Below are 55,941 nucleotides of genomic sequence, written 5' to 3'. Positions count from 1 at the left end.
ATTCATGCGAAGTGATCAAAAGATTTCAGCAGTAAAGCTGCTTGCTGAGAATTTAATTCTTTCCCATCGTTATCGATGATGTGTATCTCAGGTGCTGAGTGTTGCATGGATTTGATGCTACCAATTTGAGTGAGCGGAAGATTTAGATCGGCACTTATTTTGGCAATGAGATCCCGTTTGCTACTTGGCGCGGTAAAGCTCAGCTCGTAATCGTCCCCACCATTCGCTGAATATTGCTTTTGAATTGCCAGAGTTTGTTTGCGCAATTTGGCGGATTTTGGAATCCGGTCTAAAAAGATTTCCGCATCTTTGCTTGACTGTTTAAGGATGTGCTTCAAATCACCCAAGAGGCCATCAGAGATATCTAAAGCGGAATGAGCGACTTCTCTCAAGGCAAGACCTAAATTCAGTCTGGGGGTAGGTTGATGCATGCGCGCCTCAATAGCTACTAAATCTTCTTTTGATAGTGAAATTTCATGACGCAGTGCAGCAAGTGCAAGTCTGGCGTCACCAACGGTTCCTGAAACCCAAATGTCATCACCTTCCAATGCCCCCGATCTAAGAATGGCTTTGTCTTTTGGAATGCCGCCAAAGGCAGTGATACAAATATTCAGTGGGCCAGCAGTAGTGTCGCCACCAATGAGTGGGCATTCATATTCACTTGCAATGGCAAATAAACCTCTGCTAAAGGCCTCCAGCCAGCTTGAATTAGGCTCTGGCAATGCCAGTGCCAGGGTAAAGCCCAAAGGCTTAGCGCCCATGGCTGCTAGGTCTGAGAGGTTGACTGCTAGGGCTTTCCAGCCCAGCCACTCGGGGTTGGCATCTGCAAAAAAGTGTCGTCCAGAGACCAGCATGTCGCTGGTGATCGCAATTTCTTCTGTGGGGTCGATTTTGAGTAGCGCACAGTCATCACCAATCCCCAGCTTCACTGAACCGGGATTCCTGGTGAGCATGAGTTCCGACTCCGTTTTGAAGAAGCGCTGAATCAGGTCAAATTCGCCGAGCGGGGATGTTTGAGATTGCATGCCCCATTTTATGGCTCTTGGGAGTCTTCCATCCGAGAGGAATAGAATTAGAAGCTTGAATACGTCTGATTGATGAGTGAACTGATGAGTAAACCAAGCAATAGCAGCAAAGAACAAAAAATAGCGGATTTAAGAGCAGCCGCTCTCCACTATCACGAGTTTCCTGTTCCAGGAAAAATCGAAATTGCCCCAACAAAGCAGTTAACCAATCAGCGAGATCTCGCATTGGCTTACACACCTGGCGTTGCTGCAGCTTGCGAAGAAATTGCTAAGGATCCCGCTAATGCATTCCGTTACACAGCGCGTGGCAATTTAGTTGGCGTGATTACGAACGGCACTGCAGTCTTAGGCCTAGGAAATATTGGCCCATTGGCAAGTAAGCCGGTGATGGAAGGTAAAGCGGTTCTCTTTAAGAAATTTGCTGGCATTGATGTTTTCGATATCGAAGTGAATGAAAACGATCCAGATAAATTAGTTGAAATTATTGCTGCACTTGAGCCCACTTTTGGCGGCATCAATTTAGAGGACATTAAAGCCCCGGATTGTTTCGTAGTCGAGCGCAAGTTACAAGCGCGCATGAAGATTCCGGTCTTCCATGATGATCAACATGGAACTGCAATCGTGGTTGCTGCTGCAATTCTCAATGGCTTGAAAGTTGTTGGTAAAGATGTAGGCAATGTGAAGTTGGTTACTTCGGGTGCTGGTGCTGCTGCATTGGCATGCTTAGATTTATTGGTTGATCTTGGTATTCCACGTAAAAATATTTGGGTTACTGATTTAGCTGGCGTTGCGTACAAAGGCCGTAAAGAACTGATGGATCCTGAGAAGGAGCCGTTCTGCCAAGAGACAGAATTGCGCACACTGGATCAAGCGATTGAAGGTGCCGATATTTTCTTAGGCCTTTCTGCTGGTGGCGTGTTGAAACAAGACATGGTGAAGAAGATGGCGCCGAAGCCATTGGTCTACGCCTTGGCAAATCCAACACCAGAGATTCTTCCTGAAGAAGTAAAAGAGGTTCGCCCTGATGCTGTGATGGCAACTGGCCGTACTGATTATCCAAATCAAGTGAATAACGTGTTGTGCTTTCCATTCATCTTCCGTGGTGCATTAGACGTTGGCGCAACCACCATTACACGTGGCATGGAAGTCGCGGCAGTCAAGGCTGTGGCGGAGTTGGCGCAAGCTGAACAGAGCGAAGTAGTGACCTCTGTGTACGGTATTGAGAACTTGTCTTTTGGCCCAGAATATTTAATTCCAAAACCATTTGACCCACGCCTGATTACTGTCATCGCACCTGCGGTTGCTAAGGCGGCGATGGATGATGGTGTTGCTCAACGTCCGATTAAAGACTTTGATGCATACCGCAATCAGTTGCAACAATTTGTGTACCACTCAGGTACTTTGATGAAGCCACTATTTAGCATTGCTAAACGTGTGCCTGCTGCACAAAAACGCATCGTGTTTGCCGAAGGTGAAGATGAGCGCGTATTGCGTGCAGTACAAATCATTATCGATGAGCATTTAGCTACACCGATTTTGATTGGTCGTCCTGCAGTGATCGAGCACCGCATCGAGAAGTTTGGTTTGCGTATTAAATCAGGCGAAGACTTTGAGATTGTGAATCCTGAGAATGATCCACGCTACCGTGATTTCTGGAAAACCTATTTAGCTTTGACTGAGCGTAAAGGCGTTACTGAATCTTTTGCCAAGTTAGAAATGCGTCGTCGCAATAGCTTGATTGGCTCAATCATGATTAGTAAAGGCATGGCTGACGGCATGATTTGCGGAACGGTTGGTAATTCAGCTACGCATTTGAAGTATGTTGACGAAGTAGTGGGTCGCGAACCTGGTGCCAATGTTTATGGTGCAATGTCTGGATTGATTTTGCCGGGACGCCAAGTGTTCTTGTTAGACACCCATGTCAACATTGATCCAACTGCAGAGCAATTGGCTGAATTGACCTTGATGGCCGCAAGTGAAATGCGTAAATTGGGTTTAGCGCCTAAGGCTGCACTCTTGTCCCATTCCAACTTTGGCTCAAGCAGCGCTCCTTCCGCAGTCAAAATGCGGGAAGTGTTGGCTTTGATTCAAAAGGCAGACCCAGCCCTCGAGGTGGATGGTGAAATGCATGGCGATAGCGCTTTGGATGAAACCATTCGCGCCAGCGCGGTGACTTCATCTACTTTAAAAGGCGACGCCAACTTGTTAGTGTTGCCAAATATTGATGCTGCCAACATTTCTTACAACTTGCTAAAGACTGCTGCTGGTAACGGCATTGCAATCGGCCCATTGCTCTTGGGTGCCGCTAAGCCGATTCATATTTTGACTCCATCAGCTACTGTGCGTCGTATCGTCAATGTCACCACTTTGGCGGTAGTTGAGGCAGCAAGTAATGCTAGAGGCGTGGCTTAAGCCGTAAATGTAGTCTTCTATTTATGTTAGTTAGCAATAACTAACATAAATAATTCTTATATAAATCAGTGGGTTATATAAAATGCACTGTAATTGGGCTTGATTTGATGGCGTGTTAAGGGTAACCTAGCACCCATCATGAATAATCGCTCTGAAAACGGCACTACGGTAGACTTCGACGAACACAGTCGAGCTGAAAGTTGGGATGGCAACGATCGACTTGAAGCCGAGTCATCTGCTGCCAACATCTATGCCGAGGGTGGTTTATCTCGTTTACAAACCTATGCAGCAAATCAAGTTTCGGGGAAAAAAGTGACAGCTTCTTGGCGTGCCGCTTTGGCAGTTCGCGATGCCGGACCGCCGGCAATGTTGCGCAGTGTGCGCCCTAATATCGTGCAATCCATTCGTGCTTTCCGCACTCCTGACCTTCAGGAAGCGGCTACTGAGCTTGGTCAACACTTCATTTATGCTAATTGTGCAAATGCGATGACTAAAGGCGAAGTATTGGAAGCGATTGCGATTGCCTATACATTTACCAAGCAACAAGCGAAGAATTTCGATCCCTTATTGGGCGCTTTAACGACTACGGTTGATAAGTCTGGTCCTCAGCCTGGTTTCGTAGTGGTGTTAGAAGGTTTGCCTTGTACACAGAAATTTGACAAAGAAGCCCGTGAAACTTTGTTGGACGTATTCCGCGATGCCGTGGACTTTTGGTCTGAGCGCCGCACACCCTATCGCGTGTTCTACTCATTCGCTTAATTAGCTCAGCAGTAAATCGGTATAAATCGCCTCTATTTGAGGCGATTTTGCATTTCTGGGCTCCAAATACTGTGAGCAGCAGTAATCGCCACAATTCCAGCAGTTTCCGTTCTCAATACTCGATCACCCAAAGAGACTATTTGATAGCCAGCAACTTGCGCTTGAGCCTCTTCTTCTGGAGAGTGCCCGCCTTCAGGCCCAATCATCAAAATAACATCCTGCGGTGGACTTTCAATTAATACTGAATACAGGCTTTTGTCGGTATCTTGGCTTAAAAGTAGCTTAAGTTTGGTTTTTTGTGGCTTTTGTAGATAACTTTCAAAACTTTGAACGGGCTCTACTGAAGCTAAAACTGTGCGATCACATTGCTCACAGGCCGCCTGAACGATGCCTTCCCAGTGGAGAACGCGTTTTTGAGCCCTCTCTGCATCACTGGAGCGAGTTAATTTGATGATTGAGCGCTCGCACTGCAGCGGTGCAATGACTTGAGCGCCCGTCTCTATGGCCTTCTCGACGACCCAATCCATCTTGTCGCCACCAGCCAGGCCTTGTGCCAAGGTGATCGCATATGGGCTCTCACGATGGGTGTCTAGGCGAATATCACTTAACTCTGCCTCTCCTGATTTATTGCCTAGGGAAAGGAGTTTGGCCTTAGCAACCTGGCCTTTTCCGTCAAAGATAGGGAAGAATTCACCAATCTGGATGCGGCGGACGCGCAGGTGATGTGCGAGCTCAGGGGTGAGGGTATTTGGCTTTTGGATTTCCCATGGGCCGGGAAGATAAAATTGAGGCATTACTGAAATATAGCTAATTAATTTCCCAGAGACCCAATTTACGATGTCAAACCTTCAAATTCGTATGGCAAATGCCATTCGTGCTTTATCCATGGATGCAGTTCAACAAGCCAATTCCGGTCACCCTGGAATGCCAATGGGTATGGCCGATATTGCAGTTGGTCTTTGGAATGAGCATTTGCAACATAACCCAACTGATCCGCATTGGATGAATCGCGATCGCTTTGTTTTATCAAATGGTCACGGCTCAATGTTGTTGTATTCCTTATTGCATCTGACTGGTTACGACTTACCAATTGGCGAGCTAAAAAATTTCCGTCAATTGCATAGTAAGACTCCTGGACATCCTGAGTACGGAATTACTCCTGGAGTAGAAACAACTACCGGCCCATTGGGTCAGGGGATTTCAAACGCAGTGGGTATGGCGCTTGCAGAAAAATTATTAGCGCAAGAATTTAATCGCCCAGGTCACGATATTGTTGGTCACTACACCTATGTATTTTTAGGTGATGGTTGTTTGATGGAGGGTATTAGTCATGAAGTGTGTTCATTGGCTGGCACACTCAAACTCAATAAATTAATTGCACTATGGGATGACAACGGCATCTCCATTGATGGCAAAGTAGTTTCTTGGTTTAACGAAGATACGCCAAAGCGTTTTGAGGCTTATGGCTGGAATGTTCTACGCGATGTGGATGGTCATGATGCAGAGGCTGTTTCTAGCGCAATTGCTAAAGCCAAGAAGAGTGACAAGCCAACCTTGATCTGTTGCAAGACGGCAATTGGTCAAGGCTCGCCTAATATGGCTGGCAGCGATAAGGTACATGGCTCCCCATTGGGTGCAGCAGAAATTGCAGCAACTCGCGTTGCGTTGAATTGGCCGTATGCCCCGTTTGAAATTCCGAAAGATATTTACGATGCTTGGGATTTCAAGAAACGCGGTCAAGCTGCTGAGCATGAGTGGAATAAAGAGTTCCAGTCCTACAAAAATAAATATCCAGAGTCAGCTTCTGAATTACAGCGTCGCATGCAAGGTGACTTATCTAAAGATTTCTCTAAAACTTTAGATGCTTATTTAAAAACTTGCGAAACCAAGGCAGAAACCATTGCCACTCGCAAGGCGAGTCAAAATGCCATTGAGGCATTAGCTCCTGCATTGCCAGAATTCATGGGCGGCTCTGCCGACTTAACGGGTTCTAATTTAACTAACTGGTCTTCATGTAAAGCTGTACGTGGCGACCAATGGGGTAACCACATTAATTACGGTGTGCGCGAATTTGGTATGAGCGCCATCATGAACGGTATTGCTTTGCATGGCGGCTATATTCCATTTGGCGGAACGTTCTTAACTTTCTCTGACTACAGTCGCAATGCCTTGCGCATGGCTGCGTTGATGAAGTTGCGTAGCATCTTTGTCTTTACGCATGACTCTATTGGTTTAGGTGAAGACGGTCCAACTCACCAGTCTGTTGAGCACGTAGCAAGCTTGCGCCTCATTCCGAATTTGATGGTTTGGCGTCCATGTGACACCACTGAGAGTGCGGTTGCATGGGGTGCTGCGATTGAACGTAAGCACGGTCCAAGTGCTTTGATTTTCAGTCGTCAAAACTGCCCATTTGTGTCGCGCAATAGCCAGCAAGTAAAAGATATTGCACGTGGTGGATATGTTTTGCGTGATCCTAAGAAATCCAAAGTCGATGCAGTGATTATGGCTACGGGATCTGAGATTGCTTTGGCACTCCAAACTGCAGAGCGTTTAGATGGCGAAGGCTTTGGTATTCGTGTGGTATCGATTCCATCGACGACAGTGTTTGATCAACAAGACGCCGCTTACAAAGCAAAAGTCTTACCGGCAGATATTCCGCGCATTGCTGTTGAAGCAGGCGTGAGTGACTTCTGGTGGAAGTATGGTTGCGCAGCAGTGCATGGTGTTGATACCTTTGGTGAGTCAGCTCCAGCACCAGTGCTCTATGAATATTTTGGTTTAACAGTCGATCAGATTGCTAAAACAGTGAAGCAATGCATCGCAAAGAAATAGAAAAGACAAGAAGCAAAGTATCTATTTAAGAATTCAAAATTAGCAAGGGGAATGGAATGACAATTCGTGTCGCAATTAACGGTTATGGTCGTATTGGTCGCATGGTCTTGCGTGCCTTGTATGAGGATCAACTCAATGGCAAGCCTAGACGTGATATCAAAATCGTCGCAATTAACGCGATGGGCGATATCGACATCAATGCACACCTGACGCAATATGATTCTGCGCACGGTCGTTTTCCTGCTGAAGTAAAAGTGGATGGCGATTGCATGGTAGTTAATGGTGATCGCATCAAGATGTTTTCCACCCGCAATCCTTTAGAAACCCCATGGGGTGAGTTGGGTGTGGACTTGGTGCTTGAGTGCTCCGGCAAGTTCACTTCAAAAGAAAAAGCCATGGTGCATATTTCTCAGGGCGCAAAGAAGGTATTGATTTCTGCTCCTGGTGAAAAAGATGTAGATGCCACAATCGTTTACGGTGTAAATCAGCAAGTTCTCAAACCTAGCGACGTCGTGGTTTCTAATGCGAGCTGTACGACTAACTGTCTAGCACCTTTGGTTAAGCCATTATTAGAAAAGATTGGTATCGAGTCTGGCTTGATGACTACGATTCATGCATTTACTAATGATCAGGTTCTGACTGACGTGTATCACAAGGATATGCGTCGTGCACGTTCTGCTGTGACCAGCATGATCCCAACTAAGACTGGCGCTGCAAAAGCGGTTGGCTTGGTATTGCCAGCTTTGGCAGGACGCTTTGACGGTTTTGCAATACGCGTGCCCGTCATTAACGTTTCTGTTGTGGATTTAACCTTTGCTGCCAGCCGCGCTACGAGCGTGGATGAGGTCAATTCCATCCTCAAAACAGCAAGTGAGGGCGAATTGAAGGGTATTTTGGGTTTCAATACCCTGCCTTTGGTTTCAATTGACTTCAATCACGACCCACGCCCGAGTATTTACGATGCCTCCCAAACTCGTGTGTCAGCAGATGGCAAGTTGGTCAAAGTCTTGGCTTGGTATGACAACGAGTGGGGCTATTCAGTCCAAATGCTCAATGCCGCTGAAGCTTTGATGGCTGTAAAGTAAGTAATTGATCGGGTTTTAACGCTAAAACTCCTTAAATTCTTGTTTTAGATGCAAAAAAGACCTCAATTGAGGTCTTTTTTCATTATCTGTGATTATCTTCCTGAATTAAGGCTTCAACTTATTCCGGCAGCCCTTCTTTTGGCAGTGGCCGTACATGGCTAAAGAGTGCTCTTGGAGCTTAAAACCAAGGTTTTTGGCAATATCGCCCTGCCTTTTCTCGATCGCTTCATCCACAAATTCCTCTACATGGCCGCAATCTAAGCAAACTAAATGATCATGGTGCTGACCCTCATTGAGCTCATAAATAGCCCTGCCATCCCCTTTGCTTGACTCAAAATGACTGCGGAGCAAGAGCCCTGCTTGTTCAAACTGGGTGAGTACCCGATATACCGTGGCTAAACCAATTTCCTTATCATCCTTGGCTAGAGCCATGAAGACGTCTTCGGCGCTAAAGTGAGCGCCACCATTTTGATGAAAAAAGTCCAAGATTTTCATGCGTGGACCCGTTGCCTTGAGGCCAATGTCGCGTAAATCTGCTGGAGTTGGGTTTTGGTTCATATTCATGGGTTTGGGAGCTAAAATCAATGTCTTAATGATACGGCCTGCCATGCAAAATTGCCCTCAACTTTTTACTCGTCTATTGAACTCCATTTTTGGGGTTTTTGGCCTCGCTCGGTCTGGGCTAGTCATTGCTACTGTTAGTTCAGTAATGATCGCCACTGGCTGCACAAGTGCTGTAGATGAAACCCAGCGGGCCTGGATGAATAAAGTCTTTAGACCTTATGTTCCAGATGTAGTGCAAGGCAACTTTATTTCTAGTGAGCAATACGCCAAGTTGCAAGTAGGTCAGAGTCGTGAACAAGTTCGCCAAATTTTGGGAACACCTTTGCTAGCTAGTTATTTCCATGCCAATCGCTGGGATTACGTTTTTGAATTCAAGCGTGTTGGTCAGCAAATGGGTAAAGAGCGTCATGTCACTGTATTTTTTGAGGGCGATAAATTAGTTAAGTTCCAAGGTGATGCCTTGCCAACTGAAGTGGAGTTGGTTGCTGAGATTGATGGCTATGCAAAAACCAAGCGTTCATTCTGGGATGTCATGACGGGCTCGAACAAGCCTCCAGTAACTACGCCGTTGCAGCAGCCTGAGTTGCTGGTGCCTAGTCCAACAGATAATTTACCGGCTGGGGCACCCGTACCTGCAGCTCCCGCTAGCAGTTCTTTTTGGGACTTTTTTAGCTTTTCAAAAAAATCACCAGATGCTCAGCCTGAGCCTCAACCCTTAGGCCCAGGCGCCCTCAATATTCCGCAGGCTAGTGAAGCGAAGTAAAGATAACTGTTGTGCTGATGTCGAGCGAATTCTGTCGACAACCTTAAATAAGAAACGAAGATACAAATGATGAAAATCGCAATTGCTGGTGCAACCGGCCGCATGGGAAAAATGTTGATCGAGGCTGTGCTCAATTGCGCGGATGCTGAGCTAGTTGGCGCCTTGGAGCATGAGTCTTGCCCGCTTCTGGGTGAGGATGCTGGTGCGTTCCTGGGTAAAAAAACTGGCGTAGCCATTACATCGGATATTGCCAAGGCTTTGGGTAGCGCTGAATTCTTAATTGACTTCACTCGTCCAGAAGGCACGATGGCACATTTAGCTATAGCGCAAAAGACGGGCAGCAAAATGATTATCGGAACTACTGGTCTGAGCCCAGAGCAAATCGACAGTCTGAAGAAAGCTTCTGCAAATTTAGCCATTGTATTTGCACCAAACATGAGTGTGGGCGTGAATGCCACATTCAAATTATTAGAAATTGCTGCAAAGATGTTGAATGAAGGTTACGACATTGAAATAGTTGAAGCTCATCATCGCCACAAAGTGGATGCCCCATCGGGTACTGCACTGCGAATGGGTGAGGTGATTGCGGATGCGCTTGGTGAGAAATTGGATGATGTTGCGGTATACGCACGCGAAGGTCATACCGGCGAACGTAAAGCTGGCTCGATTGGTTTTGCGACTATTCGTGGTGGAGACATTGTGGGAGATCACACTGTCTTATTTGCAGGCGAGGGCGAGCGCATTGAGATTAGTCATAAGTCTTCTAGCCGCCAGTCTTATGCGCAAGGTTCATTGCGCGCTGCACGTTTCTTGCAAGGACAGAGCTCCGGTTTGTTTGATATGCAGGGTGTGCTTGGCCTGCGTAAGTAAATGAATTAAATCAGAATAGAAGAAAAGAGTTGTATTGAATGAGTAAGGATTACGATCACCGCAGTATTGAAGCTGCAGCAAGAGCTGATTGGGAAAGCGCGCAAGCGTATAAGGTTTCTGAGGATGCCGTAGATGCTTCCGGTAAGCTAAGACCAAAATACTACGCTTGCTCCATGTTGCCTTACCCATCGGGTAAGTTGCATATGGGCCACGTTCGTAACTACACCATCAACGATGTGATGGCGCGACAGTTGCGCATGCAGGGCTATAACGTACTCATGCCGATGGGCTGGGATGCATTTGGTATGCCCGCTGAAAACGCAGCGATTCAGAATAAAGTGCCCCCAGCTAAATGGACCTACGACAACATTGCTTATATGAAAAAGCAAATGGCAGCGATGGGTCTAGCAATTGATTGGTCGCGTGAAGTTGCTACTTGCAGTCCTGATTACTATCGTTGGAATCAATGGCTTTTTTTGAAGATGCTTGAAAAGGGTATTGCTTATCGCAAGACTCAAGTCGTGAATTGGGATCCAATCGATCAAACTGTATTGGCAAATGAGCAGGTGATTGATGGGCGCGGTTGGCGCTCAGGCGCTTTGGTAGAAAAGCGCGAAATCCCAGGTTATTACTTCAACATCACTGCTTATGCAGAGCAATTGCTTTCTGGCCTGGATAACTTAGGTTGGCCTGAGCGCGTCAAAACCATGCAGCAGAATTGGATCGGCAAAAGTCGTGGTGTCCGTTTTGCATTCAAGCATGAAATTCAGGATGCGCATGGTAACTTTGTTCAAGATGGTCAGTTGTATGTATTTACAACGCGTGCTGACACCATCATGGGCGTTACTTTCTGTGCCGTTGCTGCTGAGCACCCATTAGCAACATTGGCAGCCACCAATAATCCAGAGTTAGCCGCATTTATTGAGAAATGCAAAACGGGTAGCGTAATTGAGGCCGACCTAGCTACCCAAGAAAAAGAGGGCATGTTCACAGGTTTATACGTGACACATCCACTGACTAATGAGCCTGTGCCGGTCTGGGTGGGCAACTATGTATTGATGTCCTACGGCGATGGCGCTGTCATGGGTGTTCCTGCGCATGATGAGCGTGATTTTGCCTTTGCCCTCAAATATGACTTGCCGATTAAGCAGGTGATTGCTTTCCGTACCCCGTCAGACTTGTTCAACACTAGCCACTGGCAAGATTGGTATGCCCAGAAGGATGATGTCGTTTGTCTTAATAGCGGTAAGTACGATGGCTTATCGTATGAAGAGGCAGTTGATGCCGTAGCTCAAGATTTAGCAAAGATGGGTATTGGTGAAATTAAAACCACATACCGTTTACGTGACTGGGGTATCTCTCGTCAGCGCTACTGGGGTACGCCAATTCCGATTATTCACTGTGGCGATGAGCAGAACCCGGGTTGTGGCGCTGTGCCAGTTCCTGAAGCAGATTTGCCGGTAGTGTTGCCAGAAGATTGTGTGCCAGATGGTAGCGGTAATCCACTGAATAAACGTGCCGACTTCCTAAATGTGAAGTGTCCAAAATGTGGCAAGCCTGCACGTCGTGAGACTGACACCATGGATACCTTCGTGGATTCTTCTTGGTACTTCATGCGTTACACCGGTCCAGATGCGAAAACCATGGTTGATGAGCGTAATGAGTACTGGATGCCAATGGATCAGTACATTGGCGGTATTGAGCACGCGATTTTGCATTTGCTCTATGCGCGCTTCTGGACTAAGGTCATGCGCGATCTCAATCTCATTACTTTTGATGAACCGTTCCAGAATTTACTGACGCAAGGCATGGTGCTCAATGAGACTTATTACTCTGAAGAAGCCTCCGGTAAAAAGACTTGGTTAAATCCCTTGGATGTAGAGCTCGAGCTAGATGACAAAGGTCGTCCTCAAAGCGCCAAGCTGAAAGGCGATACTTCTGGCACCCCCATCATTATTGGTGGTGTTGAGAAGATGTCTAAGAGCAAGAATAATGGCGTTGATCCTCAAGCTTTGATTGATCAATATGGCGCCGATACTGCGCGCCTCTTTGTAATGTTCGCTGCTCCTCCTGAGCAGCAGTTGGAGTGGTCTAGCGCTGGTGTAGAGGGTGCCTCACGTTTCTTGCGTCGTGTTTGGATGTACTCCAGTAGTCAGGCGGATGCAATCCGTGCTGCCAGTGAAGCGTTGCCAAGCGATTTGAATGATGCAGAAAAAGAATTGCGTCGTGAAGTGCATACCATTCTGAAGCAGGCTAATTTTGACTATCAGCGCCGCCAGTACAACACCGTAGTTTCTGCTGCAATGAAGATGCTGAATGTTTTAGAGCCTGTGAAATTGGGTGATAAGACTGCAGTGCGACCTGCCGTGCTGCGCGAGTGTTTAAGTATTTTGATTCGAGTGCTTTACCCAGTCGTACCTCACTTGACCCATGCACTTTGGAGTGAGATTGGTTGCGATCAATCTTTTGGCACTCTTTTGGATGCGCCATGGCCTATGGTCGATGAAGCTGCGCTGATTAAAACTGAGTTGACCATCATGTTGCAAATCAATGGGAAGTTGCGTGGTGATATCTGTGTTCCTGCGGATGCCACCAAAGAGCAAATTGAGGCCTTGGCGTTACAAAGCGAGCCTGCTGTGAAAGTGTTAAATGGTGCAGCCCCTAAAAAGGTGATTTTGGTGCCAGGTCGCTTAATCAATATTGTTGCTTAGATCCTTGCAAATTACTTTGAATAGAAACTAAACACATGCGCGTAAATCATCTTCGACGTACCATGCTTGGGTTTCTGGCCTTGGCTCCAGTCAGTGGTTTGATCGCCTGTGGCTATCGCTTACGTGGCATGGTCGATTTGCCGTTCAAGGTTATTGCAATTACTGGTAACCCATCGCCACCATTGCGCGCTGATTTACAAACAGCCATCTTGACTGGTACTGATGCAAAGGTAGCCATTAATCCTAAAGATGCGGACTTAATTCTGGAAATAACTAATGATGTGAATGGTCGTGAAATTTTGACCTACAACTCGAATGGTCAAGTCTCTGCCTATCGCTTAAATATTCGCGTTGGGTTTAGAGCTTATGACAATGCGGGAGCTGACGTCGTACCTGAAGCTGAAATCTATCTGACTCGAGATATGGACTTCTCGGTATCCACCGTTTTGGCGACTGATGTCCAAATGCAGCAGTTCTTGACTCAGATGCGCAGAGATCTTGCGGTACAGATTTTGCGTCGTGTTTCTGCGTCTGCTCGAGGACCACAGGCTAAAATCTTTTAAAGAATGACGAGCAAATCGCATGGTTAAGAGCGATGCCCTGCAGGTTCATTTGAAGTCACTGAATTCAGCGGCTTCCTTAAAGCCCCTTTATATTTTTAGTGGTGATGAGCCTCTCCTCATGATGGAGGCAATGGATCAGCTACGCGCCACTGCGAAAAAAATGGGCTACACCGATCGTGAAGTCTTATTGCAAGAGCGCGGGTTTGATTGGAGTGATTTATTAAGTGCTGGCCAAACCATGTCTTTGTTCGGAGACAAGCGCTGGGTGGAGTTACGTATACCGACAGGCAAGCCTGGTCGTGATGGTGCGGATGCACTCAAGCAGTTCTCTGCTCAAATCGAGTCTCAGTCAGTGGGACCTGAGGGGCCAGATACGATTTTTTGCATCATCTTGCCTAAGTTAGATGGCAAAACTAAAACCTCTGCCTGGTTTAGTGCATTGGATGAAGCAGGCATGGCGATTCAATTAGACTCCTTGGATCGCGCGCTATTGCCGCAATGGATTGCGGGGCGCCTCAAGAAGCAGGGGCAAGCAGTGCAGTCAGGTCCAGATGGGCAGCGCGCCTTGGCTTTCATTGCTGAACAAGTGGAGGGCAACCTCATAGCCGCCCATCAAGAGATTCAGAAACTAGGTTTGTTACATTCTGCTGGCGTGCTGACAGAAGAGCAAATTCGGTCAGCCATTTTGAAGGTGGCTCGCTATAACGTCTTTGAATTAACTGAGGCAATGTTGGCTGGCGATCTACCTCGCTTAAATCGCATGTTGGATGGCCTCAAAGGTGAGGGTGAGCCTTTAGTCCTGATTCTATGGAGCGTGACTGAAGAGCTTCGTATACTATCGAAATTGAAGGCAGCCTGCGATGCAGGGGAGTCGGTTCAGAACTTAATGCGTGCCAACCGGATCTGGGGTAATAAAGAGCGTTTATATCCTATGGCTCTCAAACGAGTACAGCCTTTGAAGTTGCGCAGAGCGATGCAGGTGGCTGCAGGTTTGGATCGTCAGGCCAAAGGATTGCATGCGGCGGAATTGCCGGCAGATCCTTGGGATGGCTTGCGTTTGGTGGGCAACTTATTGCGCTAGATGAATCTAGAGTGAAGATTGAAGCTTAGATAAAACAATATTAATTTAGACACAGCAGAGATATGAGCAATTCAACAAATACTATTGGGAACATGATGCAAGATATTGGCCGACGAGCTCGTCAGGCCTCACGCGCAATGGCGCGGGCATCTAGCGAACAGAAAAATCAGACCTTATTGCATATTGCAAAGTTGGTTCGTGAGCGTTCTGAAGAAATTCTGCGAGTGAATGCACTCGATGTTGCTCGAGCAAAAACTAATGGTCAAGATGCTGCATTTATTGACCGACTCACCATGACTCCAAAGACCATTGAATCTATGGCATTGGGTTTAGAGCAAATTGTTTCACTCGAAGATCCGATTGGCAAAATAACGCCATTGCAAAAACAGGCTTCTGGTATTGAGCTTGGTCAGATGCGTGTGCCACTCGGTGTGATTGGCATTATTTATGAGTCCCGCCCTAACGTCACGATTGATGCGGCTGCGCTTTGCTTGAAGTCAGGTAATGCGGTGATTTTGCGTGGTGGCTCAGAGGCAATTGATTCGAATGCCTTATTGGCGCAACTGATTCAAGAAGGTTTGGACGCTGCTAACTTACCAATGGATGCTGTGCAGGTTGTCACTACTCCAGATCGCGCTGCTGTTGGTGAGATGATTACTATGACTGAATATATTGATGTGATCGTACCCCGTGGCGGTAAGAGTTTGATCGCCCGCTTGATGGCGGAGGCCCGCGTACCGATGATTAAGCATTTGGACGGCATTTGCCATACCTATATTGATGCTGACGCAGATATCGCAATGGCGATTAAGGTTTGCGATAACGCCAAGACCCAGCGCTATGCCCCTTGCAATGCAATGGAAACACTCTTGGTCAACAAAACCATTGCAACTCAAGTATTACCAGCTCTTTGCAAGATCTACCAAGACAAGGGTGTGGAGTTGCGCGTTGATGATCAAACCCGAAACACTCTTGAAGCGGCGGGTTTTAAAGACTTAGTCAATGCCACTGAAGAAGATTGGCAAGCAGAATATTTGGCTCCGATTTTGTCCATTAAGACTGTTGCGGATATGGATGAAGCAATGGGACACATCGAGCAATATGGCAGTAAACATACCGATGCCATCATCACCAATAATCAAGCGCAAGCTAAGCGCTTCTTGCGTGAAGTTGATAGTGCCAGCGTGATGGTTAATGCCAGCACTCGTTTTGCTGATGGCTTTGAATACGGCCTAGGTGCAGAGATTGGAATTTCCAATGACAAATTGCATGCCCGTGGTCCTGTGGGCTTAGATGGCCTCACCTCTCTCAAATACATCGTCATCGGTCATGGCGAAATTCGCACTTAATCTAGTTTCATTACAGAACGCAAACTATTCATCATGGGTAATACTTATTTATGGACCAGGACCTTTCATATTGTCTTGATTGCCTCTTGGTTCGCAGGCTTATTTTATCTCCCGCGTGTTTTTGTGAATTTGGCAGATGAGAAGAATCCCGAAGTGTATTCACGCCTTCTCGGTATGGCTGATCGACTCTTTCGTTTCATGACTATTTTGGCGGTCCCAGCGGTTTTGCTAGGGCTGACACTCTGGTTGCACTTCAAGATTGGTGCTGGTGAGGTTTGGATGCATGCCAAGATGTTCCTTGTCATCCTAGTCATTGGTTATCACCATGCTTGTTGGAGCTTGCTGAAGAAGTTTCGCAATGGTGTTAATACCCGTTCGGGAGTTTGGTTCCGCTGGTTTAACGAAGTGCCTGTAATCCTTTTATTGATTGTGACAGCTTTGGTAGTTATTAAGCCTTAACGCTGATCCTCGGCCAATTTTTTAATTCTTCTTACTATTTTTTTACCCCCCCTTTTTTTTAGATTGCTAGCATCATGAGATTTTTTGTTGTTTGTCCAGGTGGATTGGAAGTGCCTCTTGCACAAGAGCTAGCAAGCATTGCGCAACGCCCTGACTGCAAGGCTTTGGGCGCTTGGGTGATTGATCCTACGCCTACCAGTCCTACTGGTGGGGTGGGTTTAGCGGCGCCAATATCGGCTGCGATGGCTTTAAACTTGCATTCACGTATTGCAAGCCGAGTCTTACTGCAAATGGCTGAATCGCCATATCGCCAAGAGGAAGATCTCTATAAATTGGCTAGCGGCTTGGCTTGGGAAGAATGGTTTTCCTCTAAGCAAACTCTGCGTGTTGATGTCACTGCGCATCGTTCCCCGCTTAAGAGTTTGAATTTTGCGACCCTGAAGATTAAGGATGCGATTGTGGATCGCCTCCGTGATGTCACTGGCGATCGCCCTAGTATTGATACCGCATTTCCAGATGTGCGTGTACAAGCCCATCTGACTGCAACGCATGCCACGATCTATTTGGATACTTCTGGTGAGGCCTTATTTAAACGTGGCTGGCGCGATGAAAAAGGCGACGCTCCATTAAAAGAAAATCTTGCAGCAGGCGTCCTATCAATTACTGGCTGGAAACCTTCGCAATCCTTATTTGATCCGATGTGCGGTAGTGGCACCTTTTTGATTGAGGCTGCACAAATGGCTTTGGCCATTCCTCCAGGAGCTATTAGGGCAGGGATGTATGGTGATGATGCGAAGCCAAGTCGCTTGGCTTATCGCCCGCTGATTACTTCAGCCCATGGCTTTGGCTTTCAAAGACTTAAGCCCTTTAATGAGGCTGCAGAGCAAAAGCGATGGGTCTCTCTGAAAGACGTGGCACATGCTGAAATGATGGAGAGGCGTAAACAGTTCCCAGATTCAGAATCTTTAGGCATTAGCGGTGGTGATATTAATGAGCGCCTAGTAGCTATGTTCAAAGGTAATTGGCAACGTGCTCAGTTACCTGGCCTGCCGGTCACTCGCCAGATTGATGCTTTAGCCAGCAAGCCACCTGCAAATACTCAAGATGGTGTGATGCTATTGAATCCGCCTTATGGCGAGCGCTTAGTGATCAAGGGTGGCCGAGGTCAGGATCGTGCTGCGGGTAGTGATATGGAGCAAGACTCCTACGAACAAGCTGAAGAGCCAGAAGATCGCTATGCCTTTAATCTGGAAACGGGGCGTCAGAGCGCTAAACGTTCTAGCCGCGAGTCTCTCAAAAAATTACAAGCTCAAGAAGAGCAAGACCCTAAGTTTGTCGAGTTCTTAAGGCAGTTTGGTCAGCATCTCAAGGATGCTTTCGGTGGTTGGAATGTTTTTGTATTAACGGCGGATATGGCGTTGCCAGGGCAGTTGCGTATCAAAGAATCCAAGCGTACGCCTTTATTTAATGGCCCGCTAGAATGCAGGCTGTTTAAGTTTGAGATGCATCAAAAACGCGATGCTGCAGCAGATTTAAAATAAAAAATATAGATAAGGAAGACGGCGATGGAATTCAAAACATACATGTGTTTAATTTGCGGTTGGGTTTATGACGAAGCTGCTGGTCTACCGGAAGAAGGTATTGCGCCGGGAACGCTTTGGAAAGACGTACCTATGAATTGGACTTGTCCTGAGTGCGGTGCACGCAAAGAAGACTTTGAAATGATGGCGATCTAACCACTTCAAATAAATTAATTACTAAAAATACTTTAGCGAAAGCAGGACAGCATCTTGGGACAAAACGACATCTTATTTGAACGTGCGCAAAAAACGATTCCTGGAGGGGTTAACTCTCCAGTACGCGCTTTTCGTCAGGTGGGCGGTACACCACGTTTTGTTGCTAAGGCTAAAGGCCCTTATTTCTGGGATGTTGAAGGCACGCGCTATATTGATTTGATTATGTCTTGGGGTCCGATGATTGCGGGCCATGCGAATCCAGAAGTAGTTGAGGCGGTTAAGCAGGCCGCAGAAACCAGCTTTAGCTACGGCGCTCCTACCGAGGGTGAAATTGAATTAGCGGAACGCATCTGCCAGTTGGTCCCTAGCATTGAGCAAGTGCGGATGGTATCGAGTGGAACAGAGGCCACCATGAGTGCATTGCGTCTTGCGCGTGGCTATACCGGTCGTGATCTTATTATTAAGTTTGAAGGTTGTTATCACGGGCACGCAGATAGTTTATTGGTGAAAGCTGGTTCTGGCCTCTTGACCTTTGCGGATTCCACTCAAAATGCACCGTCATCTGGTGGTGTGCCACACGATCTAGTGAAACATACTTTGGTATTGCCATACAACGATGTGGCAGCACTGAAAGAAGTATTTGAGAAGCAGGGTGATCAGGTAGCTGCGGTGATTATTGAGCCGTTTGCTGGCAATATGAACCTCATTAAACCTTCAGCAGAATTTCTCTCGACTCTTCGTCAGCTAACTAGCCAGCATGGCAGTGTATTAATTTACGATGAAGTGATGACGGGCTTTAGGGTGGCTTTAGGTGGTGCGCAATCTTTACAAGGTATTACTCCTGACCTCACTTGTCTTGGCAAAGTGATGGGTGGTGGTATGCCAATGGCTGCCTTTGGCGGTAAAAAAGAAATCATGTCTAAGCTAGCTCCGCTGGGTAACGTTTATCAGGCGGGTACCTTATCAGGCAATCCAGTAGCCGTAGCCGCAGGCTTAAAGACCTTAGAGATTATTTCTAGAGAAGGTTTCTATGAGTGTCTGACTGGCCAAACTGAAAAACTGATGGCCGGCTTAAAGCTCGCTGCCGATGAAGCTGGTGTGCCATGTTCAGTAGATAGTGTTGGCGGCATGTTTGGCTTTTACTTTGCCAATGAAGTGCCAACTTCTTTTGAGGCAGTAACTAAAACTGATATCGAAGCGTTTAAGAAATTCTTCCACTTGATGCTCGATCAAGGGGTGTACTTAGCCCCCTCCGCGTATGAAGCTGGATTTACCTCTATTGCTCATGACAATTCCGTACTTGATGAGATCATCGCCGCAGCAAAAACTGCATTTAAAAAGTTATGAGAGGCGATAGTCAGAATTACATTCTGAGTGGGTGGTCATAGCCATCCACTTGAACAATTTCCAGCCCCTTACGGGGTTTACCTGATTCTGGAATTTCCATGGCGGTGAGTTTGCCACCCCAAACGCAGCCAGTATCTAGTCCAATGACATTCTCGTGTCGCAGTAGTCCTAGTGTTGACCAGTGCCCAAAGTAAATTAGGGAATCTTGCGTTTTTCTCTTGGGGGTTTTGAACCAAGGGATATAGCCCTTCGGACCATCTTCGAAACCTTCTTTACTTTCAAACTCCATGGTGCCTGTTGGAGTGCAAAAACGAATGCGGGTTAGTGCATTGGTAATGACGCGTAAACGCTCATATCCCTTAAGGGAGTTACTCCATTTATTTGGAGTATTGCCATACATATTTGCTAAAAAATCTTTATAGGATTTTTTGCGAAGTGCTTTTTCTACTTCTTGTGCGCATTCAATCGTTTGCTGCAGATCCCATTGAGGCACGACACCTGCATGGACGGCAAGCACTTTTCCATTGCTTAGAGCCATCGGCCTGTGTCTTAGCCACTCAATGAGCTCAGCCCTATCTGGCGCATCTAGGATGGGTTGAACAGTGTCCAACCCCTTGGTTTTACGAATGCCTGCATCTACAGCCAGCAAATGCAGATCATGATTTCCAAGAATGCATTCGATACGCTTCTCTTCTTCTAACTGCTTCAGATGGCGTAGGGCGCCTAATGAGTCGGGGCCTCGATTTACAAGATCTCCCAAAAAAATTATCTTAGACTGGGCCGGGAGTTTTTTAACGAGTGCCTTCAAAGATGGCGCGCACCCTTGAATATCACCTACGGCATAGATTTTGCTCATGCCCTATCTTAAAGCGGAACGAACTAAAGCCCGCAATTAAGTTGCCGAATCCTCAGAAGTCACTTTTTTAACTACGCTGTAGCGCACCAAGGTCTTTTTGCGCGCTTCATCATGATTAACAACTGGCAGGGGATAGTCTCGTCCCAATAAGATTCCGGCTGCCTCTAGTTCAATATGACCAGCTTCCCACGGCGAATGAATGGATTTCTTGGAGAGCTTGTCGAGCTGCGGTAAATAGCGACGAATGAACTTTCCCTCGGAATCAAACTTTTGGGATTGGGTGATTGGATTGAAGATACGGAAGTAAGGTTGCGCATCGCATCCTGAAGAGGAGGCCCATTGCCATCCACCATTGTTGGAGGAAAGCTCAAAGTCATTGAGGTGTTTTGCGAAATACATTTCGCCCCAGCGCCAATCAATGCCTAGATCTTTAGTGAGGAAGCTCGCTACTACCATCCGTAAGCGGTTGTGCATATACCCGCTTTGGTTAAGTTGGCACATAGCGGCATCCACCAAGGGATAACCTGTTTTGCCATCACACCAAGTTTTAAATAATTTCTTGGCAGTAGCACCGCTTTCCCATTCGATATTGTCGTAGTCTGGTTTGAAGGCTGCGCCCTCAGCAAGGCGCGGGTGATTGGCCAGAATCATGAAATAAAAATCACGCCAAATTAGTTCGCTTAACCAGATTGTTGCACCCATACTGCCAGCGAGCATACGACGGTGTGCCTCACGTACTAAGCCTCGAATCGAGAGCATGCCAAAGCGTAGGTGTGTAGATAGATAGCTCACACCTTTGATGGCAGGGAAGTCTCGACCGATTTGGTATTGATCGATGCGATGGAGAAAATCCTCCAGGAAACTCTGACCGCCTTCAGCACCTGGCGGGAGGTACGTTTCGATCCCGGTCGGGCTAAAGCCCATGGATTCTAGTGATGGAAAGGGGGTCTGTAATGATTTGGGGATGGCACCCAACTGATCCTTTGCAGGATCGCAGTCATAGGCGGCAATATCTTTTTCTTGTAGTGTCTTGAGCCAATTATTTTTGTAGGGCGTGAAGATAGAGAACACCGTATTAGAGTTGGTAAGAATTTCTTTCTTCTCAAAGATGACTTGATCCTTGAAAGTCCCCAATTCAATACCAATTTTCTCTAGTGATCTTGCTATAGATGCATCACGGGCAATGGCTGATGGTTCATAGTCATGATTGGTGTAAACGGTATTGACACCCAAAGTCTCGGCAATCTTCGGAATGCATGTAGCGGGTTTGCCGTACTGAACAATTAGTCCGCCGCCTTGTTTGTGTAATTGCTCGTCAATTTGCTTCAGACCTTGCCATATAAAGTCTACACGCCGATCATGTTTGAGGCCATTTGCATCGACATCTTCTGCTTTTAGCGGATCCAGAATTTCGGTATCGAAGATAAAGGCTAGCCAGACCTGAGTATTATTTTTCAGGGCGTGATGAAGGGCGGCGTTGTCATACAGGCGCAAATCACGGCGGAGCCAAACGAGAGCTTTTTTCATAGCCCCTATATTAGGGCTAATTTGGCTGACTCGCTTGGCTTGCGAGTAATATCCTGCTTATTAATAGATTGCTAATTTATGGACACTTTATTCTTTGTTTTCTCTAAGATTGTGCAGTTTTGCATTGAGCCTCTGAACTGGGTAATTGTTTTTGTAGTCTTCAGCTTGTTATTTCTGAGCCTAAGAAAACCCCATCTTTGTAAACGATTCTTGCTTTTCGCTTTGGCAGACTTATTACTGATTGGATGGTTACCTACTTCCGAGGTCTTTTTAAGGTCTCTTGAAGATGTCATACCCAAGGCTCAGCTTGCGCAGATATCAGAAACGGATCTTGGTGGGATCATTATTTTGGGTGGTGCGATTGAGGGCGGTGAAATCGCTCTCGATCGAGGTGAGGTATCAATTTACTCTTCGGCTGAGCGTGTTACCAAAGCCTTTGAACTGATTCGCAAGTATCCCGATCTACCCTTTATCTTTACTGGCTTTTCTGGGCATTTATCACCGGTAGGCATGTCCGAGGCAGATGCATTTAAGCAATTGGTTTCTGAACAGGGTTTGCCAGACAAAAACGCCCATTATGAAAAGCAATCCCGGAATACTTATGAAAATGTCTTAAGGATGAAGCCCATGATCTTGGAGTTGGAGTCTAAGGGTGCCAATGACACCCCGAAACCTTGGCTTTTGATTACCTCAGCCAGGCATATGTATCGGTCGCAGAGGATTTTTCAAAGACAGGGGCTTGGGGTGATTCCGGTTCCTGTGGACTACCAAACAAGTAAGCAGCTTCGCTGGGGTAAGTTTGACCTGGAGGATGGCATGCAAAACTGGAATAAGGTGATGCATGAAGGAATTGGGCTTTTAGCCTATTGGATTACTGGAAGGATCTAACTTGGGTGGGGGAATTCGGTAAAATAAACCCACATGAACACGGCCAAAAAAGCCCCTGTGGGTCAAGTTGCATCACCCACCCAAACTTCCCAAGCTTCTGTTGCTGGGTCCTCAATTGCTTATTCTGCTGATCATCTAGCAAACCAATTCCTCATTGCTATGCCAGGCATGGTCGATCCCAATTTTGCGGGTTCAGTTATCTATCTTTTTGAGCATACCGAACGGGGTGCGATGGGCTTGGTAATCAATCGTCCTACCGAGCATGATATGGGTGCCTTATTTGAAAAAATTGAGGTCAAGCTAGAAGCTGAGCCAGTATCTGAGCAACCGGTCTATTTTGGTGGCCCAGTGCAAATCGAGCGCGGTTTTGTCCTCCATGAGCCCACCACAGAGGTGGCTTACAGTTCTTCCTTGGCTGTACCAGGGGGTTTAACCATGACGACATCCAAGGATGTGCTTGAGGCAGTGGCAACAGGCTCTGGACCTAGTAAATTCTTAATGACCTTAGGTTATGCGGGCTGGAGTGCTGGCCAGCTCGAAGAGGAAATTACCCTCAATGGCTGGATCAATGTTCCCCTATCCCAGAAGCAAATGATTGAGATTATTTTTAATACACCCTCTAGCCAGCGCTATGAGCGGGCGATGGGTCTTTTGGGGTTTGACCCATCCCATCTATCTGGCGAGGCAGGGCATGCCTGAGGGCATTAAGAAGGGCGCAGAGTTGACGGTCATGGCCTTTGACTTCGGGACACGACGTATTGGTGTTGCCGTTGGCAATACTCTGACCAAAGCCGGTCAGCCTTTGAAGGTTGTTGCAGAGCCATCTGAGGATGTGCGCTTTAGCGCTATTCAGGCCCTCATCAAAGAGTGGCAGCCAAATCAGCTGGTTGTGGGACTACCGTGTCATCCCGATGGTACTGAGCATGAAATGAGTGCCAAGGCCCGCCGCTTTGGCAATCAGTTGCATGGACGCTTTCAGTTGCCAGTGGAGTGGGTGGATGAGCGCTATACCTCGGCTGTTTTAGAGGGTGATCCCGATATGCGAGACAATTTGGATGCCGAGTCTGCGGCCTTAATTTTGGAGCAGTATTTTCTTGAAAAGAATTGGATTAGTTGAGATGAATGCAGAGCAGTCCTATCTAAAATTACTAGAGACTTTGGGTCAGCGCAAAAAGGCTGGCGATTCATTTGAATTGGCTGGTCTTGCAATGGGCGGCGCTTGGATTGCAGAGCGCTTGGCTGCAGATTTAAGCTTATCTCACTTTGGCGTAATTAATGTGGCGTTTCATCGAGATGACTATGCTGAGAAGGGGATGACAGCCCTTCGAACGGCCAGCACGATGTCTACCCATCTTCCTTTTGAGGTGAATGGCGCAAACGTGATTTTGATTGATGACGTTTTACTTACCGGTCGCACTGTTCGTGCAGCACTCAACGAGCTATTTGATTTCGGTAGACCTGCTCAAGTAGAGTTGATGGTTTTAGCGAATCGTGAGAATCGTGAATTACCAATTTCTGCTGACTTTATGGGGGAGCAAATAAGTGCTCCAGAGAATCAAATATTAGTTTTAGAAAAAGATGATGCTGGCAAGTTCAGTTTCCAATTAGAGGAGCGTGCAGCATGAGCGGAATGAATGACTTAGTAAACGCCCCAGTAAATCAATTTAACGCTGCCGGTGAGTTAACTCACCTATTAACTTTAGAGGGTTTGCCGAAAGAGCAAATTCTCCATATTCTCGATATTGCACAACAGTTTGTGAGTGTCACGGATCCTGCGAGAGAGGTAAAAAAAGTACCGCTTCTTCGTGGCAAGAGTGTATTCAATCTGTTCTTTGAAAACTCCACTCGCACACGTACTACCTTTGAGATTGCTGCTAAACGCTTATCAGCAGATGTCATTAACTTGGACATATCTACATCTTCAACTGCAAAGGGTGAAAGCCTTTTAGATACGATTGATAATTTAGTGGCGATGCAGGCAGATATTTTCGTGGTGCGTCATAGCGTTTCTAGGGCACCGATTGAGATCGCCCAACATATCCCTGCGCATGTCCACGTGGTCAATGCTGGTGATGGTAGTCACCAGCATCCTACCCAAGGCTTATTAGATATGTACACAATGCGCCACTTTAAGAAAGACTTTAGTGGCTTGAGGGTTGCTATCGTGGGTGACATTGTGCATAGCCGAGTTGCAAAATCAAATATCTGTGCTTTGAGAACCTTGGGTTGTACGGACATTCGTGCGATTGGCCCCGAGAGTCTTTTGCCAAGCGATTTAGATATGCTGGGAGTGAAGGTATTTCACAGTATGGAAGAGGGTTTAAAGGGCGTTGATGTGGTCATGACATTGCGTATTCAGAAAGAACGCATGGAAGTGGGTCAGGTTCCAGAGGGCGATGCTTTCTTCAAGCAGTATGGTTTGACGCCTACACGCTTAGCCTTGGCTAAACCTGACGCTATCGTGATGCATCCAGGCCCCATGAATCGTGGCGTAGAAATTGATTCCACTGTAGCGGATGGCCCGCAGTCAGTCATTCTCAATCAGGTCACATTTGGTATCGCGGTGCGTATGGCCGTTATGTCGATCGTTGCTGGAAATTAGTCCTTATTCACTAATGCAAAAAAAGAACTGGTTAATTTTGTCGCATGGTTTCAATATGGATGGCAGAGCATCTAGCCAAACTATCACCGACAAAATTCCGTATTTACTTGGGTCGGGGATCCAGCCGCAAGTCTTTAGTGCAATCACCGGGATTAAAGATAGTCGATTTCCGCATAAGCAATTTTTAGCTTGGGGACCAGCCGCATTTCGGTTTGATTTCCGACATTGGATTGCAAACCAATATGGCCGCGGACTTTTTTATAAAGTCTCTACGGGCCTAGTCTCGTTGTTACTCGCCCCATTCATTGCATTGGAAAAACTCTTTCTTGGTTACTCAAGCCAATGGTCTTGGGCAATGCCGGCTTATGTTCATGGCTTAAAATTAATTAGAGATGGCAAGGTTGATTTAATCTATTCGACCGGAGGAGCTTGGTCTGCCCATTTAGCGGGTTTATGGCTAAAGAAAAAAACTGGACTGCCGTGGATCGTAGAGATTCATGATCCACTAGTGATTCGTCAGAGTCCGATCGACCCTGGATTTGATAAGCCTAAAAACCGGGATGCACAATTTCGCCAATACTTAGAAAAGCAAATTTGCAAATATGCCAATTTAGCTTGGTGGTTTACCGATGGCGCTTTGCATTATGCGAAGCTACGCCACCCTAATCTCAATACCACTGATAATGCTCATGGGTTTGTCTTGATGCCGGGGGCTGAGCCTCCTGGAGGGCTAGTTGCCAATCAGGCGCATAGCTACACCAAGCAATTGAATCTTTGTCACTTTGGATCCTTGGCAAATGATCGTTCCCTATCCACTATCCTGAATGCACTGGTTCCGTTGCTAAGAAAGTATCCGGAGGCGAGGGAATATATACGGATGCATGCCTATGGCGCACCTTTAGATCCTTTAACTGTAGAGGCTCTAAAAAGCCACAAGTTTGATGATCTGTTGTTTGCCCATGGTCGCCTAGAGAAAGACCTTGTAACTGGTAAGTCTGGCAGAGAGCGTGTAGTGGAAAAGATGCGGTTAGCCGATGTATTAATTCTTCTCCATGGTAATGATGAGTGGTGCGCTGAATACATTCCTTCCAAGCTCTATGACTATCTTTGGACGGGGAGGCCTATTTGGGGTATTACCCATCGCAATCCGCAGTTAGATCAAATGTTACTGGATCGGGGTGCTTACCTAAGTCCACAGAGTGACCCTCAGGTTGTAGAGCTTGCTTTGGAAAGAATTTGGCTAGATTGGAAAATTCAACAATTGATAGAGCCCAAGTGGCTTCCGGTTGGGGTTGATCAGGCTGCGTATAGAATACTTTCAGAAGTTCATACACTCACCGAAAGAAGTGCTTGAAAGATCTAGTCCTATATTGCAAATCCTATCGTCGAGATTTTCTTCGGGTAAAGCGTTTGCTGGTCTCGATCAATCAATACAACGCCGATCAAATTCCTTTTTATATCTCTACTCCGCAAGATCAATATCAAGATTTGATATCCGTCTTGGGTGAAATGGGTGGTTATAAATGGGTTTCAGATGAGTCGATCATCGCTGCTAATCCTCGTGTTCCTCAGGGCATTGAAAAAACACGATCTGGTGGCCTAAGTCAGCAAGCAATTAAGTCTGAGTTTTGGCGCCTTGGCATTTCTGAGAATTATGTTTGCTTTGATTCCGACTGCATCTTCATTAAGGCTTTCAAAAAATCAAACTTTCTTGGCTCGGATGGATACCCGTATACCGTCATCTATCAGAATAAAGAGTTTTATCAGCTCTCTATTAATCGTGGGCAAGATAAGGTTGAGTCCAATCTTCGTCAAGAGGGTGATCGGGTTAAGGCATTATTTTCTAGAGTTGGCCCAAATTACTATTGCCCGTGCCCACCATTTATTTGGTCTGCTAAGGTTTGGGAATCATTGGATGTGCAATATTTGCAGCCCAAGAATCTGACTTTCTGGGATATCTCGGGTGATGATCATCCTGAAACATTGCTTTACCTTGAGGCTTTATTAAATTACCGCGCGATACCTTTGTATCCCATTGAGCAGTTATTTAGAATTTATTACTACGATTGGCAATACTATCTTTTGCGTAGAATCGGTGAAGTAGAAGATAAACTAAAGGCTAATTATTTAGGTGTGATCTATCAATCTAATTGGGACTCTGGAATGGATTTCGGCGTTTGCTCAAAATCCTTTGCCTCTCGCACGCTCCGTCTTTTAAAGCGACTGTGGCGATATTTACAAAGCTATCTTTAAGGTTGGAATGGACGTTAAGCCGCCACTACAAGTATGTGTAATTTCCCTGGAGCGCTCTATCGCGCGAAGGCAAAGGGTAGAGGATCAGCTCGATAAAACAAGTATTCAGTGGCAGTTTATAAACGCCGTGGATGGATATGCGTTGCCATCAATGCCCATTAGCTACAAGCAATCAAAAGTAAAAAGACTGCAGGGTTACGAATTAACTCCTGGAGAGGTCGGATGCTTCCTGTCCCATATTAAAGTTTGGGAATTATGTCTGCAAAATAATGTTACTACCCTGGTGTTTGAGGATGATTTCTTAATTGGTGAAAATTTGAAGTCTGTCATCGACGATTTATTGAGCACCACCAATCAGTGGAATTTAGTAAGGCTATCGGGTATATATGAAACTCGGCATCAAATTCTGGAAAAAAGATTGACTTATGATCTTGTTCAAAATCTAGGAGAGCCATGTGGAACTGCTGCTTATATGATCCAGCCCGCAGCTGCCAAAATCTTGCTAGATAACGCGATGGATATTTATGAGCCAGTTGACCATTACCTAGAACATTATTCAAAGCATGGGTTACGTTGTTTGGCAGTGAAGCCTTATCCGATAGGGTTAGCACACACTAAATCGACAATAACCGATCGTCCGGGAAGGCCTCCAGTTAAAGGCTTTCGCAAGCTACTGCGCTCAATCTTTCGGTTTATTGATAGACGTATCAGTTCAAACCCCTGGTTTCCTGGGGTTTAAAAATCAGGGCATTATAAGTAAAGCTTCTTTTGAAGATTGCACAATTTGCGCTTAAGACGGTATTTCTGAATCCTTAATTTATCTAGGGGTGATATAGATATTTCTGATAGTTTTTTCCGAGGATAAAAACATTATTGAATTGGCCCATTATTACCTTGGGAGAAAAATTTTCTGAATAAGCATCCCAATTTTTTTTGTATTGGAGTTGTCGATCAAAGTGTAGGAAAATTTCAGCCAATTCCTTCCTGCCCTTATATAGAATTGCTTTCTCTCCGAGAATTTCAATATGGCTACGCTGTGGCGACATGGCATAAGTGATAACGGGCTTTCCTTTGATGGAAAATTCACCACAAGAGAGTTCAAGGCTCTCGCCAATCCCTCTTGCGTGAATGATGCCATCACAGGTGTTTATAAACTCAACTTTGTATAGTAAATCTGAATTACCTGGTAAAAATATCAGGCGCTCATGCTTAGTAAAAGGCTCAATATTCATGAAAAGAAAATAGAGATCTGAGCATTTTTCTAGGGCCTTAATTACCTCTTCTTTAACAAAGTTCAAATTCAAGCTATCCGCACCACCATAGGAACCCAAAACGGTTGCATTTGCTGGGATACCTATTTGACTGCGTAAATTATCCTCGCGATCTGGCAAATCAATCATGTGAGCAACATGGGGAATTTTGGTATTGGAGTATTCCTTGGAGAGCCACTCTGATACAAGGGCATATTTCTCTCCGTGAAACTCTTCCGGTTTAGTTGGAAACACAGCGTGAATCAAAGCGGGCGAGCTCTCGCAGATTGCTTCATCACGTTCTCCGGATTTAATAAAATACCTTAAATCAATATGTTCTTTTTGAATTAACGTATTTAATTCTCTCTGACTTTCATAAGGGGGCACCTTGAAATTTTTTGAAGACCAATTCATTAATAGGGTGTTTTTTTGGGTAGAAAACTACAGATTCATTATTGAGAAGTGTTTGATTATGAAATGCATAGTCATGAAGGGCGATTTCAGTCCCTCTTAGAAATAGTGAGTTTGCATGGAATCCAATTTTCATTTACAGATCTTTTTAAGAGCTCGCATCTTCAAAAATGCGTTTGACAAAATTTCTAAAGGGCAGAATGCTCGGAGCATTTAAAAGCAAGGCTTGTGAGGCATACTCCTCAAGTAGTTTGCAAGATTCCACGATTTCCTTAATGGGGGAGAAATTACACCAAGACATGGGGGCTAGATTAATAAAGGCATTTGGATTGAAATCTACCCTTACGTTTTCATCTGTCCATGTGATGGGTAGGCATTCTGCAAAAAAGGCTTCAGGAATTTTCTCCGTGTAGTAGCCTGGATACATAGAGTTTTCAGGGCAAAGGTTAAATGCAAAGTCTTGTAGTAAGGTGTGCTTATTAAAGCCACTAAGATGATGATTCTTTATGCCTTTATTAAAATGTGGTCCAAAACCGCGAATTGGCACTACTTTTTGTAGAGCATTTAGAAGCGTATTACGAGGCTCTCTTATGTGAGAGCTCAAAAATGCAACAGCCCTCCCCCTTTTTAAAAATGCATCCCCTAGGGGTGCCATTAAACGCTCAATAGTTAAAAGTTGGCCATATCGCGGATTCTGGTTTCCAGTCAATCCTTCGTGTGACCAGTCAATCATTTCCATCCAATAGGGTAGTCGGAAGTGCTTATCGGACTCTATATTTAAGTCAAATGAGATGGAGTAGTCTGGTTGATGGATATCGTGCCGTATATTTTCAGCGCTCTGAAAGAGTTTTAAGGGCAGATTTTTTCTGCCCACTAAGACTGCTTCCAATGTATTGGTGATTGGTTTAATGACTGGCCGAAGCGGTTTTGGGCACCAAGTGAGTTTTTTGGGGTTGGGATTAGCAAAGGGCCCCAAAATGAGCAAATCAGACTCTTTCGGGTTGGTCCAAGAGATTTGGTATCCGAGGCTTTGGGCGATGATTGGCAGTAGGCTTTGACCATAGTCACTTGAAACTCCAGCCGTCGCAACACGTATATTTTTCATATCCCTATACTAATTTATTTTTTATACTCCTTTCCCTTGCGTGCTCTTTAGTAGTGATTGCTACATTTGATAGGCATTTCAATCAATTTTTAGTGCCGCTAGTTGCACGTATTAAAAATCAGCGACCAAATATTGAGATTATCGTCACAATCAACAGGCCTAGAAAGGGTGACTTTAATGGGGTGTATCGCAGCAATATCCCGAATTATCTTCCCAAATTTTCAATCCCTAGCCAAGATGTGAAATCGCAGGGTATTAATTTATGCAATATGCGATGCGCAAAATCATTCGACTTGAATTTGAAGAAAACTTTTTGTATCAGCCCAACACTTGATCCGTTGAATAGAGATGGTTTTGCCCGGCAAGGCGGAAATTGTTCTTAGAGGGCTTAAAAATGGACACATTGATTCTATAAATGCGCGGGGGTCTACTTTGACATTGATTCAATCTATCGAAAGACAAAGTTTGTTATTTGGGGTTTGTCAGAGCGGATGCCTAATTTAATCATCCATATCCAAAGAAACTATAATCAAATCCACCGTCACATTGACTAAGGTTCATAAGTCGAATTGAGCGGTGTAATGAGCTTGCGTCTGATGGGCGACTAAGCGATTAAATCAAGATTTGCTGGGTTTTTACTATATTTGAAGAGGTTTGCATGATTTTGGTCACTGGTGGTGCTGGCTTTATTGGTGGAAATTTTGTTCTTGATTGGCTGGCTAATCCAAATGCTGAAGCCATTATTAACCTCGATAAATTGACCTATGCGGGCAATCTAGCAACTCTCGAGCCCCTAAAAAACAATTCACGTCATATCTTTGTCCACGGTGATATTGGTGATAAAGAGTTGGTCGCTGGATTGCTTAGGGGGCATCAACCTCGTGCGATCGTCAACTTTGCTGCTGAAAGCCATGTCGATCGCTCCATTCATGGGCCCGCTGAATTCATTGCAACTAATATCGTTGGTACTTTTAACTTACTTGAAAGTGCCCGAGAATACTGGGGTGGCTTGAATGAATCCGCTAAAAAGGGCTTTCGATTTCATCATGTATCTACTGACGAAGTCTATGGATCGCTTTCTGCTGCTGATCCTGCGTTTACGGAAGCTAATTCGTATGAGCCGAACAGCCCTTACTCTGCATCCAAGGCGGCATCTGATCATTTGATACGCGCCTGGTTTCATACTTATGGCTTCCCCGTCGTAACCACCAATTGCTCTAATAACTATGGCCCGTATCATTTCCCAGAGAAGTTGATTCCACTGGTTATTCTAAATGCATTTAACGGAAAGCCTTTGCCAATTTATGGTGACGGTCAACAGATTCGTGATTGGTTGTATGTTGGTGATCATTGCTCGGCAATTCGTGAGGTACTTGCTAATGGAAAATTAGGTGAGACTTACAACATTGGCGGCTGGAATGAAAAGGCCAATATCGATGTTGTCAAAACTATTTGCAATATTTTGGATGAGCTGAAGCCACGCTCCGATGGTAGGTCCTATGTAGAGCAAATCACTTTCGTTAAGGATCGTCCGGGACATGACCGGCGTTACGCAATTGATGCTAGCAAGGTGGAGCGAGAGTTGGGCTGGCGTCCAGCTGAAACCTTCGAGACCGGAATTCGTAAAACTGTGCAATGGTATTTAGATAATCCTGTTTGGATTGAGGGTGTAGTCAGTGGCTCTTATCGTGACTGGCTTTCTAAGCAGTACAACTAAAGAAAAAATGAAGATCCTCGTACTTGGCAAGGACGGCCAATTAGGAAAAGCCTTTAAAGAGGCATTCGATGGCTTTACTGTGACTTTGCCAGAGATGCCAGTGATTCAGTATGTCGGACGTTCTGAATGTGATCTTGCTAATGCAGAGATGCTGAGTCGATTACTGAATCAATTTCAGCCTCAGTTCATTATTAACGCTTCTGCTTACACGGCTGTTGATAAGGCGGAGATAGATTCCGATTTAGCTTTTGCGATCAATGCCAGAGCTCCAGAGATCATGGCTCAATACGCTGCAGAACATGACGCCACCCTATTGCACTACTCGACTGATTATGTCTTTGATGGTGAGAAATACGGCTACTACCTAGAAGACGATATGCGCAATCCTCTGGGGGTTTATGGCAAAAGTAAGGCCGCAGGTGAAGAGGCAATAGCCCGGGTTTTTGCCGCTGCTAAAGGTAAGGGCCAATATGCTATTTTTAGAACCAGCTGGGTATATGGCGAGGGTAGTAATTTCATTCGCACGATTTTACGTTTGGCTAAAGAGCGTGACGAGTTAAAAATCATCAATGACCAATTTGGTGTTCCCACAAGTGCCCAGTGGTTAGCAAAAGTGAGTTTGAATTTAGCTGTTGATGAGCAAGTCTGCTTAAGAAAATTCTCGTCGGGTATCTATCATGCCGTTCCTGCTGGAGAAACAACTTGGCATGGTTTGGCAGTTTTAGCAGTGCAAGCAGCTCTGGGTGCTGGGGTAACACTTAAGACTCATCCGGCTGCTATTAAACCTATTTTTGCGGTGGAATATCCTTTGCCGGCTCCAAGGCCGATGAATTCAAGGATGTCCACTGATAAATTGCGACTTGCCCTAGTTAAAGCGCCTGTCGATGCCTCCAACTCTTATAATCATGTAGATGGAGCCATAGAGTTTCCGGCATGGGACGTTATGGTTCGTGAGCATGTATTTAATCTGGCTCAAGATAAATTAATTTAAATATATTAGGATTGCAATGGTGACTAATCGCAAAGGAATTATTTTGGCAGGGGGGTCAGGTACCCGTTTGTACCCTGTTACCCAGGCTGTTTCTAAACAGCTCATGCCAGTGTATGACAAGCCGATGGTCTATTACCCTTTGACAACTTTGATGCTTGCAGGTATCCGTGACGTTCTATTAATTTCCACGCCACATGACACTCCGCGCTTTGCTGAGTTATTGGGCGATGGTTCTCAGTGGGGTCTCAATATTGAGTATTGTGTTCAACCTTCTCCGGATGGCTTGGCACAGGCATTCACTTTGGGTAAAAACTTCGTTGGCAATAACCCAAGCGCTTTAGTTTTGGGTGACAATATTTTTTACGGCCATGAGTTGGTTGATCAGCTCGACAGTGCTCATGCACGTTCTAGTGGTGCGACTGTTTTTGCTTATCACGTTACTGATCCAGAGCGTTATGGTGTAGTGGAGTTTGATAAAGCTTACAAAGCTCTTTCCATTGAAGAGAAGCCGTTAAAGCCAAGAAGTAGTTATGCAGTAACGGGACTCTATTTTTATGACAATCAAGTGTGTGATATTGCTTCCTCCATTAAGCCCAGCGCTCGTGGCGAGCTAGAGATTACCGACGTCAATCGAGCTTACCTTGAAAAAAATCAGCTTAGCGTAGAAATCATGGGTCGTGGTTTTGCCTGGTTGGATACTGGAACGCATGATTCTTTATTGGATGCTGCTGGCTTCATTGCAACACTACAAAAGCGCCAAGGCCTTATGGTGGCTTGCCCTGAAGAGATCGCTTATCGCCAAGGATGGATTAGCGCTGAGACTGTACAAAAAGTGGCCACTCAATTAAGTAAGAATAGCTATGGTCAGTACTTGAGTAAAATATTGAATGAGCTCAACACTTCCGCGCAACCTGTTGCCTTCTCTCATAAGAAGATGATTGGATGAACGCCTCTTTGAAGTTACAAGTTACGCCTACAGCCATTCATGATGTGCTCGTGATAGAACCTAAAGTATTTGGCGATGAGCGTGGTTGGTTTACAGAGTCTTTTAACGCCCAAGACTTTGAGGCTGCTACAGGTTTGAATATAGAATTTGTACAGGACAATCACTCTTTTTCAAATCAATGGACATTGCGTGGCTTGCATTATCAGTTAGAGCAAACGCAGGGAAAGTTAGTTCGCGTTGTGGCGGGCAGCGTTTTTGATGTGGCTGTGGATATTCGAAAAGGTTCGCCAACCTATGGCAAGTGGGCTGGGGTTGAGTTAAGCGCGCAAAACCATAGGCAACTCTGGATACCTGCTGGTTTGGCACATGGTTTTTTAGTTCTCTCTGAAACGGCAGAGTTTCTCTACAAAACTACAGAGTACTATCACCCTCAAAGTGAGGCGTGTTTATTCTGGAACGATCCCACTGTGGGTATCAAGTGGCCATTGCCACAAGGTGTGATGCCCAATATGAATGCCAAAGATTCTGCCGGCTTATTGTGGGATGCTGCCCCTAAGTTTTAATTAATTTAGGGGTATTTTCAAAAGATAAGATAATGCTCGCATGAGCACTTCTCCCAAAATCCTCTTGGTAAAGCTATCCTCTCTCGGGGATGTATTGCACAACTTGCCGATAGCGTGGGATTTACGTGCACGCTTACCAGACGCTCAAATTGATTGGGTGGTGGAAGAGGCCTATGTTCACTTGCTTGAACCCTTACTGTCGTGTGATGACTTCAAAGGGATTGATCGCATCATTCCTTTTGGTTTACGCCGCTGGAAGAAAAACCTTTTTAAGCTGGCAACATGGAAAGAGTTTTTTGCATTTAGAAAAACACTTCAATCCACCACTTACGACGTGTTGATAGAAACACAGGGCCTACTTAAATCAGCCATCGTATGCTCTCTAGCTAAGAAAAGCTCTAGTGCCGTAGTTGCAGGTCTTGCCAATGCAACAGATTTTTCTGGATACGAGCCCTTGGCCAGATCTTTCTATAGTCAGTCTGTACAAGTTCCTAAGCAGTGCCATGCAGTTGATCGTTCGCGCTGGGTTATGTGTTCTGCATTAGATTGGCATTTGATAGACCGCGGTGATACACCACGGTTTTATCCTAAGAACTTTGTGGCATGCATTCCCAAGAGTAGCCTTATGGAATTGAAGATTCCTTATGTGTTGTGTTTTCATTCAACAGCTAGAAAAGCAAAGCGTTGGTCTAATGAGAATTGGATTGCGCTAGGCAAAGATTTATCTGCTCGAGGATATCAACTGGTTTTCCCCTGGGGAAATGCTGCAGAAAAAGCTGTGAGTCAATTACTTGTCTCTCAGATTCCTGGTGCTCTGCTACCACCAGCTTTTTCCATTGAAGATGCATTTTCAGTAATTGCTGGAGCGGTTTTAACGGTTGGGGTGGATACGGGCTTGACGCATTTAGCAGCAGTACTTGAAAAGCCAACCGTTGAAATCTATTGTGATTCCCCGCTCTGGAAGACTGATGGTTATTGGTCGAGCCAAATTTGTAATTTGGGTGATATGAAAAATTCACCAAGCGTTCAAGAAGTTCTTGATGCATCTCTAAACCTTCTACAGCAAACTTAAATTTTTATTTCTTTACTGCTTCAGTCTTATCGCAGCAGAGTATTGATTGAAATCAGATCTTCATCTGATAGTGCTGCGGCATGCGCCTTCAGCTTGATAGCATTCAGAATGGTGTTGTAGCGTGCTTGCTGTAATAGCGAGCGGGTACTAATTACGGTATCCAATGCGATTAACACATCAATATTAATTAATGTCCCAACCTGAAATCCTAACTTACTTGATTCAAGTGCTGAAGTAGAGGAACGCTCTGCAGCTTCGTATGCTTTAACACTTGCTAGTCCGCTATAAAAACCAGTAAATGCAGCACGGGTGCTTTGAGCTGCAGTACGACGTGCATTGTCATAGTTCGCTTTAGCTGCATCTAGCAATGCGGCGTTTTGACGAATGAGTGAGCTGTTGTAACCCCCAGATACCAAGGGGATTGTCATCTGTAAGGCGATGGTGTTGTTATAAATATTCGTCTGTGACGGAGATAGGCTATTAGCTGTTCCGTTGGAAGTGTTGTAACCCGCAGTGCCTACAAAATTAAGGGAGGGGTAGTTCAATGCTTGAGAGGCTTTATAAGTACTTTCAGCTAAGCTAACTGATAGCTGACCAGCTAGTACGTTAAAGTTCGCAGCCTCTGCTTGATTAATCCAGTCTTCCAGAGTTTGCCCTTTGGGTAGCTGAGGATTAAGGCTATCTGCAATCGGAATTCCATTGCCATCTTTTGGTTTAAAGCGAGGGTCTTTAAGAACGCCATCAATCTTGGCTTCTTTGACTAGTGGCTTTAGAGCGCCTACAGGGCGGCCCACTAATTGCTCTAAGACACCTCTTTTAACAATCAGGTCTGCTTGAGCAGCGATTTCTTGAGAGTTCGCCAAATCCAGAGCGGCTTGCGCCGTATTGACATCAACAATAGTCGCTAGCCCAGCATCAAACTTGGCCTGAGCAATTTCAAGTTGCTGCTTAATTAAACCTTTTTTATTGCGATAGAGCTCTACGTTATCTTGGCTGGTGAGCGCATCAAAATAAGCTTGAGATACGCGGATAATTAAATCTTGCTGCGCTAAGTAAAAGCGCATGTCCGCAATTTTGGTATTCAAGTCACCCTGCTTGAAAGCCTCAAATGCCGCTATATTAAAAACTGGTTGAGTCAGAGTGACCGTATAGTTCTTCTGGTCATAAACCCGAGATCCGGTATACGAGTTAGTAGGTTGATTGCCTGCAGTGTGCTGGTAGTAGCGAGTCCCACCAGGAACAGCCGTAGCTTGTGGCAATAGGAGTGATAAACCCTGCCAATAGAGCTCTTTACTGGCTTGATAGTTAAAGCGAGCAGCATTCAATACGGGGTCGCTGAATGCTGCTTCTTGATATAAACGGATTAAATCGGTTGTTTGACTACTTCCATTTACCCCATTGGCCCCAAGATTGGATGGTGCCGTATTGCTTGGAATGGCTTGTCGAGGCAATGGCGCTATCTGTGGCGGCATATCCAGGCCTATTAAAAACTGCGCGCTCACTGGGGTTGGTAGTGAGGGCTTAGCCCCATTGGCGCTTTGGGCTAATGCTGTCGACGAATGAATCCCGAGTCCGAATGCTTGCCCCAGGATTAAGCCAAAAGCGGTTAACTGAGGGAGGCGAAAGCGTATCAATGTCATCTAATTCGGGTACTTTTCAATGTGCCTTGAAGTTTAAGGCTTATTTAGCTAAAGCGCTGGATTTAAGCCTTATTTTGCCAAATCCCGGGATCTATTCGATCTATCTATAAAATTGCGTCTATGGATCTAATTTTGCTAGCTAAAGCAGTCATTCTGGGGGTGATTGAGGGCTTCACTGAGTTTTTGCCAATCTCCAGTACTGGCCACCTCATTTTGGTTGGCGACTTACTTAACTTCAATGATGAGCGCGGTAAGGCGTTCGAGGTCATTATTCAGTTTGGCGCTATTTTGGCAGTCTGCTGGGAGTTCCGCGAAAAACTTTGGAAAGTAGCCTCTACTGCTCGGACGAGCGCCATCTCTCGACGCTTTATCCTGAATCTATTGATCGCCTCAATTCCAGCAATGGGTCTGGCTTTCGTATTTGGTAAGCATATTAAGGCCGTGCTATTTGCGCCCATTCCAGTAGCTAGCGCATTTATCGTGGGCGGCTTAATTATTTTTTGGGCCGAACATCGCCAAACTAGGTTATCGCATTCAACCAGTAAATCCTATATTCAGTCGGTAGATGACCTAACCCCTTTGGACGCTTTAAAAGTGGGTTTAGCGCAATGTGCCGCTTTAATTCCGGGAACCTCTCGCTCAGGTGCGACCATCATTGGTGGCATGTTGTTTGGCTTGCCTCGTGCCGTAGCTACAGAGTTCTCCTTCTTTTTGGCCATACCGGTAATAGGTGGTGCAACCGCATATGAATTACTCAAACTATGGAAGAACCCAGTTTCACTTTCGGGTGACTTTGTATGGGCGATTGTGCTTGGCTTTATCGTCGCTTTTATTTCCGCATTCATTTGCGTACGTTGGTTAATTCATTATGTTGCAGGACATAATTTCATTCCATTTGCATGGTATCGAATTGTCTTTGGTGTGCTAGTGTTGTTAAGCGCATATGGTGGTTTAGTAGCTTGGTCTCATTGAGATAACTGTTACAAATATAAAAAAGATCGACTGGAATTCTCATGGATGTCTCAATAGATGCAATCACTAACAATATTCAATTAGCCTTAGCCCCAGTCTTTTTACTAACTGCAGTGGCCACCTTGATCAATGCAATCTCTGCTCGCTTAGCGCGCTCAGTAGATCGTATGCGTGCTATTCAACATCGCATTCAGGAGGGTGACATACAGGATCAAATAATGCTGACTCATATGATGAAAGAGGCTAATGAGGCAAAGGTTAGGGGGCGCCTTTGTACGGCCGCGATTTTCTTTGATGTATTGAGTGGTGTACTTATTTCACTAACTGTGCTTGAGCTCTTTTTCTTTCAAGCAGGTGCAGTTCGTTCATTGCAAGCCACATATGTCATTTGGACATTTGTACTGGGATTGATATCGTTTATGACTTCACTTTCAATCGTGCTGGGCGAAGTGGTTTATGCCTATCGCTCAGCTGGTTGGAATACACCTTTTCCAAAGTAATTCTTCATAAGGATAAGTATTCCGTGAATATCCCAAGAACTGACCGAATTCGCTCTTTTGTTTTAAGGGCTGGAAGAACAACTGCTGGTCAGCAGCGTGCCATTGAGGAAATTGGGCCGCAGTTTTTAGTGCCGTTTCAGGAAAACGTTTTAGATCTGCAGAAAGCATTTACTGGTTCATCCCATCCCAAGATATTGGAGATTGGTTTTGGCATGGGGGAGACCACCGCCAAAATTGCCGCCTTACGCAATGAGGATGATTTCTTGGCAATTGAGGTTCACCCTCCGGGGGTTGGTGCTTTACTGAAGTTGATTGGTGAGAACAAGCTTACTAATTTGCGATTAATTCGCCATGATGCTGTTGAAGTCTTGGAAAAGATGATTGCACTTAATTCTTTGGATGGCATTCATATTTACTTTGCAGATCCTTGGCACAAGAGGCGCCATCATAAGCGTCGCTTAATTCAAGCGCAGTTTGTAAAGCTATTAATTTCTCGTTTAAAGCCTGGAGCTTATTTGCACCTTGCTACCGATTGGCACAACTATGCTGAGCAAATGCTTTTAGTCTTAAATGCGGAATCAGATTTGATAAATACCTCTACTGAGCAAATGAGCATTGAAACTTTTTCAGCGGCCGATGTTGCGAGTGAGACTGAGCTTGCCAAAGAGGCCTTTAAAGAATTCAGGCCCACTCTTGAGCAACTCCAAGCTAGACATCCTGGATACGTTGAGAGACCTGCCTATAGACCAACTACCAAGTTCGAAAATCGGGGCATTAAGTTGGGGCACGGTGTATGGGATTTGGTTTACAAGAAAAAATAAGGCGGGGCTGGTTTAAAAAATAAAGCCGCTATTAAGCGGCTTTATTTTGTTTCCAATATTGGCTTATAGGCCAAGGCAAACATATTTCAGCTCTAAGTATTCATCCATGCCATAGGCGCTGCCTTCACGGCCCAGGCCGGACTGTTTAATTCCGCCAAATGGCCCAGCCTCATTGGAGACGATTCCAGTGTTGACGCCCACAATGCCGTACTCAAGGGCTTCAGCAGCTTTCCAGATACGACCAATGTCACGGCTATAAAAATAGGAAGCTAGGCCAAATTGACTGTTATTGGCCAACCCAATTGCTTCCTCATCGCTCTCAAAAGAAATGATTGGGGCGACCGGTCCAAAGGTCTCTTCGTGGGTAATGAGCATGTCATTTGTCACATTTGACAAAATGGTCGGCTCATAAAATGTTCCGCCTAATGGAGAAGGCTTGCCACCAGCAACGAGTTTTGCACCCTTGCTAATGGCATCAGCTACATGTCTTTCTACCTTCTCTAGGGCGGCCTGTTCAATCAGTGGCCCTTGGGTGCTACCTGCCTCCATGCCATTACCCACCTTGATGATTTGAATAGCTTTTGCAAATTTTTCAACAAACTCATCCTGTACTTTTTTATGTACGTAAAACCGGTTCGCACAAACGCAGGCTTGACCGGAATTGCGAAATTTAGATGCCATGGCACCTGAAACAGCTGTATCAATATCAGCGTCTTCAAAAACAATAAAGGGAGCGTGACCGCCAAGCTCTAGACCCAATTTCTTGACTGTAGGAGCGCATTGCGCCATTAAGATTCGTCCAACTTCGGTTGAGCCTGTGAATGATAGGTGGCGAACGGTAGGCGATGCACAGAGTGTTTTGCCAATCGCAATAGATTCATCTGCATCCGCGGTAAGAATGTTGATAACACCTGCCGGCACGCCAGCACGCTGAGCGAGCTCTGCTAGCGCCAAGGCACTCAGTGGTGTGAGTTCAGCTGGCTTGATCACAATGGTGCAACCTGCTGCCATTGCTGGTGCAATCTTGCGCGTAATCATAGCGATCGGGAAATTCCAAGGTGTGATAGCAACACACACTCCAATTGGCTGCTTCATGACGATCATGCGCTTATCACTCCAAGTCGTACTTGGAATGGATCCAGCAACCCGTTTGGCCTCTTCTGCAAACCACTCTACAAAAGACGCGCCATAGGCTACTTCACCAGCTGCTTCAGCTAGCGGCTTGCCTTGCTCTAGGGTTATGAGGGTGGCTAAATCTTGGGTGTTCTGAATAATCAGGTCAAACCATTTGCGCATTACTACAGCACGCTCTTTTCCGGTTTTACTCTTCCAGCCTTGAAAGGCGTGCTCGGCAGCTCCAATTGCTCGCTCAGCATCATTAGGCTGAAGATTGCTTACATCCGCAATCAGCTCGCCGGTGGCAGGATTGTGAACCGCAAAAGTTTTTCCTGAGTTTGTTTTAAACCACTCACCATTAATGAAAGCCTCTTCTTTAAACAGACTTGGATCTTTAAGTAATTTACGGATATCAGTTTTCTGCATGATGGCGTCTCTTTGGTAAAAAAGTTATTTTTTATTTTATCCCTCGGTGTAGTTTAGATTGCTTCCCAAGACTATGGACAAAATAAACCCCCTGGACCTCTTGGAAGCGCAGGGGGTGGAGTCTTGAGGATATTTTGGTCTAACTTGCTTGCACCTCAGTGCTACGTAACTGTTGGGCCAGGAGATCCAAGACACCGTTGACGTATTTATGACCATCCGTACCACCAAAGGTTTTTGCTAATTCGACTGCTTCATTAATAGCTACTTTGTAGGGAACCGCTAAATCAATAGCTAGCTCGTATGTACCAATCAGGAGGGCCGCATGCTCTACGGGAGACAGCTCATTAATAGGACGATCGAGTGCTGGGGTAATAATACCTTCTAGCTCGTCGGTACGCTCTAGTACGCCAGCAAAAATACCCTGAAACAAGTCATGCTGGCAACGGCGAAAGCCAGGATCTTCAGCCAACTGCTTGGCGATTGCCGCGGCATTAGGAAGGCTGCCTGCGCGACGCATGACTAGGCTTTGATAAACGCCTTGTAAAGCATATTCACGGGCACGTCGACGTGGTGTAAGTGAGCGCTTAGGGGCACTGGGCGCACTCGGTGTCCCTGGTGTGACCTGTGGGCTGGGGATATTTTTATTCATCTTGGGGGATTACTCTTCTGAAGGACTGATTTCAAAATCAATATCGGGAGTAAGGGCTAAAGCCAAATTAGCCATTTCAATAACCGCTCTTGCACAGTCTGCACCTTTTACCTGAACACGAACTTGAGCCTGCTCATCCGTCTCGCAGGTGAGAACACCATTGGCAATTGGTAATCCAGATTCAAGGCAAACACGGGTAATGCCAGCGCCAGATTCATTCGATACGAGTTCAAAGTGATAAGTCTCGCCACGGATGATGGCGCCTAGCGCAACCAGGCCATCGAACTCGCCTGTCTCAGCTAACTTTTGCAGCGCGAAGGGGATTTCAAGCGCGCCTGGTACGGTTACGAGTTTGATGTCACTTTGGGAGACACCAAGTTTGATCAACTCTTCAATACAAGCATTAGCTAGTGCAACGCAATGCTCTTCGTTGAAGCGGGCTTGCACAATGCCAACGCGCAGATCTTGTCCGTTGAGATCGGTGGCGAGTACGCCTACTGCAGATTCGTCATTACTTGTGTTCATGATGCTTTCTGAGATTGCTTATTGATTAGATTCAAATGGGGTGTAGCCAGTTACTTCAAGCTTGTATCCGGAGAGGCTTGGCACAGGACTAGGGTTGGCGAGTAAACGCATTTTGCCAACACCAATATCTTTGAGTATTTGTGCGCCGATACCATAGCTACGAAAATCAGTTTTGCGAGCCAATGGCTTTTCAGCTGCTTCAGTATGAGTGCCATTCAACTTATGAAACTGAGCCAGCCAGTCTGCATCATTAGGGGCTGCAATGCCTGAAGCATTGAGTAGAACTGCCACACCAGAAGGCGCCGCTGCTAACTTCTGCAAAGCTTGAGCCAATGGCCAGGAGTGCGTACTGACATTTGAGTCCAAGAAATCTAATACTGTGACGGGTTCGTGAACGCGGACTAGCGTTTCTTCAGTTTCTGAGGGCTTGCCATGAACTAGCGCTATGTGCATGCACGAGCTTGGTGTATCGCGGTAGATGATTCCCTGAAACTTACCCCAGGGAGTGTCGAAATCACGTTGGCCTTCACGAACCACAATGCTTTCATGTTGGCTACGATATTGGATGAGATCAGCAATGCTGCCAATCTTCAATTGATGTTCTTTTGCAAACTCGAGCAAGTCTGGCAGTCGCGCCATGCTGCCGTCATCTTTCATGATCTCGCAAATGACAGCGGTGGGTGAGCAACCAGCCATGGCAGCTAAATCACATCCAGCCTCCGTATGACCAGAGCGGATCAACACGCCACCAGGTTGCGCCATTAAGGGAAAAATATGGCCGGGCTGAACCAGATCATTCGGTTTTGCGTTTGCAGCAACTGCTGTCTTGATGGTGTGAGCACGATCTGCTGCTGAGATGCCGGTAGTTACGCCGCTGGCTGCCTCAATCGAAACAGTGAAGTTGGTACCCATGGAGGTGCCGTTGTCTCTCACCATCAAGGGTAGGTTGATTTGTTGGCAGCGCTCACGCGTCAAAGTAAGGCAAATCAAGCCACGACCATGCTTGGCCATGAAATTCACCGCCTCTGGAGTGACGTGATCGGCAGCAAGCACTAAGTCACCTTCATTCTCGCGATCTTCTTCATCGACCAGAATGACCATCTTGCTGGCTTTGAGCTCAGCAACGATTTCTTCTGTGGTGGCGAGGTTATTTTGCATAGCCCTCTATTTTAAGCTGAGGAGGGGTTTTCGGGCTTTAGCCTGGCATACCGCGGTCAATATTGGAGCAATATCCAGTTTTTCTGACAGTGAGCGCCTATGAAAGGCCTATTTTTGTGGCTCCAGTCCCGAGAAAATGCCCTGTGCGCTCTCGAATTCAAAAATCCCCAAGCCTTCATGATTTGAATCTAGCGGCGAATGGATTCATCTTATTGGAGGTTTTAGTGGCAATGAGTCTAGTTTCAAGCAGTTGGATAGGTTTAAACAATGCCTACCAGGGGATGGTTTTACGCTTAGGTCAACTCCAGGAGAAAAGGGCGGAGCTCAGAAAAGAAATGGATCGGCACGAGCTCGCCATATTGAACACTGCGCAGCTTAATAACCCAAACCAAATTTCACGAAAGTTGGCGGATGAATCTATTGGAATGTCTCGTCGGTCTCGCCCTATCCCTAGTCTTGGTCGCACCACTCATAAAAAATAGTGGTGAGTTCATCGCCAAGCAAATTCAGTCTGAAAAATCCCAGTCTCTGACTGCAGAAGCAGATCGCGCCATGGAATTAATCGGGCGCGCTATTCGGATGGCTGGTTATCACAATACTAATTCAGCGATTGCATCTGTAAGAAAAAATTCTTCCTCGAATAATTACATTCATATTCAGAAAAATAGTGGGTACCGAGGATCAGACTCTCTGATGGTGAAACATGAAATATCTTCAGGGATAGACTTTGATTGCATTGGTAATACTTTGTCAAAAGAGCGCACTAAAAATAATTTGGCACAGCAAGGATTTTTGGTGGATCGACAAGCATCTGCACCCAAAGGTGCAAAGGCCAATGGCGGGTCGTTAATCTGCCAATCGCTTGATCGCCAGGGGCGTATCCAAAACACCACCTTAATGAATGGCATTCACCATCTCTCCTTTGAAGTCCTTCCCGCTATTGCTGGCAAGGCTTTTAAGGTCAAGTTAGAGATGACCGATGGCGTATCCATTCACCAAAAGTTTGAGCGAACATTTACTGCTCGTAATCTGCTGTGAATCTACTATGATTGTTGCTTGGGTCCTATCGCTACTGACACTACTCGCTATGCTGGTCATGCAGTTGGAGCGCTTAGCCGCACTCGAAGTCATGAGCATCAATACCTATGCAGAAACTCAGAAAGAATTTACTGCATCAGAACAAGCGCTCATTGAGTGTGAGCAACATCTCTCTAATATCACCGTCTTAGAAAATCCTACTTGCCAAATACAGTCTGCCGGTAAAAATCTTTGGTTGATATCAAGCAAGTCAAAACCTAGATTGGAGGTTCTCGTATTTCTGGATGAAAAAACCAATATTGCTACACGATTAAATTGGCGACAGAGTTTTGAATAAAAAAGATCAAGGCTATAGCTTGCTAGAGTTGATGGCTGTAGTGCTGATCATCGCCATCATTGCGATTTCAACATTACCTCTATTACATGAACAAATGGCTACTCGAGAAGTTGACATGATTGCTAGACGTTTTATTGCACATGCTCAATTTGCAAGAGTTCAAGCATTTCTATTGGGTACACCAGTACGCATTACTCCATTGAATGGGGGTCTGTGGGAGGAGGGTTGGGTAGTTAAAAATATTTGCGATAGCCGCCAAGCAAAATTAAGCTGTATTGAGCGGCATTGGATTTCCCAAGGCGATCTCGCGCAGGTGTATTTCAAGGGTGGTGGAAAGCAGTTTATTGACCCTCATACATCTAAGAGGGGGATTTTATTTAATGCCGCCGGTGCCGCTAAAACAGCCCAAGGTGGATTTGTAGCTAATCGCCTGATATTGGGTCACGATCAAAATTCGGGGCTCGAGCGGCACCTCATCTTAGGCAGTGGCGGTCGCTGGAGAATTTGTGATCCTAGTAAGGACTCCAAAGCCTGCAAATAGGATGGGCAAATTTGCCCCTTCAGCCCACAATCGGTTTTAATAGACCCATGTACAGCGCAGTCGACCATCAATTTATGAGCCAGGCATTAGCCGAGGCTCAAAATGCCCTTTACCTATCGAATCCCAACCCGCGGGTGGGATGCATCATTGTGAAAGATGGAGAGGTGATTGGGCGTGGACATACCCAAAGAGTGGGTGGGCCCCATGCGGAAGTTCAGGCTTTGGCTGATGTGAAGTCAAAAGGGCTAGATCCTGCTGGATCAACGATCTATGTCACCTTAGAGCCCTGCAACCACACTGGTAGGACGCCGCCTTGTGTCGACGCCTTAATTGCGGCCAAGCCAGTCTTAGTGATTGTGGCAATGGCAGATCCCAACCCCTTGGTTGGTAGCAAAGGTCTTGAGCGCTTAAAGGCTGCGGGCATTGATGTGCGTTGCGGTTTATTGGAATCTGAAGCCCAAACATTAAACCGGGGATTTATTTCTAGGATGACCCGAGGTTTACCTTGGGTTCGTATGAAGATCGCTGCCAGCTTAGACGGCAAGACGGCTTTACCTAATGGCCAAAGCCAATGGATTACGGGTCCTTTAGCCAGGGCAGATGGCCATCATTGGCGTGCTCAAGCTTGCGCTATATTGACTGGTGTAGGTACCGTTAAAGAAGATGATCCAAGCCTTAATGTTCGTGATGTCAAAACTGAGCGCCAGCCATGGAGAATTATTGTGGACTCCAAGCTCGAGACCCCTCTGAACGCGAAGGTGTTGAATAACCATAAAGCGTCAGGCGTTATCCTGGTTTGCGCCTTATTAGATTCTCAGGGGAGTCAAGACAAGGCAAAAGCATTTGAGGCTCTTGGTGTAGAAGTCATTGCAATGGCTAACGCTAATGGCAAGGTGGATTTGCCAAAACTCTTTGCGTATTTAGCAAAAGAGCGCCACATGAATGAAATCCATGTCGAGGCTGGATTTAAGTTAAACGGATCTTTGCTGAGAGAGGATTGTGTTGATGAGCTCTTGCTGTATTACGCACCCTTCTTTATGGGTGAAGGTATCGGCATGGCTAATATCACTCCGTTGACAGCGCTAGATCAACGTCAAGATTGGCAAGTCATTGATCAAAGTCTGTTTGGATCTGATCTTCGTTTGCGCCTGAGTAAGAAATAGCAAATCAGAAACAACAAGAAACAACGATTCAAGAAAATTACAAAAACCTATTTAAGATCTCACTATGTTTACTGGAATTATTACGGCAGTTGGCCAAATTAAAAGCGCTCAATCTAAAGGTGACGGCCTACATCTGGTAGTTGAGGTGCCTGCTGGATATCTTGATGATGTTGCATTGGGTGACAGTATTGCTATTCAGGGTGCATGCATGACGGCTACTGAATTTACTGATAACACTTTTGCGCTGGATATCTCACGTGAGTCTTTAAACAAGACTATTGGTTTGGATAAAGTGGGCCCAGTCAATTTAGAAAAAGCCTTGCGACTAAGTGATCGCTTAGGTGGCCATTTGGTGAGTGGGCATGTGGATGGTGTTGGCAAGGTGGCGCACTTTGCAACTGTTGCTAACGATGCTTATGGTTCTTGGCTTCTGCAAATTGAAGCCCCCAAGGCATTGGCGCCATTCTTGGCGTACAAGGGATCAATTGTTGTTAATGGCGTTTCATTGACGGTTAATAAAACGCAAGACAGTCAAGATGCTTGCTTAGTAGATATCAACATCATTCCCCATACCCTTGAGAACACAACCCTGGGTAAGCTAAATCAGGGTGATGCAGTGAACCTAGAGGTAGATTTAATTGCGCGTTATGTAGCGCGGATGCTAGAAACCCAGAGTAATACTTAAGTAAACAATCTGAATTACTTCTTCTGGTAGCGCGTTGGATCACTTAAGTTAGCTTGCTTAAAGCCTACTTGTCGTAGGCGGCAAGATTCACACTCACCACAAGCTTCACCTAAATCATTCGCCTGATAGCAAGAAACAGTTTGTGAGTAATGGACGCCTAAAGTCGTGCCTAGTTGAATGATTTCTGCTTTGCTCATACTGATGATGGGTGCATGCACTCGAAAGCGATTCTCATTATTGAGCGCCTTTACACCAGCCTTAGTAGCGAGGTTCGCCATCGTCTCAAATGAAGCGACATATTCTGGGCGACAGTCAGGATAGCCTGAGTAGTCAACGGCATTGGCGCCGTAAAAAATATCCAATCCACCCAATGATTCAGCCCAGCCTAAAGCAAGCGAAAGCAAAATCGTATTGCGAGCAGGAACATAAGTAACGGGAATTTCTAAATCTTTACCCGGGGTAATCGGAATGTCGATGGATGAGTCTGTCAGGGCGGAGCCGCCGAAACGGGTGAGATCTAAATTCACGACCTCGTGACGCACGACACCCATTTTCTTGGCAATGTGTTTTGCTGCCGCTAACTCGGAAGAATGGCGTTGACCATAGCCTACCGATAAGACATAAGGCGCGTAACCAAGATCTTTTGCTAAAGCCAGGATCGTGCTTGAATCCAATCCGCCTGAAAACAAAATGACGGCAGGCGCATTCGGTTTGCGTGGAGCGATGTTCTGAAAGGCGGCAGACAGCGATGACATGGCGAAACGTTTCTTTACTTAGCTTATTGAATTACTTCGTTGCACCGATAAGTTGCTGTGCATCTTTTGCTGCTTCAGTATCTGGGTACTTACTGATGATCTCGCCAAAGGTTTTCTTGGCGGCCGCTTTATTGCTACTTTCCAATTGCGCATTTCCAAGCGTCAACATCGCTGATGGAATACGTGGGTGCGTTGGGTAACGCTTAATCAGACTTTGCAACTGCGCAATCGCACCGGCGTAATCCTTATTTGCATATTTACTGTTGCCACTCCAAAAGAGTGCCAACGGAACATATGGGCTCTTAGGGTAGCGGCTCACAAAAGCTGAAAAGCCTTCATCAGCTTTCTTGAGATTGCCAGCCTGGAAGGCTTTTAAAGCATCGTCATAGGCTTTTTTCTCACCAGGTTGGACAGTGCCACTTACGCCCTCAACCGTAGCTGTACGGGGCTCAAAATTACCTAAGCGGTTATCCAGATCTTGGTAGTAAGTCTTCTGGCTAGTGCTGATATCGTCACCTTGCTTTTCAAGGTTTTCAATCTTGCCGCGAAGCTCTGCATTATCAGTTTTGAGTTTTTCAATCTGATTTTGTAAATCCATTTGCGCAGTTGCAAATGATTTGCGTAAATCTAAGATGGCCTTGCGCGCATCATCATCTGCAAAGAGCGCCCATGCATTATTAGAAGTGCTCAAGCAAAGAGCCGCTGCACTTAAACAAAACGCTCGTGAGAGCGTTTGTTTAAAAGAGTGTGTAAGAGCGCGCATTAGTTAGTAATGTAAACAATGTCAGCGCGGCGATTTTCTGCCCAAGCTGCTTCGTTGTCGCCTTCAGCTTTTGGCTTTTCTTTACCAAAACTAACGGCTTCCATTTGGTCCTCAGAAACACCCATCAAATTGAGTGATTTACGCACTGCATCTGAACGACGTTGACCTAAGGCCAAGTTGTACTCTGCGGTACCGCGCTCGTCGGTATTGCCTTGAATAATGACCTTTTGCTTAGGGTTGGCTTTTAAGAAGCTTGCATGAGCAGAAAGTTGTTTTTGGTATTTCGTTTGAACGGTGTACTCGTTTAAATCAAAGTACACGCTACGTTGGAAAAGTGGGCTGCTTGGATCATTCCATGGCTGTGAGCCAAAGTTACCGCTACCACCACCATTGGCGCCATCCACATCATCCAATTTGACACTGGAGCAAGCGGCCAAAAATAGTGCTGTTACACCAACGAGGGCGAGGGTTGCGGCACGGCGTGCGATAGAAATCTTCATGATCTGTCCTTTTTCCTACAAACTGAGTAACTAAATAAGCTAATAGCCAATATTATGCCCCTAAGAGCCCAATATTGGCTATTTCGCCAGAAAGATCTGGCTGCCGAACTATTGCCTGGTGAGGCTTAGTCCATAAATGGACCCCAGGACGGTTGACGTACATCAGACCCTGGAATGCTCAATACCTGCTTGGAATTTCCATCTACCGATACCGCTGCCAAGACCCGTTTGCCGCCCACTTTGGTGGAATACAGGACATAACGACCGTTTGCCGCAAAAGATGGGGACTCATCAGTAGTGCCATCAGTAAGCGCTTGGGAGTCACCGGTAGCTAAGTTAAGGATGTAGAGGCGAAATGCGCCACCAATATTGGCGATATAGGCCAAATACTTACCATCCGGTGAAATACGTGGTGAGGTCACAAAACCTTGCTTAAAGGTAATGCGCTTGGCCCCTTCAACTTGCTCACCCTCAGCACTCATACGATAAATCTGGGGATTGCCACCGCGATCACTCGTGAAGTAGATGGAGCGACCATCCGCTGAATATTGAGGTTCAGTGTCAATGGTGTAGCCACGGGTAAGGCGATGTAAGCCTGTTCCATCCGCATTGATGCTATAGATCTGGGTATTGCCATCCTTAGAAAGAGAGATTGCTAATTTTTTGCCATCAGGTGACCAGGCTGGCGCGCTGTTATTTCCCTTCTGGTTTGACAGGGAAATGCGGCGACCGGTTGCTAGTTCGTGAACGTAAATAACTGGTTTGCGATCTTCAAAAGAAACGTAAGCTACCTTCTTGCCATCCGGTGACCATGATGGAGAGATGATTGGCTCGCCGCTATTTATGGCATTGCGAATATTTTGACCATCCGCATCGGATATCACGAGGCGATAGCGTTTACCTTCTTTGATAACGTAGGAGAGGCGAGTTGAGAAGATGCCGCGCTCGCCCAGTAGTTTGAAGATGATGTCATCAGCAATTTTGTGGGCTGCTGCGCGTAAATTATCTGCGCTGGAATTAAGATTCAAGCCACCAAGACTTTCAGATTTACGAATATCGAAAAGCTTGTAGCGAATCTCAAACTGACCTGTGCCAGTTTGCACCACAGAACCTACAGCTAAAGCATCTGCACCGCGAGCTGCCCAAGATTTGTAATTTGGTGTACCCTCATCACTCTCGCTGGCATTGCCGTTCTCGGTATTTTTAAAATAACCACTGCGCGCTAAGTCTTGGCGAATAATGTCAGTCACACTAGTCGGCAACTTGTTCTCATCCTTAAAGCGCATTACGGCGATAGGATAGAGGGACTGCCCTACGCCAGTAATTTGAATATTCATTTGCGCTAGCGCAGAAGAACTTAGGCCAGTTATGGACAGCATCACGATAAATACTGATGCCACCAATGAAGAATACTTTTTAGCTACTTGCAACATGCTTTAGTCCTTGGGTTTAAAGGTCAGCTTAACTTCTCTTTGAGGAATTTTGCCATTGTCATCTTTTGGTAGGCTTTCTGCGCGAGTCAGTGCGAGTAGGACTGCGCGATCCCAGCCGGCATTGCCGCTAGAGGTGACGAGCTCTGTACTCAAGATTGCACCATCCGGTGCTAGATTGACTTTAACAACTGCCGCTGGATTGCCGCTGATAGATTCTGGGTTAAAAACGATGAGCGGTTTTACTTTCTTCACCACTTTATTTGTCCAGCCAGGAGGCGCATTACCGCCACCGCCAACGCCGCTACCACTAGTACCACCGCTACCACCTTCGGCGCCAGCTGCTGCACGTAAGCGCGCCAACTGATCTGCACGCACTTTTTCAGCGGCGGCATTGGCTTTGGTGTCTGCAGGAGTCGCTGCCTTAGGCGCTTCCACTTTTTTAGCTGGCTCCGTCTTTTTGGGCTTCTCTTTTTCCTTCTCCTTAGGTGGAGTCGGTTTCACTGGCTTAGGCACTTCCTTCACAACTTCTTTTTTAGGGGGTTCTTTCTCAACCTGCTTTTTCTTGATCGCGATGTCGGCCGCTTCTTCTTTCATCTCGGTTTTGATTTCAGGAACGACAGGTGTTTCGACTTGTTGGCTTGCATCCCAAAGTTCAACTTCAACTCCTGAAGGCGTCGAGTTGTTCCAGCTAATGCCGATGACTAAGAATGCAAGTAAGCCTAAGTGCGCAGCCAGTGAAAAACTAAAAGCACGTTTAGTGCTTTCGTTTTTAGTTGGGCGTCCTCGAGTAAAGTTCGAGTGAAATGTTTGCGCGCTATTCATGTATGCAATACAAAGAGGCTTATTGACTCTTCACGGCAAGGCCGACACGTTTCACGCCATTTTCTTTGAGCTTAGACATCACTTCCATCACAACTTCATATTTAATGGATTTGTCTGCAGCGAGAACTACGGGTTGTTCAGCAGATTTTTCTGCTTGCGAGCGTGCAAATGCGCCAAGCTCAAATTTATTTAATGTTTGAACGGGATCACCATCTTTGCGAACGATGACGTTTTCATTGGCATCGATCGTTAAAAAGATGGGCGGCAAAGATTGCACTTTTGCACCGCCCACTGTTGGCAAATTGACGACGCCAGGATTGACCATCGGGGCGGTCACCATAAAGATCACAAGCAATACCAACATCACATCAATATAGGGCACCACATTGATGTCGGCCATTGCCCGACGCTTGGAAGATTTTCTGAGTGAGCCGGCCATGCTTATTTGCCTGAAGCTTGACGTTGCAAGATGTTGGTAAATTCTTCGATGAAGGTTTCAAAGCGAATTGCCAAGCGATCCACATCTGTCGCGGCACGGTTATAGGCAACCACCGCAGGGATAGCGGCAAACAAACCGATAGCGGTTGCGATAAGTGCTTCAGCGATACCAGGGGCTACTGCAGATAAGGTGGCATTCTGGACGTTAGCTAAGCCGCGGAAGGAGTGCATGATGCCCCAAACGGTGCCAAAGAGGCCGATATAAGGTGAGACTGAGCCTACGGAGGCTAAGAAGGGTAGATTGGCTTCCAGCATGTCTATTTCGCGCTGGTAGGTGGCCTTCATGGCACGGCGAGCAGCATCGATTTCACGGACTTTCATGAATTCCTGCATGCCAGCTTCAAAGATGTGCTCCAAAACCGCATCGCTACGGGTATTGCGTTGAGCGGCATCCAAAAGGGTGTTGAGATCGCCGCCAGACCAAAAGTCCCGCTCAAAACGCTCGGTATCACGTCTGACGCCCCGCAGAATGGCAGTTTTCTTAAAAATGATGGTCCAAGAGGCTACAGACATGCTCAGTAATAACAACATTACTAACTGGGCTAATAGGCTGGCATTAAGGACTAGGGAGAGTAATGAGAGGTCTTGAGTAGGTGTCATGGTGGATTTTGTATGATGTAGGTTGATTTTACTAAGTTAATTCACTCAGCAATACAACTTCAACAGGATTATGACCATGTTTGACCGCCAAAACACCTTAGCCAAAACTGACCCAGAATTATGGGTGGCAATTCAGAATGAGAATAAGCGTCAGGAAGATCATATTGAGCTCATCGCTTCCGAGAACTACACCTCACCAGCAGTGATGCAGGCGCAGGGCTCTCAGTTGACCAATAAGTACGCTGAAGGCTATCCAGGTAAGCGTTATTACGGTGGTTGTGAGTTTGTGGACGTCGCTGAGCAATTGGCGATTGATCGCGTGAAGGCTTTGTACGGTGCTGAAGCGGCGAACGTTCAGCCCCATTGCGGCGCGTCCGCAAACCAAGCGGTATTTTTAGCTTTCCTGAAACCAGGTGACACCTTCATGGGAATGAGCTTGGCTGAGGGTGGTCACTTAACCCACGGCATGGCTTTGAATATGAGCGGGAAGTGGTTTAATCCGATTTCTTATGGTCTCGATAAAAACGAAGCGATCGATTATGAACAGATGGAGCGTTTAGCCCGTGAGCACAAGCCTAAATTGATTATTGCTGGTGCATCTGCTTACTCTCTTGCGATCGATTGGGAGCGCATTGGTAAGTTAGCAAAAGAAGTTGGCGCCATTTTTATGGTGGACATGGCTCATTACTCTGGCTTGATTGCTGCTGGCGTGTATCCAAATCCAGTGCCACATGCTGATATTGTTACTTCCACAACGCATAAGAGTTTGCGCGGCCCTCGTGGCGGCATCATCTTGATGAAGGCTGAGCACGAGAAAGCAATTAACTCTGCGGTATTCCCAGGTCTTCAAGGCGGTCCTTTGATGCATGTGATCGCTGGTAAGGCGGCGGCGTTTAAAGAGGCACAAGAGCCTGGCTTTATTGATTACCAAAAGCAAGTGATTGCTAATGCCAAAGCTTTAGCAGAGACTTTAATTTCCCGCGGTCTACGTATTGTTTCTGGCGGTACAGATTCTCATGTGATGTTGGTGGACTTACGTGCCAAGAAAATGACCGGTAAAGAAGCTGAGCGCGTATTGGGTGAAGCACATATCACTTGCAATAAGAACGGCATTCCGAACGATCCAGAAAAACCAATGGTGACGAGTGGTATTCGTTTGGGTTCACCAGCAATGACCACGCGCGGCTTCAAAGAAACAGAAGCACGTCAAGTTGGTAATTTCATTGCAGATGTTTTGGATAGCCCAAATGATGCTGACAATATCGCTAAGGTGCGCGCTCAAGTTGCAGAGCTTGCTAAGCGCTTCCCAGTTTACGGTTAAGCGAGCATCCATTGCGCTGCCCCTTTTGCCATAACGACGATACCCAGGTTTTAGATACCCGGGTATCGGACGAAGGCGATACGATTCGTCGTCGTCGTCGTTGCGCAAAATGCGATAAACGATTTACGACTTACGAGCGTGTGGAGCTTGTATTGCCAGCAATCGTTAAGAAGAACGGCAGCCGTGTTGAATACAGTCATGAGAAGTTGGTCAGCTCAGTTAAGCTAGCATTACGTAAGCGCCCAGTCTCTTCCGACTCTGTGGATGAGGCGATTGCTCGCATTGAAGAGAAGTTGCTCAGCCTAGGCGAAAAAGAAATCCCAAGTGAGCGCGTTGGTGAACTTGTGATGCGTGAGCTCAAGCGCTTAGATAAAGTTGCTTACATCCGTTTTGCATCAGTCTATAGAAGCTTTGCTGATATTGAATCTTTTGAGAGTGCGCTCAAAGAGTTGAAGTAAAACTACGATTTTCATAAAAATATATTTTATTGGGGCGCTGATCTGATGCGTAAAGTTTTGGTTACGGGCGGCACTGGTTATATTGGATCGCATACGGTGATCCAATTGCTTAATGCTGGTTTTGAGGTTGTCATTCTCGATAATCTTTCTAACAGTAGCAAGGGTGTTGTTGCGCGCATAGAAGAACTCTCTGGAACAGGTCTTGATTTTATTGAGGGTGATGTTCGTGATCATGAACTTCTTAGAGGTATTTTTGCCAAATATGCATTTGATTCTGCAATCCATTTTGCTGGGTTAAAGGCCGTTGGAGAATCACAAGAAAAACCATTGAAGTATTACGACAACAATGTCACTGGCAGCATAGTGTTATTTGAAGAAATGATGAGGGCTGGCGTCCATAAGCTGATTTTTTCATCTTCAGCAACTGTGTATGGAGATCCAGGTTATGTTTGCTACAGCGAGACCACTCCCTTAGCCCCGATTAATGTTTACGGCCGCACTAAGCTGATAGTTGAGGATACTTTGCGCGATCTTAAAAAAGCAGAACCAAGATGGCAAATCGCGTTACTAAGGTACTTTAATCCAGTAGGCGCTCATATATCCGGCCGTATTGGCGAAAATCCATTCGGTGTTCCGAATAATTTGATGCCATTCATTTCGCAGGTGGCGATTGGAAGCCGCCCAAAGCTGATGGTATACGGCAATGATTATGCAACCCCAGATGGCACTGGACTGAGAGATTATGTCCATGTTGAAGATTTGGTTGCAGGTCATGTGGCGGCGCTCAATACCCTGGGAGATGCAAACTCCTTCCTTACGCTCAATCTAGGGACTGGCAAGCCATATAGTGTCCTAGAAATGATTGGCGCCTTCGAGAGAACATCAGGCGTCAAGATTCCTTACGAAATTGTTGAACGTCGTGCTGGTGATTTGCCGGAATATTATGCCAATGCTGACTTGGCTAAAGAAGTTCTAGGGTGGCAGGCGAGGTTGGGAATTGATCGTATGTGTGCTGATACTTGGCGTTGGCAAAAAACTAACCCTGCAGGTTATGTCATCGATTAGCCAATAGAATTCGAACGATAAAAAAGGACTGCATGTGAACTGACCCACAAAAGTTGGACATTAAATCCAACTAAAAAGGGTCAGTCTCATGTCCAAATACAGCAAAGAGTTCAAGCTAGAAGTTATTAAGCATTACCTCTCCGGTAATGGGTGGTTTTAAAACTGTCGCAGATCAGTATGGCGTTAAATACGCCTATGTGCGCAAATGGGTTCATGCCTTTAAGACCCATGGCCAAAAGAGTTTTGCAAAGGGTCATGTCAAGTACCCTAGCACCTTCAAGCTATCTGTCTTGCGGCATATGGAGCAACACCTGCTCTCGATCAATCAAGCGGCATCCCACTTTAATACCCCAGCACCCAGCACAATCAGTCGCTGGCAACGCCTCTACAATAAAGGTGGTATTACAGCCCTAGAACC

At 46.0% G+C, this 55,941-nt stretch carries 58 protein-coding genes and 1 pseudogene (1 of these 59 only partly in view); 39 read left to right on the top strand and 20 right to left on the bottom strand.

All coding sequences use genetic code 11. The annotated features are described in order from the left end of the window. Both ACIQZ3_RS05055 and thiL read right to left on the bottom strand, forming a co-directional pair. Positions 1-6: the beginning of a phosphatidylglycerophosphatase A gene (locus tag ACIQZ3_RS05055; RefSeq protein ID WP_397390940.1), read on the bottom strand. It extends 576 nt beyond the left edge of the window; only the first 6 of its 582 coding nucleotides appear in the window; its start codon is at positions 4-6; the stop codon falls past the left edge of the window. Next, positions 3-1,025, bottom strand: coding sequence for a thiamine-phosphate kinase (gene thiL / locus ACIQZ3_RS05050; RefSeq protein ID WP_397390938.1), 1,023 nt, complete (start codon positions 1,023-1,025; stop codon positions 3-5). Before thiL ends, ACIQZ3_RS05055 begins: the two co-directional genes overlap by 4 nt. An 84-nt stretch (positions 1,026-1,109) precedes the next feature. On the opposite strand from thiL, the gene ACIQZ3_RS05045 reads away from it, so the two are divergent. Continuing rightward, positions 1,110-3,437, top strand: a complete 2,328-nt coding sequence (locus tag ACIQZ3_RS05045; protein WP_397390936.1) for an NADP-dependent malic enzyme — start codon at positions 1,110-1,112, stop codon at positions 3,435-3,437. A gap of 138 nt (positions 3,438-3,575) precedes the next feature. Next, entirely contained in the window at positions 3,576-4,196 is a 621-nt protein-coding gene (locus ACIQZ3_RS05040; protein ID WP_397390934.1) for a barstar family protein, read from the top strand. A gap of 32 nt (positions 4,197-4,228) precedes the next feature. Here the strand turns inward: ACIQZ3_RS05040 and ACIQZ3_RS05035 are convergent, their stop codons facing one another. Beyond that, entirely contained in the window at positions 4,229-4,990 is a 762-nt protein-coding gene (locus ACIQZ3_RS05035) for a 16S rRNA (uracil(1498)-N(3))-methyltransferase (RefSeq protein WP_397390932.1), read from the bottom strand. A 43-nt stretch (positions 4,991-5,033) separates the two neighbouring features. Here ACIQZ3_RS05035 and tkt point away from each other — a divergent pair, with 43 nt between their 5' ends. After that, positions 5,034-7,028 (top strand): transketolase, encoded by a 1,995-nt coding sequence (tkt, locus tag ACIQZ3_RS05030; RefSeq protein WP_397390930.1) that lies wholly within the window; start codon positions 5,034-5,036, stop codon positions 7,026-7,028. Positions 7,029-7,084: 56 nt separating this feature from the next. Beyond that, complete coding sequence (gene gap, locus ACIQZ3_RS05025; RefSeq protein WP_397390928.1) at positions 7,085-8,113, top strand: type I glyceraldehyde-3-phosphate dehydrogenase; 1,029 nt, start codon at positions 7,085-7,087, stop codon at positions 8,111-8,113. A gap of 105 nt (positions 8,114-8,218) precedes the next feature. Here the strand turns inward: gap and fur are convergent, their stop codons facing one another. Then, entirely contained in the window at positions 8,219-8,677 is a 459-nt protein-coding gene (fur, locus tag ACIQZ3_RS05020) for a ferric iron uptake transcriptional regulator (RefSeq protein WP_397390968.1), read from the bottom strand. A gap of 76 nt (positions 8,678-8,753) precedes the next feature. Here fur and ACIQZ3_RS05015 point away from each other — a divergent pair, with 76 nt between their 5' ends. The 10 genes from ACIQZ3_RS05015 (at position 8,754) to hemL (ending at position 19,556) form a co-directional block, all read left to right on the top strand. Beyond that, positions 8,754-9,440, top strand: coding sequence for an outer membrane protein assembly factor BamE (locus tag ACIQZ3_RS05015; protein WP_397390926.1), 687 nt, complete (start codon positions 8,754-8,756; stop codon positions 9,438-9,440). 69 nt (positions 9,441-9,509) lie between these two features. Then, positions 9,510-10,310, top strand: coding sequence for a 4-hydroxy-tetrahydrodipicolinate reductase (gene dapB, locus ACIQZ3_RS05010; RefSeq protein ID WP_397390966.1), 801 nt, complete (start codon positions 9,510-9,512; stop codon positions 10,308-10,310). Between the two features lie 38 nt (positions 10,311-10,348). Beyond that, on the top strand, positions 10,349-13,021 hold the full coding sequence (gene leuS / locus ACIQZ3_RS05005) for a leucine--tRNA ligase (protein ID WP_397390924.1): 2,673 nt from the start codon (positions 10,349-10,351) through the stop codon (positions 13,019-13,021). Between the two features lie 35 nt (positions 13,022-13,056). Continuing rightward, a complete protein-coding gene (gene lptE, locus ACIQZ3_RS05000; protein ID WP_397390922.1) occupies positions 13,057-13,584 on the top strand; it encodes an LPS assembly lipoprotein LptE in 528 nt (175 codons plus the stop codon). 19 nt (positions 13,585-13,603) lie between these two features. Then, a complete protein-coding gene (gene holA, locus ACIQZ3_RS04995; protein WP_397390920.1) occupies positions 13,604-14,665 on the top strand; it encodes a DNA polymerase III subunit delta in 1,062 nt (353 codons plus the stop codon). Positions 14,666-14,727: 62 nt separating this feature from the next. Then, the gene (locus tag ACIQZ3_RS04990; RefSeq protein ID WP_397390918.1) at positions 14,728-16,014 is read left to right on the top strand and encodes a glutamate-5-semialdehyde dehydrogenase; all 1,287 of its coding nucleotides are present in this window, start codon (positions 14,728-14,730) and stop codon (positions 16,012-16,014) included. A gap of 33 nt (positions 16,015-16,047) precedes the next feature. Next, on the top strand, positions 16,048-16,473 hold the full coding sequence (locus ACIQZ3_RS04985; RefSeq protein ID WP_397390916.1) for a CopD family protein: 426 nt from the start codon (positions 16,048-16,050) through the stop codon (positions 16,471-16,473). A gap of 74 nt (positions 16,474-16,547) precedes the next feature. Beyond that, positions 16,548-18,014, top strand: a complete 1,467-nt coding sequence (locus ACIQZ3_RS04980) for a class I SAM-dependent RNA methyltransferase (RefSeq protein ID WP_397390914.1) — start codon at positions 16,548-16,550, stop codon at positions 18,012-18,014. A 24-nt stretch (positions 18,015-18,038) separates the two neighbouring features. Next, positions 18,039-18,209 (top strand): rubredoxin, encoded by a 171-nt coding sequence (locus tag ACIQZ3_RS04975; protein WP_011902084.1) that lies wholly within the window; start codon positions 18,039-18,041, stop codon positions 18,207-18,209. Positions 18,210-18,263: 54 nt separating this feature from the next. Further along, a complete protein-coding gene (gene hemL, locus ACIQZ3_RS04970; protein ID WP_397390912.1) occupies positions 18,264-19,556 on the top strand; it encodes a glutamate-1-semialdehyde 2,1-aminomutase in 1,293 nt (430 codons plus the stop codon). 16 nt (positions 19,557-19,572) lie between these two features. Here the strand turns inward: hemL and ACIQZ3_RS04965 are convergent, their stop codons facing one another. Both ACIQZ3_RS04965 and ACIQZ3_RS04960 read right to left on the bottom strand, forming a co-directional pair. Further along, the gene (locus ACIQZ3_RS04965; protein ID WP_397390910.1) at positions 19,573-20,412 is read right to left on the bottom strand and encodes a symmetrical bis(5'-nucleosyl)-tetraphosphatase; all 840 of its coding nucleotides are present in this window, start codon (positions 20,410-20,412) and stop codon (positions 19,573-19,575) included. A 36-nt stretch (positions 20,413-20,448) separates the two neighbouring features. After that, positions 20,449-21,939, bottom strand: a complete 1,491-nt coding sequence (locus ACIQZ3_RS04960; RefSeq protein WP_397390908.1) for a cryptochrome/photolyase family protein — start codon at positions 21,937-21,939, stop codon at positions 20,449-20,451. 78 nt (positions 21,940-22,017) lie between these two features. On the opposite strand from ACIQZ3_RS04960, the gene ACIQZ3_RS04955 reads away from it, so the two are divergent. The 8 genes from ACIQZ3_RS04955 (at position 22,018) to ACIQZ3_RS04920 (ending at position 28,421) form a co-directional block, all read left to right on the top strand. Continuing rightward, the gene (locus tag ACIQZ3_RS04955) at positions 22,018-22,827 is read left to right on the top strand and encodes a YdcF family protein (protein WP_397390906.1); all 810 of its coding nucleotides are present in this window, start codon (positions 22,018-22,020) and stop codon (positions 22,825-22,827) included. A 114-nt stretch (positions 22,828-22,941) separates the two neighbouring features. After that, the gene (locus tag ACIQZ3_RS04950) at positions 22,942-23,526 is read left to right on the top strand and encodes a YqgE/AlgH family protein (RefSeq protein ID WP_397390964.1); all 585 of its coding nucleotides are present in this window, start codon (positions 22,942-22,944) and stop codon (positions 23,524-23,526) included. Then, positions 23,519-23,944, top strand: a complete 426-nt coding sequence (gene ruvX / locus ACIQZ3_RS04945) for a Holliday junction resolvase RuvX (RefSeq protein ID WP_397390905.1) — start codon at positions 23,519-23,521, stop codon at positions 23,942-23,944. The genes ACIQZ3_RS04950 and ruvX overlap by 8 nt, the downstream gene beginning before the upstream one ends. Before the next feature lies 1 nt (position 23,945). Further along, a complete protein-coding gene (gene pyrR / locus ACIQZ3_RS04940) occupies positions 23,946-24,452 on the top strand; it encodes a bifunctional pyr operon transcriptional regulator/uracil phosphoribosyltransferase PyrR (RefSeq protein ID WP_397390962.1) in 507 nt (168 codons plus the stop codon). 5 nt (positions 24,453-24,457) lie between these two features. After that, complete coding sequence (locus ACIQZ3_RS04935; protein WP_397390960.1) at positions 24,458-25,429, top strand: aspartate carbamoyltransferase catalytic subunit; 972 nt, start codon at positions 24,458-24,460, stop codon at positions 25,427-25,429. A 13-nt stretch (positions 25,430-25,442) separates the two neighbouring features. Further along, on the top strand, positions 25,443-26,783 hold the full coding sequence (locus ACIQZ3_RS04930; RefSeq protein ID WP_397390903.1) for a hypothetical protein: 1,341 nt from the start codon (positions 25,443-25,445) through the stop codon (positions 26,781-26,783). Further along, positions 26,780-27,682, top strand: coding sequence for a DUF6492 family protein (locus ACIQZ3_RS04925; RefSeq protein WP_397390901.1), 903 nt, complete (start codon positions 26,780-26,782; stop codon positions 27,680-27,682). Before ACIQZ3_RS04930 ends, ACIQZ3_RS04925 begins: the two co-directional genes overlap by 4 nt. Positions 27,683-27,689: 7 nt before the next feature. Beyond that, entirely contained in the window at positions 27,690-28,421 is a 732-nt protein-coding gene (locus tag ACIQZ3_RS04920; protein WP_397390899.1) for a glycosyltransferase family 25 protein, read from the top strand. 82 nt (positions 28,422-28,503) lie between these two features. Here the strand turns inward: ACIQZ3_RS04920 and ACIQZ3_RS04915 are convergent, their stop codons facing one another. Both ACIQZ3_RS04915 and ACIQZ3_RS04910 read right to left on the bottom strand, forming a co-directional pair. Further along, positions 28,504-29,346, bottom strand: a complete 843-nt coding sequence (locus ACIQZ3_RS04915) for a hypothetical protein (RefSeq protein ID WP_397390897.1) — start codon at positions 29,344-29,346, stop codon at positions 28,504-28,506. 145 nt (positions 29,347-29,491) lie between these two features. Further along, positions 29,492-30,448: a glycosyltransferase family 10 domain-containing protein gene (locus ACIQZ3_RS04910; protein WP_397390895.1), complete on the bottom strand. Its 957-nt coding sequence runs from the start codon at positions 30,446-30,448 to the stop codon at positions 29,492-29,494. Positions 30,449-31,106: 658 nt separating this feature from the next. Here ACIQZ3_RS04910 and rfbB point away from each other — a divergent pair. From rfbB to waaC, 5 genes are read left to right on the top strand one after another with little or no spacing between them, the layout of a single operon-like run. Beyond that, positions 31,107-32,165 (top strand): dTDP-glucose 4,6-dehydratase, encoded by a 1,059-nt coding sequence (gene rfbB, locus ACIQZ3_RS04905; protein ID WP_397390893.1) that lies wholly within the window; start codon positions 31,107-31,109, stop codon positions 32,163-32,165. Positions 32,166-32,172: 7 nt separating this feature from the next. After that, on the top strand, positions 32,173-33,156 hold the full coding sequence (rfbD, locus tag ACIQZ3_RS04900) for a dTDP-4-dehydrorhamnose reductase (protein WP_397390891.1): 984 nt from the start codon (positions 32,173-32,175) through the stop codon (positions 33,154-33,156). A 16-nt stretch (positions 33,157-33,172) separates the two neighbouring features. Then, a complete protein-coding gene (gene rfbA / locus ACIQZ3_RS04895) occupies positions 33,173-34,102 on the top strand; it encodes a glucose-1-phosphate thymidylyltransferase RfbA (protein WP_397390889.1) in 930 nt (309 codons plus the stop codon). Continuing rightward, positions 34,099-34,665, top strand: coding sequence for a dTDP-4-dehydrorhamnose 3,5-epimerase (gene rfbC, locus ACIQZ3_RS04890; protein WP_397390887.1), 567 nt, complete (start codon positions 34,099-34,101; stop codon positions 34,663-34,665). The genes rfbA and rfbC overlap by 4 nt, the downstream gene beginning before the upstream one ends. Before the next feature lie 40 nt (positions 34,666-34,705). Next, positions 34,706-35,737 carry a lipopolysaccharide heptosyltransferase I gene (gene waaC / locus ACIQZ3_RS04885; protein ID WP_397390885.1) on the top strand — a complete coding sequence of 344 codons (1,032 nt, stop codon included), beginning with the start codon at positions 34,706-34,708 and terminating at the stop codon, positions 35,735-35,737. Positions 35,738-35,763: 26 nt separating this feature from the next. Here waaC and ACIQZ3_RS04880 read toward each other — a convergent pair whose 3' ends face one another. Continuing rightward, the gene (locus ACIQZ3_RS04880) at positions 35,764-37,377 is read right to left on the bottom strand and encodes a TolC family protein (protein ID WP_397390883.1); all 1,614 of its coding nucleotides are present in this window, start codon (positions 37,375-37,377) and stop codon (positions 35,764-35,766) included. Positions 37,378-37,497: 120 nt separating this feature from the next. On the opposite strand from ACIQZ3_RS04880, the gene ACIQZ3_RS04875 reads away from it, so the two are divergent. Genes ACIQZ3_RS04875 through trmB form a run of 3 tightly spaced genes read left to right on the top strand, consistent with a single transcriptional unit; the run spans position 37,498 to position 39,670 of the window. Further along, positions 37,498-38,349 carry an undecaprenyl-diphosphate phosphatase gene (locus tag ACIQZ3_RS04875; protein WP_397390881.1) on the top strand — a complete coding sequence of 284 codons (852 nt, stop codon included), beginning with the start codon at positions 37,498-37,500 and terminating at the stop codon, positions 38,347-38,349. A 41-nt stretch (positions 38,350-38,390) separates the two neighbouring features. Next, positions 38,391-38,849: a DUF2721 domain-containing protein gene (locus ACIQZ3_RS04870; RefSeq protein WP_397390879.1), complete on the top strand. Its 459-nt coding sequence runs from the start codon at positions 38,391-38,393 to the stop codon at positions 38,847-38,849. 23 nt (positions 38,850-38,872) lie between these two features. After that, positions 38,873-39,670, top strand: a complete 798-nt coding sequence (trmB, locus tag ACIQZ3_RS04865) for a tRNA (guanosine(46)-N7)-methyltransferase TrmB (protein ID WP_397390877.1) — start codon at positions 38,873-38,875, stop codon at positions 39,668-39,670. Positions 39,671-39,733: 63 nt separating this feature from the next. Here the strand turns inward: trmB and ACIQZ3_RS04860 are convergent, their stop codons facing one another. From ACIQZ3_RS04860 to ribBA, 4 genes are all read right to left on the bottom strand, one after another. Next, positions 39,734-41,212 (bottom strand): NAD-dependent succinate-semialdehyde dehydrogenase, encoded by a 1,479-nt coding sequence (locus ACIQZ3_RS04860; protein WP_397390875.1) that lies wholly within the window; start codon positions 41,210-41,212, stop codon positions 39,734-39,736. 139 nt (positions 41,213-41,351) lie between these two features. Further along, entirely contained in the window at positions 41,352-41,861 is a 510-nt protein-coding gene (nusB, locus tag ACIQZ3_RS04855) for a transcription antitermination factor NusB (RefSeq protein ID WP_397390873.1), read from the bottom strand. 9 nt (positions 41,862-41,870) lie between these two features. Next, on the bottom strand, positions 41,871-42,386 hold the full coding sequence (gene ribH, locus ACIQZ3_RS04850) for a 6,7-dimethyl-8-ribityllumazine synthase (RefSeq protein ID WP_397390871.1): 516 nt from the start codon (positions 42,384-42,386) through the stop codon (positions 41,871-41,873). A gap of 18 nt (positions 42,387-42,404) precedes the next feature. Then, positions 42,405-43,544 carry a bifunctional 3,4-dihydroxy-2-butanone-4-phosphate synthase/GTP cyclohydrolase II gene (ribBA, locus tag ACIQZ3_RS04845; protein ID WP_397390869.1) on the bottom strand — a complete coding sequence of 380 codons (1,140 nt, stop codon included), beginning with the start codon at positions 43,542-43,544 and terminating at the stop codon, positions 42,405-42,407. 411 nt (positions 43,545-43,955) lie between these two features. Here ribBA and ACIQZ3_RS04840 point away from each other — a divergent pair, with 411 nt between their 5' ends. The 5 genes from ACIQZ3_RS04840 to ACIQZ3_RS04820 all read left to right on the top strand — a co-directional run bounded on the left by ACIQZ3_RS04840 (position 43,956) and on the right by ACIQZ3_RS04820 (position 47,308). Further along, complete coding sequence (locus tag ACIQZ3_RS04840) at positions 43,956-44,582, top strand: PilW family protein (RefSeq protein WP_397390867.1); 627 nt, start codon at positions 43,956-43,958, stop codon at positions 44,580-44,582. A gap of 7 nt (positions 44,583-44,589) precedes the next feature. Further along, positions 44,590-44,919: a hypothetical protein gene (locus ACIQZ3_RS04835; RefSeq protein WP_397390865.1), complete on the top strand. Its 330-nt coding sequence runs from the start codon at positions 44,590-44,592 to the stop codon at positions 44,917-44,919. Then, positions 44,912-45,460: a GspH/FimT family pseudopilin gene (locus tag ACIQZ3_RS04830; RefSeq protein ID WP_397390863.1), complete on the top strand. Its 549-nt coding sequence runs from the start codon at positions 44,912-44,914 to the stop codon at positions 45,458-45,460. The genes ACIQZ3_RS04835 and ACIQZ3_RS04830 overlap by 8 nt, the downstream gene beginning before the upstream one ends. Before the next feature lie 47 nt (positions 45,461-45,507). After that, positions 45,508-46,623, top strand: a complete 1,116-nt coding sequence (gene ribD, locus ACIQZ3_RS04825) for a bifunctional diaminohydroxyphosphoribosylaminopyrimidine deaminase/5-amino-6-(5-phosphoribosylamino)uracil reductase RibD (protein WP_397390861.1) — start codon at positions 45,508-45,510, stop codon at positions 46,621-46,623. Positions 46,624-46,687: 64 nt separating this feature from the next. Then, positions 46,688-47,308 carry a riboflavin synthase gene (locus ACIQZ3_RS04820; RefSeq protein WP_397390859.1) on the top strand — a complete coding sequence of 207 codons (621 nt, stop codon included), beginning with the start codon at positions 46,688-46,690 and terminating at the stop codon, positions 47,306-47,308. A 14-nt stretch (positions 47,309-47,322) separates the two neighbouring features. Here ACIQZ3_RS04820 and queC read toward each other — a convergent pair whose 3' ends face one another. The 7 genes from queC to tolQ form a co-directional block, all read right to left on the bottom strand. Then, complete coding sequence (gene queC / locus ACIQZ3_RS04815; protein WP_397390857.1) at positions 47,323-48,063, bottom strand: 7-cyano-7-deazaguanine synthase QueC; 741 nt, start codon at positions 48,061-48,063, stop codon at positions 47,323-47,325. 31 nt (positions 48,064-48,094) lie between these two features. Next, entirely contained in the window at positions 48,095-48,754 is a 660-nt protein-coding gene (gene ybgF, locus ACIQZ3_RS04810; protein WP_397390855.1) for a tol-pal system protein YbgF, read from the bottom strand. A gap of 71 nt (positions 48,755-48,825) precedes the next feature. Next, positions 48,826-49,326 (bottom strand): peptidoglycan-associated lipoprotein Pal, encoded by a 501-nt coding sequence (gene pal, locus ACIQZ3_RS04805; RefSeq protein WP_397390853.1) that lies wholly within the window; start codon positions 49,324-49,326, stop codon positions 48,826-48,828. A 125-nt stretch (positions 49,327-49,451) separates the two neighbouring features. Then, on the bottom strand, positions 49,452-50,759 hold the full coding sequence (gene tolB / locus ACIQZ3_RS04800) for a Tol-Pal system beta propeller repeat protein TolB (RefSeq protein ID WP_397390851.1): 1,308 nt from the start codon (positions 50,757-50,759) through the stop codon (positions 49,452-49,454). Positions 50,760-50,762: 3 nt separating this feature from the next. After that, positions 50,763-51,581: a cell envelope integrity protein TolA gene (gene tolA / locus ACIQZ3_RS04795; RefSeq protein ID WP_397390849.1), complete on the bottom strand. Its 819-nt coding sequence runs from the start codon at positions 51,579-51,581 to the stop codon at positions 50,763-50,765. A gap of 19 nt (positions 51,582-51,600) precedes the next feature. Continuing rightward, positions 51,601-52,020: a protein TolR gene (gene tolR / locus ACIQZ3_RS04790; RefSeq protein WP_397390847.1), complete on the bottom strand. Its 420-nt coding sequence runs from the start codon at positions 52,018-52,020 to the stop codon at positions 51,601-51,603. Between the two features lie 2 nt (positions 52,021-52,022). Further along, positions 52,023-52,679 carry a protein TolQ gene (tolQ, locus tag ACIQZ3_RS04785; protein ID WP_397390845.1) on the bottom strand — a complete coding sequence of 219 codons (657 nt, stop codon included), beginning with the start codon at positions 52,677-52,679 and terminating at the stop codon, positions 52,023-52,025. Between the two features lie 76 nt (positions 52,680-52,755). On the opposite strand from tolQ, the gene glyA reads away from it, so the two are divergent. The 4 genes and pseudogenes from glyA to ACIQZ3_RS04765 all read left to right on the top strand — a co-directional run. After that, positions 52,756-54,000, top strand: coding sequence for a serine hydroxymethyltransferase (gene glyA / locus ACIQZ3_RS04780; RefSeq protein WP_397390843.1), 1,245 nt, complete (start codon positions 52,756-52,758; stop codon positions 53,998-54,000). 11 nt (positions 54,001-54,011) lie between these two features. Next, positions 54,012-54,458 carry a transcriptional regulator NrdR gene (gene nrdR, locus ACIQZ3_RS04775; RefSeq protein WP_215328816.1) on the top strand — a complete coding sequence of 149 codons (447 nt, stop codon included), beginning with the start codon at positions 54,012-54,014 and terminating at the stop codon, positions 54,456-54,458. Positions 54,459-54,503: 45 nt separating this feature from the next. After that, a complete protein-coding gene (gene galE / locus ACIQZ3_RS04770) occupies positions 54,504-55,523 on the top strand; it encodes a UDP-glucose 4-epimerase GalE (protein WP_397390841.1) in 1,020 nt (339 codons plus the stop codon). Positions 55,524-55,611: 88 nt separating this feature from the next. After that, a pseudogene (locus ACIQZ3_RS04765) lies at positions 55,612-55,941 on the top strand (transposase); the annotation flags it as partial.

Source organism: Polynucleobacter sp., from assembly GCF_044342855.1.
Classification (GTDB): Bacteria; Pseudomonadota; Gammaproteobacteria; order Burkholderiales; family Burkholderiaceae; genus Polynucleobacter.
The sequence above is the reverse complement of the archived record's forward strand: the minus strand, read 5'-3'. Positions and strand labels throughout refer to the sequence as shown.

What these genes read in the sequence shown, in the direction of transcription:
- thiL (WP_397390938.1), bottom strand. Translation starts at nt 1,025, where the DNA reads ATGCAATCTCAAACATCCCCGCTCGGCGAATTTGACCTGATTCAGCGC.
- ACIQZ3_RS05045 (WP_397390936.1), top strand. Translation starts at nt 1,110, where the DNA reads ATGAGTAAACCAAGCAATAGCAGCAAAGAACAAAAAATAGCGGATTTA.
- ACIQZ3_RS05040 (WP_397390934.1), top strand. Translation starts at nt 3,576, where the DNA reads ATGAATAATCGCTCTGAAAACGGCACTACGGTAGACTTCGACGAACAC.
- ACIQZ3_RS05035 (WP_397390932.1), bottom strand. Translation starts at nt 4,990, where the DNA reads ATGCCTCAATTTTATCTTCCCGGCCCATGGGAAATCCAAAAGCCAAAT.
- tkt (WP_397390930.1), top strand. Translation starts at nt 5,034, where the DNA reads ATGTCAAACCTTCAAATTCGTATGGCAAATGCCATTCGTGCTTTATCC.
- gap (WP_397390928.1), top strand. Translation starts at nt 7,085, where the DNA reads ATGACAATTCGTGTCGCAATTAACGGTTATGGTCGTATTGGTCGCATG.
- fur (WP_397390968.1), bottom strand. Translation starts at nt 8,677, where the DNA reads ATGAATATGAACCAAAACCCAACTCCAGCAGATTTACGCGACATTGGC.
- dapB (WP_397390966.1), top strand. Translation starts at nt 9,510, where the DNA reads ATGAAAATCGCAATTGCTGGTGCAACCGGCCGCATGGGAAAAATGTTG.
- leuS (WP_397390924.1), top strand. Translation starts at nt 10,349, where the DNA reads ATGAGTAAGGATTACGATCACCGCAGTATTGAAGCTGCAGCAAGAGCT.
- lptE (WP_397390922.1), top strand. Translation starts at nt 13,057, where the DNA reads ATGCGCGTAAATCATCTTCGACGTACCATGCTTGGGTTTCTGGCCTTG.
- holA (WP_397390920.1), top strand. Translation starts at nt 13,604, where the DNA reads ATGGTTAAGAGCGATGCCCTGCAGGTTCATTTGAAGTCACTGAATTCA.
- ACIQZ3_RS04990 (WP_397390918.1), top strand. Translation starts at nt 14,728, where the DNA reads ATGAGCAATTCAACAAATACTATTGGGAACATGATGCAAGATATTGGC.
- ACIQZ3_RS04985 (WP_397390916.1), top strand. Translation starts at nt 16,048, where the DNA reads ATGGGTAATACTTATTTATGGACCAGGACCTTTCATATTGTCTTGATT.
- ACIQZ3_RS04980 (WP_397390914.1), top strand. Translation starts at nt 16,548, where the DNA reads ATGAGATTTTTTGTTGTTTGTCCAGGTGGATTGGAAGTGCCTCTTGCA.
- ACIQZ3_RS04975 (WP_011902084.1), top strand. Translation starts at nt 18,039, where the DNA reads ATGGAATTCAAAACATACATGTGTTTAATTTGCGGTTGGGTTTATGAC.
- ACIQZ3_RS04965 (WP_397390910.1), bottom strand. Translation starts at nt 20,412, where the DNA reads ATGAGCAAAATCTATGCCGTAGGTGATATTCAAGGGTGCGCGCCATCT.
- ACIQZ3_RS04960 (WP_397390908.1), bottom strand. Translation starts at nt 21,939, where the DNA reads ATGAAAAAAGCTCTCGTTTGGCTCCGCCGTGATTTGCGCCTGTATGAC.
- ACIQZ3_RS04955 (WP_397390906.1), top strand. Translation starts at nt 22,018, where the DNA reads ATGGACACTTTATTCTTTGTTTTCTCTAAGATTGTGCAGTTTTGCATT.
- ruvX (WP_397390905.1), top strand. Translation starts at nt 23,519, where the DNA reads ATGCCTGAGGGCATTAAGAAGGGCGCAGAGTTGACGGTCATGGCCTTT.
- pyrR (WP_397390962.1), top strand. Translation starts at nt 23,946, where the DNA reads ATGAATGCAGAGCAGTCCTATCTAAAATTACTAGAGACTTTGGGTCAG.
- ACIQZ3_RS04935 (WP_397390960.1), top strand. Translation starts at nt 24,458, where the DNA reads ATGAATGACTTAGTAAACGCCCCAGTAAATCAATTTAACGCTGCCGGT.
- ACIQZ3_RS04930 (WP_397390903.1), top strand. Translation starts at nt 25,443, where the DNA reads ATGCAAAAAAAGAACTGGTTAATTTTGTCGCATGGTTTCAATATGGAT.
- ACIQZ3_RS04920 (WP_397390899.1), top strand. Translation starts at nt 27,690, where the DNA reads ATGGACGTTAAGCCGCCACTACAAGTATGTGTAATTTCCCTGGAGCGC.
- ACIQZ3_RS04915 (WP_397390897.1), bottom strand. Translation starts at nt 29,346, where the DNA reads ATGAATTGGTCTTCAAAAAATTTCAAGGTGCCCCCTTATGAAAGTCAG.
- ACIQZ3_RS04910 (WP_397390895.1), bottom strand. Translation starts at nt 30,448, where the DNA reads ATGAAAAATATACGTGTTGCGACGGCTGGAGTTTCAAGTGACTATGGT.
- rfbB (WP_397390893.1), top strand. Translation starts at nt 31,107, where the DNA reads ATGATTTTGGTCACTGGTGGTGCTGGCTTTATTGGTGGAAATTTTGTT.
- rfbD (WP_397390891.1), top strand. Translation starts at nt 32,173, where the DNA reads ATGAAGATCCTCGTACTTGGCAAGGACGGCCAATTAGGAAAAGCCTTT.
- rfbA (WP_397390889.1), top strand. Translation starts at nt 33,173, where the DNA reads ATGGTGACTAATCGCAAAGGAATTATTTTGGCAGGGGGGTCAGGTACC.
- rfbC (WP_397390887.1), top strand. Translation starts at nt 34,099, where the DNA reads ATGAACGCCTCTTTGAAGTTACAAGTTACGCCTACAGCCATTCATGAT.
- waaC (WP_397390885.1), top strand. Translation starts at nt 34,706, where the DNA reads ATGAGCACTTCTCCCAAAATCCTCTTGGTAAAGCTATCCTCTCTCGGG.
- ACIQZ3_RS04880 (WP_397390883.1), bottom strand. Translation starts at nt 37,377, where the DNA reads ATGACATTGATACGCTTTCGCCTCCCTCAGTTAACCGCTTTTGGCTTA.
- ACIQZ3_RS04875 (WP_397390881.1), top strand. Translation starts at nt 37,498, where the DNA reads ATGGATCTAATTTTGCTAGCTAAAGCAGTCATTCTGGGGGTGATTGAG.
- ACIQZ3_RS04870 (WP_397390879.1), top strand. Translation starts at nt 38,391, where the DNA reads ATGGATGTCTCAATAGATGCAATCACTAACAATATTCAATTAGCCTTA.
- ACIQZ3_RS04860 (WP_397390875.1), bottom strand. Translation starts at nt 41,212, where the DNA reads ATGCAGAAAACTGATATCCGTAAATTACTTAAAGATCCAAGTCTGTTT.
- nusB (WP_397390873.1), bottom strand. Translation starts at nt 41,861, where the DNA reads ATGAATAAAAATATCCCCAGCCCACAGGTCACACCAGGGACACCGAGT.
- ribH (WP_397390871.1), bottom strand. Translation starts at nt 42,386, where the DNA reads ATGAACACAAGTAATGACGAATCTGCAGTAGGCGTACTCGCCACCGAT.
- ribBA (WP_397390869.1), bottom strand. Translation starts at nt 43,544, where the DNA reads ATGCAAAATAACCTCGCCACCACAGAAGAAATCGTTGCTGAGCTCAAA.
- ACIQZ3_RS04840 (WP_397390867.1), top strand. Translation starts at nt 43,956, where the DNA reads ATGAATCTATTGGAATGTCTCGTCGGTCTCGCCCTATCCCTAGTCTTG.
- ACIQZ3_RS04835 (WP_397390865.1), top strand. Translation starts at nt 44,590, where the DNA reads ATGATTGTTGCTTGGGTCCTATCGCTACTGACACTACTCGCTATGCTG.
- ribD (WP_397390861.1), top strand. Translation starts at nt 45,508, where the DNA reads ATGTACAGCGCAGTCGACCATCAATTTATGAGCCAGGCATTAGCCGAG.
- ACIQZ3_RS04820 (WP_397390859.1), top strand. Translation starts at nt 46,688, where the DNA reads ATGTTTACTGGAATTATTACGGCAGTTGGCCAAATTAAAAGCGCTCAA.
- queC (WP_397390857.1), bottom strand. Translation starts at nt 48,063, where the DNA reads ATGTCATCGCTGTCTGCCGCCTTTCAGAACATCGCTCCACGCAAACCG.
- pal (WP_397390853.1), bottom strand. Translation starts at nt 49,326, where the DNA reads ATGAAGATTTCTATCGCACGCCGTGCCGCAACCCTCGCCCTCGTTGGT.
- tolB (WP_397390851.1), bottom strand. Translation starts at nt 50,759, where the DNA reads ATGTTGCAAGTAGCTAAAAAGTATTCTTCATTGGTGGCATCAGTATTT.
- tolA (WP_397390849.1), bottom strand. Translation starts at nt 51,581, where the DNA reads ATGAATAGCGCGCAAACATTTCACTCGAACTTTACTCGAGGACGCCCA.
- tolR (WP_397390847.1), bottom strand. Translation starts at nt 52,020, where the DNA reads ATGGCCGGCTCACTCAGAAAATCTTCCAAGCGTCGGGCAATGGCCGAC.
- tolQ (WP_397390845.1), bottom strand. Translation starts at nt 52,679, where the DNA reads ATGACACCTACTCAAGACCTCTCATTACTCTCCCTAGTCCTTAATGCC.
- glyA (WP_397390843.1), top strand. Translation starts at nt 52,756, where the DNA reads ATGTTTGACCGCCAAAACACCTTAGCCAAAACTGACCCAGAATTATGG.
- galE (WP_397390841.1), top strand. Translation starts at nt 54,504, where the DNA reads ATGCGTAAAGTTTTGGTTACGGGCGGCACTGGTTATATTGGATCGCAT.